Source organism: Sphingomicrobium arenosum (genome assembly GCF_026157085.1).
GTDB lineage: Bacteria > Pseudomonadota > Alphaproteobacteria > Sphingomonadales > Sphingomonadaceae > Sphingomicrobium > Sphingomicrobium arenosum.
Window position 1 is genome coordinate 1,846,315 of sequence record NZ_JANPVN010000001.1, and the last position, 56,477, is coordinate 1,902,791.

52 protein-coding genes and 1 tRNA gene (2 of these 53 only partly in view) are annotated in these 56,477 nt (G+C 66.4%); 35 read left to right on the forward strand and 18 right to left on the reverse strand.

The features are described from left to right. The 4 genes from NUW51_RS09265 to NUW51_RS09280 all read right to left on the reverse strand — a co-directional run. Nucleotides 1-514, reverse strand: partial view of an esterase-like activity of phytase family protein gene (locus tag NUW51_RS09265; protein WP_265587233.1) — the 5' portion only. 422 nt of this gene lie to the left of the window's left edge; the window shows 514 of its 936 coding nt (coding positions 1-514); it begins with the start codon at nt 512-514; its stop codon lies off the left edge, out of view. A gap of 145 nt (nt 515-659) precedes the next feature. Then, a complete protein-coding gene (gene cobT, locus NUW51_RS09270) occupies nt 660-2,477 on the reverse strand; it encodes a cobaltochelatase subunit CobT (RefSeq protein ID WP_265587234.1) in 1,818 nt (605 codons plus the stop codon). After that, the gene (gene cobS, locus NUW51_RS09275) at nt 2,477-3,472 is read right to left on the reverse strand and encodes a cobaltochelatase subunit CobS (protein ID WP_265587235.1); all 996 of its coding nucleotides are present in this window, start codon (nt 3,470-3,472) and stop codon (nt 2,477-2,479) included. Before cobS ends, cobT begins: the two co-directional genes overlap by 1 nt. Nucleotides 3,473-3,529: 57 nt before the next feature. Continuing rightward, nucleotides 3,530-4,186: a winged helix-turn-helix transcriptional regulator gene (locus NUW51_RS09280; RefSeq protein WP_265587236.1), complete on the reverse strand. Its 657-nt coding sequence runs from the start codon at nt 4,184-4,186 to the stop codon at nt 3,530-3,532. An 81-nt stretch (nt 4,187-4,267) separates the two neighbouring features. On the opposite strand from NUW51_RS09280, the gene NUW51_RS09285 reads away from it, so the two are divergent. The 5 genes from NUW51_RS09285 to NUW51_RS09305 are packed head-to-tail and all read left to right on the forward strand — an operon-like array spanning nt 4,268 to nt 7,009. Next, nucleotides 4,268-4,684 carry a VOC family protein gene (locus NUW51_RS09285; protein WP_265587237.1) on the forward strand — a complete coding sequence of 139 codons (417 nt, stop codon included), beginning with the start codon at nt 4,268-4,270 and terminating at the stop codon, nt 4,682-4,684. A 15-nt stretch (nt 4,685-4,699) separates the two neighbouring features. Continuing rightward, nucleotides 4,700-5,053 (forward strand): DUF1428 domain-containing protein, encoded by a 354-nt coding sequence (locus NUW51_RS09290; RefSeq protein WP_265587238.1) that lies wholly within the window; start codon nt 4,700-4,702, stop codon nt 5,051-5,053. A 9-nt stretch (nt 5,054-5,062) separates the two neighbouring features. After that, on the forward strand, nt 5,063-5,860 hold the full coding sequence (locus NUW51_RS09295) for a VOC family protein (RefSeq protein WP_265587239.1): 798 nt from the start codon (nt 5,063-5,065) through the stop codon (nt 5,858-5,860). Beyond that, entirely contained in the window at nt 5,860-6,342 is a 483-nt protein-coding gene (locus NUW51_RS09300; protein ID WP_265587240.1) for a VOC family protein, read from the forward strand. The genes NUW51_RS09295 and NUW51_RS09300 overlap by 1 nt, the downstream gene beginning before the upstream one ends. A 1-nt stretch (nt 6,343) precedes the next feature. Continuing rightward, nucleotides 6,344-7,009, forward strand: coding sequence for a dihydrofolate reductase family protein (locus tag NUW51_RS09305; protein ID WP_265587241.1), 666 nt, complete (start codon nt 6,344-6,346; stop codon nt 7,007-7,009). 3 nt (nt 7,010-7,012) lie between these two features. Here the strand turns inward: NUW51_RS09305 and NUW51_RS09310 are convergent, their stop codons facing one another. Further along, nucleotides 7,013-7,606, reverse strand: coding sequence for a J domain-containing protein (locus tag NUW51_RS09310; RefSeq protein ID WP_265587242.1), 594 nt, complete (start codon nt 7,604-7,606; stop codon nt 7,013-7,015). Between the two features lie 24 nt (nt 7,607-7,630). Between NUW51_RS09310 and NUW51_RS09315 the strand changes: the two genes are divergently transcribed. The 4 genes from NUW51_RS09315 to NUW51_RS09330 are packed head-to-tail and all read left to right on the forward strand — an operon-like array spanning nt 7,631 to nt 10,497. Further along, complete coding sequence (locus NUW51_RS09315; protein WP_265587243.1) at nt 7,631-7,912, forward strand: BolA family protein; 282 nt, start codon at nt 7,631-7,633, stop codon at nt 7,910-7,912. Beyond that, entirely contained in the window at nt 7,909-8,790 is an 882-nt protein-coding gene (locus NUW51_RS09320; RefSeq protein ID WP_265587244.1) for a pirin family protein, read from the forward strand. The genes NUW51_RS09315 and NUW51_RS09320 overlap by 4 nt, the downstream gene beginning before the upstream one ends. A gap of 58 nt (nt 8,791-8,848) precedes the next feature. After that, entirely contained in the window at nt 8,849-9,616 is a 768-nt protein-coding gene (locus NUW51_RS09325) for a hypothetical protein (protein WP_265587245.1), read from the forward strand. Further along, complete coding sequence (locus tag NUW51_RS09330; RefSeq protein ID WP_265587246.1) at nt 9,613-10,497, forward strand: alpha/beta fold hydrolase; 885 nt, start codon at nt 9,613-9,615, stop codon at nt 10,495-10,497. The genes NUW51_RS09325 and NUW51_RS09330 overlap by 4 nt, the downstream gene beginning before the upstream one ends. On the opposite strand, the gene NUW51_RS09335 is transcribed toward NUW51_RS09330, so the two are convergent. Continuing rightward, nucleotides 10,477-11,532: a DUF2332 domain-containing protein gene (locus tag NUW51_RS09335; protein WP_265587247.1), complete on the reverse strand. Its 1,056-nt coding sequence runs from the start codon at nt 11,530-11,532 to the stop codon at nt 10,477-10,479. The two genes, NUW51_RS09330 and NUW51_RS09335, sit on opposite strands and share 21 nt — an antisense overlap. A gap of 60 nt (nt 11,533-11,592) precedes the next feature. Between NUW51_RS09335 and nusB the strand changes: the two genes are divergently transcribed. Continuing rightward, a complete protein-coding gene (gene nusB / locus NUW51_RS09340) occupies nt 11,593-12,036 on the forward strand; it encodes a transcription antitermination factor NusB (protein ID WP_265587248.1) in 444 nt (147 codons plus the stop codon). 6 nt (nt 12,037-12,042) lie between these two features. Here the strand turns inward: nusB and NUW51_RS09345 are convergent, their stop codons facing one another. Beyond that, complete coding sequence (locus tag NUW51_RS09345) at nt 12,043-13,119, reverse strand: alpha/beta hydrolase (RefSeq protein WP_265587249.1); 1,077 nt, start codon at nt 13,117-13,119, stop codon at nt 12,043-12,045. 53 nt (nt 13,120-13,172) lie between these two features. Here NUW51_RS09345 and thiL point away from each other — a divergent pair, with 53 nt between their 5' ends. From thiL to nhaA, 11 genes are all read left to right on the forward strand, one after another. Continuing rightward, nucleotides 13,173-14,153: a thiamine-phosphate kinase gene (gene thiL / locus NUW51_RS09350; protein ID WP_265587250.1), complete on the forward strand. Its 981-nt coding sequence runs from the start codon at nt 13,173-13,175 to the stop codon at nt 14,151-14,153. A gap of 189 nt (nt 14,154-14,342) precedes the next feature. Further along, nucleotides 14,343-16,511 (forward strand): sodium-translocating pyrophosphatase, encoded by a 2,169-nt coding sequence (locus NUW51_RS09355; RefSeq protein WP_265587251.1) that lies wholly within the window; start codon nt 14,343-14,345, stop codon nt 16,509-16,511. 127 nt (nt 16,512-16,638) lie between these two features. Further along, nucleotides 16,639-18,540, forward strand: a complete 1,902-nt coding sequence (locus NUW51_RS09360) for an alpha/beta hydrolase family protein (protein WP_265587252.1) — start codon at nt 16,639-16,641, stop codon at nt 18,538-18,540. A 74-nt stretch (nt 18,541-18,614) separates the two neighbouring features. Further along, the gene (infA, locus tag NUW51_RS09365; RefSeq protein WP_147042814.1) at nt 18,615-18,833 is read left to right on the forward strand and encodes a translation initiation factor IF-1; all 219 of its coding nucleotides are present in this window, start codon (nt 18,615-18,617) and stop codon (nt 18,831-18,833) included. Between the two features lie 15 nt (nt 18,834-18,848). Next, the gene (locus NUW51_RS09370) at nt 18,849-19,424 is read left to right on the forward strand and encodes a Maf family protein (RefSeq protein WP_265587253.1); all 576 of its coding nucleotides are present in this window, start codon (nt 18,849-18,851) and stop codon (nt 19,422-19,424) included. Continuing rightward, the gene (locus NUW51_RS09375; protein ID WP_265587254.1) at nt 19,421-20,347 is read left to right on the forward strand and encodes a ribonuclease; all 927 of its coding nucleotides are present in this window, start codon (nt 19,421-19,423) and stop codon (nt 20,345-20,347) included. The genes NUW51_RS09370 and NUW51_RS09375 overlap by 4 nt, the downstream gene beginning before the upstream one ends. A gap of 51 nt (nt 20,348-20,398) precedes the next feature. After that, nucleotides 20,399-21,259, forward strand: coding sequence for a dienelactone hydrolase family protein (locus NUW51_RS09380; RefSeq protein WP_265587255.1), 861 nt, complete (start codon nt 20,399-20,401; stop codon nt 21,257-21,259). 32 nt (nt 21,260-21,291) lie between these two features. Next, a complete protein-coding gene (locus NUW51_RS09385) occupies nt 21,292-21,471 on the forward strand; it encodes a DNA gyrase inhibitor YacG (RefSeq protein WP_265587256.1) in 180 nt (59 codons plus the stop codon). Between the two features lie 44 nt (nt 21,472-21,515). Further along, a tRNA-Phe gene (locus tag NUW51_RS09390) sits at nt 21,516-21,591 on the forward strand. 97 nt (nt 21,592-21,688) lie between these two features. After that, nucleotides 21,689-23,239, forward strand: a complete 1,551-nt coding sequence (locus NUW51_RS09395) for a serine hydrolase domain-containing protein (protein ID WP_265587257.1) — start codon at nt 21,689-21,691, stop codon at nt 23,237-23,239. Between the two features lie 75 nt (nt 23,240-23,314). After that, nucleotides 23,315-24,550, forward strand: coding sequence for a Na+/H+ antiporter NhaA (nhaA, locus tag NUW51_RS09400; RefSeq protein ID WP_265587258.1), 1,236 nt, complete (start codon nt 23,315-23,317; stop codon nt 24,548-24,550). A gap of 123 nt (nt 24,551-24,673) precedes the next feature. On the opposite strand, the gene NUW51_RS09405 is transcribed toward nhaA, so the two are convergent. Together NUW51_RS09405 and NUW51_RS09410 are read right to left on the reverse strand one after the other, a co-directional pair. Next, entirely contained in the window at nt 24,674-25,603 is a 930-nt protein-coding gene (locus NUW51_RS09405) for an electron transfer flavoprotein subunit alpha/FixB family protein (RefSeq protein WP_265587259.1), read from the reverse strand. Between the two features lies 1 nt (nt 25,604). After that, nucleotides 25,605-26,351 carry an electron transfer flavoprotein subunit beta/FixA family protein gene (locus NUW51_RS09410; protein ID WP_265587260.1) on the reverse strand — a complete coding sequence of 249 codons (747 nt, stop codon included), beginning with the start codon at nt 26,349-26,351 and terminating at the stop codon, nt 25,605-25,607. A 125-nt stretch (nt 26,352-26,476) separates the two neighbouring features. On the opposite strand from NUW51_RS09410, the gene NUW51_RS09415 reads away from it, so the two are divergent. Further along, complete coding sequence (locus NUW51_RS09415; protein ID WP_265587261.1) at nt 26,477-27,103, forward strand: exopolysaccharide biosynthesis protein; 627 nt, start codon at nt 26,477-26,479, stop codon at nt 27,101-27,103. A gap of 194 nt (nt 27,104-27,297) precedes the next feature. Here the strand turns inward: NUW51_RS09415 and sucC are convergent, their stop codons facing one another. Next, the gene (gene sucC, locus NUW51_RS09420) at nt 27,298-28,494 is read right to left on the reverse strand and encodes an ADP-forming succinate--CoA ligase subunit beta (protein WP_265587262.1); all 1,197 of its coding nucleotides are present in this window, start codon (nt 28,492-28,494) and stop codon (nt 27,298-27,300) included. 97 nt (nt 28,495-28,591) lie between these two features. Here sucC and dinB point away from each other — a divergent pair, with 97 nt between their 5' ends. From dinB to NUW51_RS09440, 4 genes are all read left to right on the forward strand, one after another. Next, nucleotides 28,592-29,710 (forward strand): DNA polymerase IV, encoded by a 1,119-nt coding sequence (gene dinB / locus NUW51_RS09425; RefSeq protein ID WP_265587968.1) that lies wholly within the window; start codon nt 28,592-28,594, stop codon nt 29,708-29,710. A 166-nt stretch (nt 29,711-29,876) separates the two neighbouring features. Then, nucleotides 29,877-30,410, forward strand: coding sequence for a CarD family transcriptional regulator (locus tag NUW51_RS09430; RefSeq protein WP_265587263.1), 534 nt, complete (start codon nt 29,877-29,879; stop codon nt 30,408-30,410). Nucleotides 30,411-30,567: 157 nt separating this feature from the next. After that, on the forward strand, nt 30,568-31,308 hold the full coding sequence (locus NUW51_RS09435; RefSeq protein WP_265587264.1) for a head GIN domain-containing protein: 741 nt from the start codon (nt 30,568-30,570) through the stop codon (nt 31,306-31,308). A gap of 57 nt (nt 31,309-31,365) precedes the next feature. Next, nucleotides 31,366-32,061 (forward strand): GIN domain-containing protein, encoded by a 696-nt coding sequence (locus tag NUW51_RS09440; protein ID WP_265587265.1) that lies wholly within the window; start codon nt 31,366-31,368, stop codon nt 32,059-32,061. Nucleotides 32,062-32,064: 3 nt separating this feature from the next. Here the strand turns inward: NUW51_RS09440 and NUW51_RS09445 are convergent, their stop codons facing one another. Both NUW51_RS09445 and mgtE read right to left on the reverse strand, forming a co-directional pair. Then, nucleotides 32,065-32,454 carry a DUF1489 family protein gene (locus NUW51_RS09445; RefSeq protein WP_265587969.1) on the reverse strand — a complete coding sequence of 130 codons (390 nt, stop codon included), beginning with the start codon at nt 32,452-32,454 and terminating at the stop codon, nt 32,065-32,067. Between the two features lie 55 nt (nt 32,455-32,509). Beyond that, a complete protein-coding gene (mgtE, locus tag NUW51_RS09450; protein WP_265587266.1) occupies nt 32,510-33,895 on the reverse strand; it encodes a magnesium transporter in 1,386 nt (461 codons plus the stop codon). A gap of 133 nt (nt 33,896-34,028) precedes the next feature. On the opposite strand from mgtE, the gene NUW51_RS09455 reads away from it, so the two are divergent. Together NUW51_RS09455 and NUW51_RS09460 are read left to right on the forward strand one after the other, a co-directional pair. Beyond that, nucleotides 34,029-35,594, forward strand: coding sequence for an amidohydrolase family protein (locus NUW51_RS09455; RefSeq protein ID WP_265587267.1), 1,566 nt, complete (start codon nt 34,029-34,031; stop codon nt 35,592-35,594). Between the two features lie 58 nt (nt 35,595-35,652). Then, nucleotides 35,653-36,102: a peptidylprolyl isomerase gene (locus NUW51_RS09460; RefSeq protein WP_265587268.1), complete on the forward strand. Its 450-nt coding sequence runs from the start codon at nt 35,653-35,655 to the stop codon at nt 36,100-36,102. On the opposite strand, the gene NUW51_RS09465 is transcribed toward NUW51_RS09460, so the two are convergent. Continuing rightward, a complete protein-coding gene (locus NUW51_RS09465) occupies nt 36,099-37,358 on the reverse strand; it encodes a DUF418 domain-containing protein (RefSeq protein WP_265587269.1) in 1,260 nt (419 codons plus the stop codon). The two genes, NUW51_RS09460 and NUW51_RS09465, sit on opposite strands and share 4 nt — an antisense overlap. Nucleotides 37,359-37,446: 88 nt before the next feature. On the opposite strand from NUW51_RS09465, the gene NUW51_RS09470 reads away from it, so the two are divergent. Continuing rightward, nucleotides 37,447-38,205 (forward strand): SDR family NAD(P)-dependent oxidoreductase, encoded by a 759-nt coding sequence (locus tag NUW51_RS09470; RefSeq protein ID WP_265587270.1) that lies wholly within the window; start codon nt 37,447-37,449, stop codon nt 38,203-38,205. Between the two features lie 196 nt (nt 38,206-38,401). After that, the gene (locus NUW51_RS09475) at nt 38,402-40,738 is read left to right on the forward strand and encodes a CDC48 family AAA ATPase (RefSeq protein ID WP_407696338.1); all 2,337 of its coding nucleotides are present in this window, start codon (nt 38,402-38,404) and stop codon (nt 40,736-40,738) included. Between the two features lie 3 nt (nt 40,739-40,741). Here the strand turns inward: NUW51_RS09475 and NUW51_RS09480 are convergent, their stop codons facing one another. Both NUW51_RS09480 and NUW51_RS09485 read right to left on the reverse strand, forming a co-directional pair. Then, nucleotides 40,742-42,043 (reverse strand): MFS transporter, encoded by a 1,302-nt coding sequence (locus NUW51_RS09480; protein WP_265587271.1) that lies wholly within the window; start codon nt 42,041-42,043, stop codon nt 40,742-40,744. Then, on the reverse strand, nt 42,043-43,206 hold the full coding sequence (locus tag NUW51_RS09485; protein ID WP_265587272.1) for a phospholipase D-like domain-containing protein: 1,164 nt from the start codon (nt 43,204-43,206) through the stop codon (nt 42,043-42,045). Before NUW51_RS09485 ends, NUW51_RS09480 begins: the two co-directional genes overlap by 1 nt. A gap of 124 nt (nt 43,207-43,330) precedes the next feature. Here NUW51_RS09485 and rpoZ point away from each other — a divergent pair, with 124 nt between their 5' ends. Continuing rightward, nucleotides 43,331-43,666, forward strand: a complete 336-nt coding sequence (gene rpoZ, locus NUW51_RS09490) for a DNA-directed RNA polymerase subunit omega (RefSeq protein WP_265587273.1) — start codon at nt 43,331-43,333, stop codon at nt 43,664-43,666. A gap of 77 nt (nt 43,667-43,743) precedes the next feature. On the opposite strand, the gene NUW51_RS09495 is transcribed toward rpoZ, so the two are convergent. After that, nucleotides 43,744-44,247 (reverse strand): winged helix-turn-helix transcriptional regulator, encoded by a 504-nt coding sequence (locus NUW51_RS09495; RefSeq protein WP_407696339.1) that lies wholly within the window; start codon nt 44,245-44,247, stop codon nt 43,744-43,746. 155 nt (nt 44,248-44,402) lie between these two features. On the opposite strand from NUW51_RS09495, the gene NUW51_RS09500 reads away from it, so the two are divergent. Continuing rightward, nucleotides 44,403-44,693: a CC_3452 family protein gene (locus NUW51_RS09500; protein WP_265587274.1), complete on the forward strand. Its 291-nt coding sequence runs from the start codon at nt 44,403-44,405 to the stop codon at nt 44,691-44,693. Nucleotides 44,694-44,907: 214 nt separating this feature from the next. After that, nucleotides 44,908-47,004 carry a RelA/SpoT family protein gene (locus NUW51_RS09505; RefSeq protein WP_265587275.1) on the forward strand — a complete coding sequence of 699 codons (2,097 nt, stop codon included), beginning with the start codon at nt 44,908-44,910 and terminating at the stop codon, nt 47,002-47,004. A 3-nt stretch (nt 47,005-47,007) separates the two neighbouring features. Here NUW51_RS09505 and NUW51_RS09510 read toward each other — a convergent pair whose 3' ends face one another. Then, nucleotides 47,008-49,347 carry an NADP-dependent malic enzyme gene (locus tag NUW51_RS09510; protein WP_265587276.1) on the reverse strand — a complete coding sequence of 780 codons (2,340 nt, stop codon included), beginning with the start codon at nt 49,345-49,347 and terminating at the stop codon, nt 47,008-47,010. A gap of 71 nt (nt 49,348-49,418) precedes the next feature. Here NUW51_RS09510 and mutS point away from each other — a divergent pair, with 71 nt between their 5' ends. Next, nucleotides 49,419-52,031 (forward strand): DNA mismatch repair protein MutS, encoded by a 2,613-nt coding sequence (gene mutS / locus NUW51_RS09515; RefSeq protein ID WP_265587277.1) that lies wholly within the window; start codon nt 49,419-49,421, stop codon nt 52,029-52,031. Continuing rightward, nucleotides 52,031-54,775, forward strand: a complete 2,745-nt coding sequence (locus NUW51_RS09520; RefSeq protein ID WP_265587278.1) for a [protein-PII] uridylyltransferase — start codon at nt 52,031-52,033, stop codon at nt 54,773-54,775. Before mutS ends, NUW51_RS09520 begins: the two co-directional genes overlap by 1 nt. A 102-nt stretch (nt 54,776-54,877) precedes the next feature. On the opposite strand, the gene NUW51_RS09525 is transcribed toward NUW51_RS09520, so the two are convergent. Next, nucleotides 54,878-56,477: the 3' portion of a TonB-dependent receptor gene (locus tag NUW51_RS09525; protein ID WP_265587279.1), read on the reverse strand. The gene runs 1,550 nt beyond the window's last position; the window shows 1,600 of its 3,150 coding nt (coding positions 1,551-3,150); its start codon lies off the right edge, out of view; it ends in the stop codon at nt 54,878-54,880.

The following is a 56,477-nucleotide window of genomic DNA, read 5'->3' on the forward strand; positions in this document are numbered from 1 at the left end:
CCGTGAAGATCGCCTCGATCCCGCGATTGCCCTCCTCGAATCCCGGCGGCACCTCGAGCCGCTCGAACCGGCCCTGCCGCACCAGCAGGCGCGACGTACCCTCGAAGGCGACGACGAGGCGCGAGCCCATCTGCGCGATCGCTTCCGCATCGGACGGCCAGCCGATCTCGGCGAGAGCGAAGCGTTCCATGGCGACCATTTCCGCCCCGGCCTCGGGCGCCTCGAAGCGATAGCCGATCCCGAGGTCGCTGACCGCGACCAGCCTGCCTTCGTCATCCATATCGAGCCCCGACAGACCGCGCACGCCGCCTTTCATCGGCACCACCTCCCACGCCGCACCTAGTCGCCAGCCGGGCGGTTCTGCCGCGCCGATGCGAACGGGCGAGAGCGGCTGCACCACCACGCCCTCGCGCAGCGGCGGGCTCCAGCGATGGATCCGCGTGTCGTAGCGATCATAGAGGAGGATCGTGCCCAGCAGCAGCGCGGCGCTCGCGAGCCTGAACCAATGCTGCATGTCCTATTCAGTCCCCAGCCTGCACGAATCACTTATAAGCATCTGCATAGACAGGGTTTTTCCCCTTTTCCCTGTCCAGCAAAACCCTCGCGTCGCGTAACGAGGGGGGCCCGGTCGACCTTGGTTGTCCGGGCCCATATTTTTTTCAGCGCATCTCGACGTCGAACAGCCCCGCAAGCTGGTCCATCAGCGCGCCGCCCAATTGCTCGGCATCCATGATCGTCACCGCTCGCTTGTAATAGCGCGTCACGTCATGGCCGATGCCGATGGCGGCCAGCTGCACCGGACTCTTGCTCTCGATCCAGTCGATCACCTGGCGCAGATGCGTTTCCAGATAGGCGCCCGAATTTGCCGATCCGGTCGAATCGTCGACCGGCGCGCCGTCCGAGATGACGATCAGCAAGCGCCGCTCCTCGGCCCGCGCGATCAGTCGCTGGTGCGCCCAGATCAGCGCCTCGCCGTCGATATTCTCCTTGAGCAATCCCTCGCGCATCATCAGCCCCAGTGGGCGGCGCGCGTGGCGATAGGGTTCGTCGGCCTGCTTGTAGACGATATGCCGAAGGTCGTTGAGACGCCCCGGCTGCGGCGGACAGCCCGCCGCGCGCCAATCTTCACGCGAAAGCCCGCCCTTCCACGCCCGCGTCGTGAAGCCGAGGATCTCGCTCTTCACCCCGCAGCGCTCCAAGGTGCGCGCCAGCACGTCGGCACAGATCGCCGCGATCGAGATCGGCCGCCCGCGCATCGAGCCACTGTTGTCGATCAGCAGGCTGACGACCGTGTCCTTGAACTCGGTATCGCGCTCGATCTTGTAGGACAGGCTGTGGGTCGGCGACACGACGACGCGCGCCAGCCGCGCGGCATCGAGCATGCCTTCCTCCTGGTCGAAGTCCCAGCTGCGTGCCTGCTGCGCCATCAGCTTGCGCTGCAACCGGTTGGCGAGCCGCGTGACGACGCCTGCCAGCCCCGCCACCTGCCCGTCGAGATAGGTGCGCAGCCGATCGAGCTCGTCGGCGTCGCACAATTCCTCGGCATGGACGATCTCGTCATGCGCGGTGGTGAAGACCTTGTAGCCTGCCTTGGGCGCCTCGGACCAATCGGGGCGACGACCCTGCTGCGGCTCGTGCGCGGCATCGGCATCCTCGCCTGCCTCGGGCAGGTCGGCGTCCTCCATATCGGCGGCGCCGTCCTCCTCGCCCTCGTGCTCCTCGGGGCGCTGTTCGGGCTCGCCCTGGTCCTTGGAGGCGTCCTCTTCTTCCTCGCTGTCCTCGCCCTCGTCGCCGCCCTCCTCGGGCGGCTGTTCGTCCTCGCCGTCCTCGGGGTCCTCGGCCTCGCCGTCCTGATCCTCGTCCAATTCGAAATCGAGATCTGCCAGCACCTTGCGCACGAGCGCAGCATAGGCCTCCTGGTCATCGAGCGCCTCGGCCAGGGCATCGAGGCTTTCCCCCGCCTTGCCCTCCACCGTCTCGCGCACGAGATCGAGCTTGCGCTGCACCGCCTCGGACGGCGGCTCGCCGGTCAACCGCTGGCGCGCCAGCAACCCCACCGCTATCTCGAGCGGCACCTCTTCGGGCGATCGCGCGCGCATCAGCGGCGACACGCGCACCCGCGCCTCGGCATGGGCGGCAAGATTGCCTTTCACACCCGGAAATTCGCGCCCGCCCAGCGCTTCGACCCGCGCGGTCTCGAGCGCATCGTAGAGCGCCCGCGCCTCGACATCTGCGGGCGCGCGGCGAAGGTGCGCGGGCGCATCGTGAAAGCGGTGGCTGAGCGCCAGCGCATCGGCCGCGCCGCGCGCCTCGGCGACCAGCGCCGGCGCAAGGTCGCGCCCGGGCGAAGGGATGCGCCCCTCGCCCGACTTGCCCTGTTCGGCAAAGGAAATCTCGAGCTCTTCATCGCGCGCCAATGCCCGCGCCGCGCCGGTCAGCGCGCGGCGAAACAGGTCGAGATTATCGACGTCGGGCATCAGCCCGCGCGGCTCGCCACGCTCTCGGGCAGGTCCTCACCGAAGACGCGCTGGAAATATTCGGCGATCACCGGGCGCTCGGCCTCGTCGCACTTGTTGAGGAAAGAGACGCGAAAAGCATAGCCGACGTCCCCGAAGATGAGCGCGTTCTGCGCCCAGCTGATCACCGTTCGCGGGCTCATGACGGTCGAGATATCGCCGTTGATGAAGCCTTGGCGCGACAGGTCGGCGACCTTGATCATCTGCTCGACGGTCTTCTTGCCCTCGGGCTTGTCATACTCGCCCGACTTGGCGAGCACGATCCGCGCCTCGGTCTCGACGGGCAGATAGTTCAGCGTCGTGACGATGTTCCAGCGGTCCATCTGGCCCTGGTTGATCGCCTGCGTGCCGTGATAAAGGCCCGTCGTATCGCCTAGGCCCACGGTGTTGGTCGTCGCGAACAGGCGGAACCACGGGTTCGGCTTGATGACGCGATTCTGGTCGAGCAGCGTCAGCTTTCCTTCGGTCTCGAGCACGCGCTGGATGACGAACATCACGTCGGGACGCCCGGCGTCATATTCGTCGAAGACGAGCGCGACGGGGTGCTGCAGGCACCAGGGCAGCAGCCCTTCCTTGAACTCGGTGACCTGCTGGCCGTCCTTCAGCACGATCGCATCGCGCCCGACGAGGTCGATGCGGCTGATATGCGCGTCGAGGTTGATGCGGATGAGCGGCCATTTGAGGCGCGCCGCGACCTGCTCGATATGGGTCGACTTGCCCGTTCCGTGATAGCCCTGCACCATCACCCGCCGGTCGTGCGCGAAGCCCGCGAGGATCGCCAGCGTCGTGTCGGGATCGAACACATAGGCGGGATCGGCATCGGGCACGCGGCTGTCGGCCTTGGAAAAGGCCGGCACCATCATGTCGCTGTCGATGCCGAAGGTGTCGCGCACGCTCACCTCGATGTCGGGGGCGGGCAGGAGCAGCTCTTCGCTGGTTTCAATGGGCGCGTTCATCGGATCGTTCATGGAGGTGGACTTAGGGGCTCAGGCCCGATCCGACAACAATGGTCTTCAGCCCGTGACCTTCTCTGGCAGGGCGAAGAGCGAGAAGAACCAGCGCGCGAGCTCGGCATCGCCTTCGACCCCGAGCAATTCGAGCGGTGCGCCGCCATAGGCCACCCCGACCAGTTGCTCGGGCGCGCCCGCCAACGTCACGTCAGGCGCGGCGTCGGCCCCCGCCGCCACGGTGAAGCGGCCAGCCGCGATCGTGCCGGTATAGACGCGCTCGCCAAAGACGAACCGCAGGACGCCGTCGCGCTCGCCTGCCCGCTCGCCATCGATCATCGTGCGAAAGCTCAGCAGTACCGACACCGCACTGATCGGCAGGCTCGGATCATGCCCCGGACTGCGCGCCGCCCAGCGTCCCATCGTCTGCAGGATCGGCTCGGCCTCGCGGCCCCAGTCGCTCGCGTCATAGACCTGCACGCTCGCGGGCGGCGGCAGGCGATAGCGTACCACCAGCCCCTTCGCCTCCATCTCGGCGAGCCGCTGCGTCAGCACCCGCGCGGAAATACCCGGCAGATCCTCGCGCAGATCCGAAAAGCGCCGCGGCCCTAGCATCAGCTCGCGCAGCACGAGCAGCGTCCAGCGCTCGCCCAGGAGCTCGAGCGCATGCGCCGTGCCGCAGGCATCGTCATAACGTCGCTTGATCTCGTCCGGTCGCTTCATTGTTACTTTATGTAACCGTTGTGTTGTGATTTTCAACTACAGCCCTTATGCCTTGTTCGACTCGAAGAAGGAACCACCTCCATGACCAAGTCGATCTTCATCAACCTGCCGATCTCGAACCTCGCCGCCTCCACCGCCTTTTACGAGGCACTGGGCTTCGAGAGAAACCCGATGTTCTCGAACGACAAGGCGGCGGCGATGGTCTGGTCGGAGGCGATCACCGTGATGCTGCTGCCCCATGAATTCTATGCGACCTTCACCGACAAGGCGATCATCGATGCGCGCACGACGAGCGGCGCGCTGCTCTGCCTGACCTTCGACAGCAAGGACGCCGTCGATACCATCCACCGCGCCGCGCGCGACGCCGGCGGCAACGAGCCTCGCCCTGCCAAGGCGCAGGGGCCGATGTACGGTGGCGCGTTCGAGGATCCCGACGGCCATATTTGGGAGACCGTGTGGATGGACGCCGCCGCCATAGCCGAAATGCCGTCCGCCTGAATAAGGAGAAGAAGCATGACCTATGTAAGCGGGTTCCTCGTCCCGGTCGAAACCGGTCGCAAGGAGGAATATATCGAAGCGGCCAAACAGGCTTGGCCGCTGTTCAAGGATTATGGTGCCATCGCGCAGGTGGAAGCCTGGGGCGACAAAGTCCCCGACGGCAAGCTGACCGACTTCAATCGCGCGGTCGCGCTTCAAGAGGGCGAGGAGGTCGTCTTCAGTTGGATCCTATGGCCTGACAAGGAATCCAGCGAACGTTGCGATGCGAGCATGGACACCGACGATCGGTGGAAGAAGCTCGCCATGCCCTTCGATGGAAAGCGCATGATCTATGGTGGCTTCAATACCATTGTTGATGAACGGGCATAGGAGCATCCGATGCAAAACCAACATGGCGATTTCATCTGGTACGAACTGATGACGAGCGATGCCGATGCGGCGCAGCGCTTCTATCAAAAGGTCGTTGGCTGGCGCTTCGAGGACAGCGGCCAGGCGGGAATGGACTATCGGTTGTTCGGCCCCGACAGTCCCTCTGTCGGTGGCTTGATGGCCTTGACGCCCGAGATGCAGAAGGGTGGCGCGCGCCCCATGTGGGCCGGTTATATCGGCGTCGACGATGTCGACAGGACCGCCGCGAAGGTCGCCGACCTCGGAGGCACCGTGCTGACGGGGCCCCAGGACATCCCCGACGTCGGACGCTTCGCCTTTTGCAGCGATCCGCAGGGCGCCCCCTTCTACATCATGCGTGGCCAGTCGGACGAGCCGAGCCAGGCCTTCGCGGCGACCGAGCCGCGCGATGGTCATTGCGCCTGGAACGAGCTGGTCACCGCCGATCCCGAGGCGGCGCAAACTTTCTATTCGGCCCTGTTCGGCTGGGTGAAGGCCGAGGCGATGGATATGGGGCCGATGGGCACCTACCAGATGGTTCGCAACGGCGAGGGTCGCGACTTCATGTTCGGGGCGATGATGAAGAAGCCCGACGCCATGCCCGCCTCGCTCTGGGCTTATTATTTCCGCGTCCCCGACGTGGACGCGGCCGCCGCCACGGTGAAGGACGAGGGCGGCCAGATCATCAACGGGCCGATGGAAATTCCGGGCGGGGAATTCGTCTTCCAGGGGCTCGACCCCGAGGGCGCGATGTTCTCCCTCCTCGGCCCGCGCAAGGCCGGCGGCTGATGGCTCCCGACATCATCACCGTCCTGTGGTTCGACGGCGGGGTCGAAGAGGCGGCCCGCTTCTACGCCGAAGCGCTGCCCGACACGTCGATCGAGCGGGTGGTGAAGTCGCCGGGCGATTGGCCCAATGGCAAGGCCGGCGACACCATCCTCGTCGACATGACGCTAGTTGGCCGGCCCGCCCAGCTCTTGAACGGTGGTCCCGACTTCTCCCCCAACATGGCGGTCAGCTTCATGGTCGAGACCGACGACCAGGCACAGACCGACCGCATTTGGGAGGCGCTCATCGCCGATGGCGGCGAGCCGGTGATGTGCGGTTGGTGCAAGGACAGATACGGCTTTTCGTGGCAGGTTACGCCGCGCTTGCTCAACCAATTGCTGGACGACCCCGACCGGGACAAGGCGCGCCGCGTCTTCGAAGCGATAGGCCAGATGGTCAAGCTCGACATCTCGGCGCTCGAGGCGGCCGCACGGGGGGAATGAGATGCGTCAAATTCACGGTGCCGCCTTTGTCTCTCTCGACGGTGTCATGCAGGCGCCGGGGGGCCTGTCCGAGGATCCGACCGAAGGTTTCGAGCATGGCGGCTGGCTCGCCCCGCATTTCGATGCAGAAATCGGCCAGACCATCGACACCCTGTTCGGCCGGCCCTTCGACCTGCTGCTGGGGCGGCGCACCTATGACATCTTCGCTTCTTACTGGCCCTATGTCGGCGATGAACAGGCCGCGATCCGCGACCCCTTTAACGCCTGCACCAAATATGTGCTGACCCGTGGCGGCGCCGATCTCGACTGGGTCAATAGCGCGCCGCTTGCCGACATGGCTGCGGTTCGCGCCCTCAAAGCTTCCGACGGCCCCGACCTCGTCATCCAGGGGAGCACCACGCTCTATCCCCAATTGCTGGCGGAAGGCCTTCTCGACCGTTTGACCTTGATGATCTTTCCTGTCGTCCTCGGCAGCGGCAAGCGCTGGTTCGGCGGTGCCACGCCGCCACGCACGCTCGAACCGACCCACCAACAGGTCACGTCGGGCGGCAATCTCATCGCCACCTACGACGTGGCGGGCCCCGTCGAATGCCTCGATGTCGCTCCGCCGTCCACCAGCGCACGCGAAGCCGCACGGCAGGAAGTCATGGCGAGCGGCCGCTGGTAGCCCTCAGGCGAAAACCGGACTTTTCTTCAATCTCTGGAAGGCCTGGATCACGGCGGTGAGCCGCGCCTCGTGCCGCCGGTCGCCGCCATTGCGGTCGGGATGATATTTACGGACCAGTGCGGCATAGGCCTTGCGCACGCCATGAAGGTCGGCGTCCATCCCGAGCCCCAGCACATGAAGCGCCTCCTGTTCGGCCGCCGAAAAGCGCGAGCGCTGGCTCGCCTCGCGCATCGACGCGCCCGTCTTGAAGCGCGCCGCGATGGCATCCAAGGGATCCTCGAAATCGGCCCAGCGCGGTCCCGGATCGCCCGCATCGGCGAAGGAGAAACGCTTGCCGCTTCCATGATCCTCGCGCCGCGGAATGGGCGACTGCGCCTCCTCGATCTCTTCCGGGCTCATGCCGGAAAAATAATTATAGGCGCTATTATGCTGGCGCACATGGTCGAGGCACAGCATCCGATATTCGCCCGGCCCGTCGAAATTGCCGGGCGTCAGCGGCGCGCGAAACTCCCCCGGCTCCCGGCACCCCGGAACGCCGCAGCGCTGGCCCGCGCCTTCGACGCGGCCATGAAATTTCTCGTGTCGCTTGGGTCTCATCGCTCGCCCGCCTATATGGGAGCCATGACCGGGAATACCAGCCAAGAGATCATCCGCCGCCTGACCGAGGCGCTCGAGCCCACTCATCTCCAGCTCGACAATGACAGCGCCAAGCACGCCGGTCACATGGGCGATGACGGTTCGGGCGAAACACATTGGTCGCTCGACATCGCCTCGGCGCAATTCGTCGGCCTCAACCGCGTTCAGCGCCAGCGATTGGTCTACAAGGCCTTGGGTGATCTGATGGACAATCCCATCCACGCCCTCGCCATTCGCGCCCGTACCACGGAGGAACCGCCCGCATGACCGACCTCGTCGAGATCGCCCCGTCCGTCCACGATCTCGGCAGCTTCAAGGTCCGCCGTGTCCTGCCGAGCCGCCCGCGCACCATGGTCGGCCCCTTCATCTTCGTCGACGAATTCGGCCCCGCGCAGATGGAAACGGGCGAGGGGATGGACGTGCGCCCGCACCCGCACATCAACCTTGCTACCGTCACCTACCTCTTCGAAGGCGCGATCGGGCATCGCGACAGCCTTGGCACCCACAAGGTCATCCGCCCCGGCGCGGTCAACCTCATGACCGCGGGCACGGGCATCGTCCATTCCGAACGCAGCCCGCAGGAGGAACGCGACGCCGGCCCCCGCCTCTACGGAATGCAGACCTGGCTCGCGCTGCCCGACGGCAAGGAAGAGGTCGACCCCGCCTTCGATCACATCACCGAGGACCAGCTACCCCTGATCGAGGATGGCAAGGCCTCGGCCCGCGTCCTCATGGGCACCTTGTGGGGCAAGACCGCCGCCACGCCGCAACACAGCCCGACCATCTACGCCGACATCATCCTCGCGAGCGCGTCCATGCCGATCGACGCCGAGGCGGACGAACGCGCCGTGCTCGTCACCGAGGGCAGCATGACCCTCGATGATCAGCCGCTGGAGCCGTTCAAGCTCTACATCCTCGCCCCCGGCCAGCCGATGACATTGGCGGGTACGGGCCGCGCCATGCTCCTCGGCGGCGAAGCCTTTTCGACCAAGCGTCACGTCTGGTGGAATTTTGTCTCCTCCAGCCGCGACCGGATCGAACAGGCAAAGGAGGACTGGAACGCCCACCGTTTTCCCGTCGTCCCCGGCGACGAGGACGAGCGCATCCCCATCCCCGAGGTCCCCAAGACGGTTAGCTATCCCTGAGCTTGACAGCCGCCATGCGGTGCTGAACCCTGTCGCTCATCTGCAGGAGTAATGCCCGATGACCTTTGCCGCCATGATCGCCGCAGCCTCGATCGCCGCCCCCGCGATTGCTGCACCCGATGTCGATCTCACCGCCGCTCAGGCCGAAACGATGGATAGCAGCGCTCTTGCCGATCTCATCCTCGGCCAGGATCATGGCCCCATCTCCGGGCATCGCATCGCTTTTAGAAGCGACGGTCGTATTTCCTCCATCCGGCTCGCCGAAGAGGGCGCCGCCGATTCCGACGGACGATGCGTGCGTCGCAGCTACATCGCCAGCTTCGACGGCAGCGACCGATCGAGCGATGCCGTGCGACTACACCGGGTCCGGGCCGAATTGAGTTTCCGACCGGGCGATTCGTGCGAAGGCTCCGACGGCTGGGTGCTCGTCGACAGCCCTGCGGACCTTGAAAATGCACGCCGTGTGCTTGCCGAGATCGAGGAGATCCGCGCGCGGCAGACCGGCGCGCCAGAAGCCGGTCTCTATTGTCGCGACGACACCCTGCAGGGCAAATGCGGCGAGGACGTCCACGCGACGCTGAAGAGCATCGATCTCGACGACGCCTGGAAGCTCGAGCCCTATGGCGGGCGCAACGGCGCCTTCTATCAACTGAGCGTCAATGACACGGGCATCGACGATGCCGTTCCGCGCCCGCAGTGGGTATTGCGCTACATGCCATCGCCATCGCCCGCCGCACCGGTCCTGACGATGCAATATTATCAACCCGTGCCGGGCCCGCCCTCGCTGCCGGGCGAGCCGAACGCGGTGGTGGTCGGAGAGCTTTGAACGCGGAGCGCATCCGGCTGTCGACCGGGGTCACACTGAACGTCGCGACCGCGGGCCCCGAGGATGCGCCGCCCGTCATTCTCCTCCACGGCTTTCCCGAATCGCATCGCACCTGGCGCGGCATCGTGCCGCTGCTGGAGGGCAAGTTCCGCCTCATCATGCCCGACCAGCGGGGCTTCGGCGGGTCGGACAAACCGGAGCGGATCGAGGATTATCGCACCGACAAGGTCATCGCCGACCTGCTCGCGCTCGCCGAGGCGCTGGGGCACGACAGCTTCGACCTCGTCGGCCACGATTGGGGCGGCGCGGTCGCCTGGGCGGCGGCGCTGCGCGGCGGCCCGCACATCAGCAAGCTCGCGATCATCAACTCGCCCCATCCGCTCATTTTCCAGCGCACGCTCATCGACGACCCCGCCCAGCGCGCCGCCAGCCAATATATGCGCGCCTTCCGCGCCACCGGCATGGAAGAGCAGATCCGCGCCATGGGTTGGGACACCTTCTTCGAGAAGAGCTTCACCCCCCATGTCGACCTGTCGATCATCAGCGATGAAGAGCGTGCAGCCTATATCGACCAATGGAGCGCCGAGGGTGCCCTCGAGGCCATGCTCGCCTGGTATCGCGCTGGCCCCATCATCGTCCCCGACATGGATGAAGAGGACGTGCCCTATCCCGACTGGATGCTGGCGGGCGTACCGCAGATCCGCATCCCCACGCTGGTCGTCTGGGGCATGAAAGACCCCGCGCTGCTGCCCTGCCAGCTGGACGGCCTCGATGCGCTCGTCGACGACCTCACCATCGAGAAAATCGACGACGCAGGCCATTTCGTCCCGTGGGAAAAGCCCGAACCCGTCGCCAGGGCGCTAGCCGACTTCCTCGGCTAGCCAGTCGAACCACCCGCCATGCGCATGCCCGTGCGCAAGCGTCGCCGCCGTCTCGCCGCCCGGCCAGCAGCGCACCTTGAGGACATGGCGCAGCAGCGTCCGGTCTCCTTCGAGGCTGATCCACGCCAAGGGTTGCGCGGGCGTCGCGGCAGCGCCCGCCGCCTCCATCGCCGCGCCGATCCGCGCCTGCGTCGCCTCGGTCAGATATTGCCACACGAGGCTGTGCATCAGCACCCGGCACACACCATCTTCGCGCTGTCGAGCCAGCTGCACCTCGACGAAATCGGCCGCATCGGCATGAACCACTCCCGGCGCGCCCGTCGCCTCGGCAAGGTCGAAGACCGCATGCAATCGCGCCGTCCGCTCCTTCATCTCGGGCCAGACATAAGCCGCCAGCCGCAACCGGTCCTCGGCTTGTCCGAGATCGAGCGGATCGCGGTCGCATCCCATGGCCGACACGATCTCGACCGGCGCATCGGGGGGCGGCGGCCCCTTCCACTTCGGCGCAAGCTTCACCGGGCTGTCCACCGGACCTTGCGTCACTCCGCCCAGATCGATGAGAAACCGATCGAGCATCAGGTTGATCCCGGCGCTCGACCCGATCTCGATGAGCTCGGAGCGCGGCCCCAGCCCCTGTCCCGCGAGCCATTTGAGCCCCGCCATCAGTCCGCTCGCGCGCCCCGCCTCATTAGTCTGCGGCGGCCCCTTCATCCACGGCAGGATTGCGTCTTCGTGCGCTCGCAGCACCTCGGCAATCAGCGGCCCCACCTCTTCGCGCCGCAATTCGCCCGCATAGAGCGGCGCCAATACGGGCGCGGCCCCCGACAGGTGCAGCGCCTGCACCCCCGCCGCGACGCGCAGCGGCACGACATCATGCAACGGATCGCGCGGCCAGTCGTGGATCATGTGCCCGAGCGCGCTATCCGCCGCCAGCCCCTCCCACACCGCCTTCACGATCGCGGCAGTGAGCGGCGCCCCATTGGCGCGGCAATAGTCGACTTGGTTGGCAAAGGCCTCTCGCGGGGTCGCGGTCATCGATCCGGCTCCTTCGCCCTACCCTTGCATTCGCGACACTTAGTGCGCAAAGGCGCAGCCATGTCGAGATCGAAAAGCCGCTCCGCCGCGCGACTCGCCGCCGTCCAAGCCCTCTACCAGCGGGAAATGGAAGGCACGGGCACCGCGCAGCTCATCCACGAATTTCACGAACATCGCCTCGGCGCGGTGATCGAGGATGCGCAATATGCCGAGGCCGAAGTTCTTTTCTTCGACGACCTCGTCGCCGGCGTCATCGCGCGCATGGACGAGATCGACGAGAAGATCGCGGCCAAATTGAGCGAAGGCTGGAGCCTCGCCCGGCTCGACCGCGCCATGCGCGCCATCCTGCGTGCCGGCACCTACGAACTCATCGCCCGCGCCGACGTGCCCCGCGCCGCGGTGATCGACGAATATGTCGACGTCGCCGACGCCTTCTTCGACGCGCGCGAGAAAGGCTTCGTCAACGGCCTCCTCGACGCCATCGCCAAGGAAGCGCGCGCCTAGGCCTCTTCAGGGGTCGAAGCGATCGAGAAAGCTTAGCGGGATATCGACCCGCTCGCGCCAGCCGTCCTCGTCATGCTCGGCGCCCTTGAAACGCCGGCTCTCGAAATGCGTGTCGCGCCACCCTCCCGAGCGCATCATCGCTGCAAAGGCCTCGTAGTAAGGCACATAGCCCGCATCCAATGTCGCCGTGCCATGGTCGATGTAGAGCATGTTGAATTCGGGATCGATGTGCGTGCTGTCGAGGTAGGCGTCCCACGCCGCCACCATGTCGGCGACATGAGCAGGCACCTGCGCCTCGTCCTCGATCGGATTGCCCAATGCGAAATGGGTGGAAAGCCCCGCGCCCTGCCCGAACACCTGCGGATATTCAGCCACCGCATAAAGGCTCATCAGCCCGCCCATCGAGGATCCCATCACCGCCGTATTGGCCGCGTCCGCATGGGTCGGATAGCGCCGGTCGATATAGGGCTTCAGGCGATGGACCAGCCAGTCGAGATAATCATCCCCCCGAAACGCCTCGCGCTCCAGCCGCTCATATCCTACCGTCGCCGCCAGCGCCTGCTGGCGATGCGCCGGCAGGTAATCGAGCAGCTTTTCGGGGAACAGGCTGAGCCAGCGGCTCTCGGGGCTGCGGATGCCGACGACGATCCATTCGCGAAGATCGCCGCGCGCGGCCATCCGCATGATCGCCTCGTCGATCCCCCATTCCTTGCCGTAATTGGTATAGGCCGGGTCGAAGAGGTTCTGCCCGTCATGCATGTAGAGCACGGGGAAGCGGGCGCGCGGGTCCTTGCCGTAGCTGGGCGGGGTCCACACCCAAACCTCGCCCACTCCGGCGGCCGCGCCGTCGGTAAACATCATCTGGGTGATCCGCCCTCCCGCGATCGCGGGCAGCTTCGCGGTGCCGGGCAGCGTCTCGACCGGACCGCTCTGCGGCCCGGCCTGCTGCGGACCAGCCTCCTGCGGCGGCGCGGCTTGAGCCGCAGGCTCCACCGCCTCGATCGCCTGCGCCTGCGCGGCGAGCGCTTGGGCTTCCGCATCCTGCCACCCCAGCATGAGCGCCAGCATCATCGCGATTGGCAAATTCCCCTCCCTCGTGCGATTGGTCACCGACCATGCCGCGCCAATCTCCGCCTGTGAAGCCGAATGATGACGCCGGGCCCAGCCTCGAGGCGCGGCTCCATGCGCGTCTCGCCCGGCTCGCCGACCATCCCGCCGCCGCCGGGCTGGCCGACGATGTCGCGCACCTTGGCACCCACATCCTTACCCACGACACCATCGTTGAGGGCGTGCATTACCGCCCCGACGACCCGCCCGAGAGCGTCGGCTGGAAGCTTGCCGCCGTGAACCTCTCCGACCTCGCCGCCAAGGGTGCCCGCCCCGTCGGTGCGCTGCTCTCGCTGACTATCGGCACGCCGGGCGAGCACATGAGCCCCGGCGACTGGGAAGAACGCTTCCTCACCGGCCTTGCCGCCGCGGGCGAGAGCTATGGCCTTCCCCTGCTCGGCGGCGACACCGTCGCGCTTCCCGAGGGCGCCCCGCGCGTTCTCGGCCTCACCGTCATCGGCGACAGCCAAGCCCCCGCGCCGCGCCGCGATGGTGGACAGGCTGGCGACCTCCTCCTCCTCCTCGGCACGCTGGGCGCGGCCATGGCGGGCCTGGAAGCGCTCGACCAGGACCCCGAGGCGACCGGTCCGCTCGTCGACATCTACCGCCGCCCCGTGCCGCTGCTCGCGCCCGGCGCCGCGCTCGCGCGCCACGCGCACGCCATGATGGATGTCTCCGATGGGCTGCTTCTCGATGCCGCTCGCATGGCCGACGCCTCGGGTTGCAGCGTCACCATCGAGCTTGCCAGCCTGCCGCTCGAGACCGCCTTCATCGCTGAGAAAGGCGAGGATCGCGCCGCGCGCCTGTTCGCCGCCACCGCGGGCGACGATTACGCCCTCCTCGCCGCTATTCCGCCCGAGACTGAAGAAGCGGTAAGACAATCTTTACCAAGAGACGCCAGGGTGACGATCGTCGGACGACTGGCGTCCGGCACCGGCCTGTCGCTCACCCATGACGGCGCGCCGGTCGAACTGCCCGAAAGGCTCGGCCATGAACATGATCGCGATTGATTATCGCCGCATCTGCATCGCCCTCGCCGGCCTCGCCAGTGGCAGCATGGTCGCTTTGACCCTCCTTTAACCTCGATCAACCTCTCTGTTGACCAGCCTTGCGCACGCTAAAATGTGCGTTACACCTGTTGGCCACAAACCATGGGGCCAGCGGCCTGCTGGCTTTCCGAACAGGGGGGATTATCCAGCATGAATCTGGTGTTGATCGCGATTGCCTGCGGCGTTGTTGCGCTGCTCTACGGCATCATTACCTCCCGCCAGGTGCTCGGTGCACCGGCGGGCAACGAACGCATGGTCGAGGTAGCAGGCGCCATCCAGGAAGGCGCCAAGGCCTATCTGAAGCGCCAATATACGGCGATCACCATCGTCGGCATCCTCGTCGCCGTGCTCGTCCTCCTGTTCCTCGGCTGGGTCGCCGCGATCGGCTTCGCCATCGGCGCGATCCTGTCGGGCGTGGCGGGCTTCATCGGCATGAACGTGTCGGTCGGCGCCAATGTGCGCACTGCTGAAGCCGCGCGCACGGGGCTCCAGCAGGGCCTCACCATGGCCTTCCGTTCGGGCGCGGTCACCGGTCTCCTCGTGGTCGGCCTCGCGCTGCTCGCGATCGCCGGATATTTCGCCTATCTCATCGGGCCCGGCGGCTATGCCGCCGACGACAGCACCGTCGTCATCGGCCTCACCGCCCTGGCGCTCGGCGCGTCGCTCGTGTCGATCTTCGCGCGTCTAGGCGGCGGCATCTTCACTAAGGCCGCCGACGTCGGCGCCGATCTCGTCGGCAAGGTCGAGGCAGGCATTCCCGAGGATGATCCCCGCAACCCCGCCGTCATTGCCGACAATGTCGGCGACAATGTCGGCGACTGCGCGGGCATGGCCGCCGATTTGTTCGAGACCTATGTCGTCACCGTGGGCATCACCATGGTCCTGACCGCGCTGCTGCTTGGCGGCGTCGTGGGCGATCTGCTCGTGCCGCTGATGGCGCTCCCGCTGCTGATCGGCGGCGCGTGCATCCTGACCAGCGTCATCGGCACCTATTTCGTCAAGCTGTCGGGCAATTCGACCAACGTGATGGCGGCCATGTACAAGGGCTTCATCGTCTCGGCGGTGCTCGCCGTGCCGCTCATCTGGTTCGCCATCCAATATGCGCTCGGCGACATGACCGCGCAGATCGGCGGGGTCGTCACCGACGTCGATCCCGGCGCGCCGATGGCCGAGGAAGGCACCACCACGCTCGCCGCCTTTACCGGCATGGACCTGTTCTGGTGCGCCATGATCGGCCTCGTCGTCACCGGCCTCATCATCTTCATCACCGAATATTATACCGGCACCAACTATCGCCCGGTGAAGTCGATCGCCAAGGCGTCGGAAACCGGTCACGGCACCAACGTGATCCAGGGCCTCGCCATCAGCCTCGAAGCGACCGCGCTGCCGACGATCCTGTTCGTCGTCGCCATCGTCGCCGCCTTCCAGCTCGCCGGGCTCATGGGCCTCGCTTATGCTGCCACCGCGATGCTCAGCCTCGCCGGCATGGTCGTTGCGCTCGATGCCTATGGCCCCGTCACCGACAATGCCGGCGGCATCGCCGAAATGTCGGGCCTCGATGACAGCGTGCGCGAGAAGACCGATCTTCTCGACGCGGTCGGCAACACCACCAAGGCGGTGACCAAGGGCTATGCCATCGGTTCGGCGGCGCTCGCGGCGCTCGTCCTGTTCGCGGCCTATACGACTGATCTTCGGAAGTATTTCCCCGACACCGACGTCGATTTCAGCCTCGAAAACCCCTACGTCATCGTCGGCCTGCTCCTCGGCGCGCTGCTGCCCTACCTGTTCGGTGCGCTCGGCATGACCGCGGTCGGCCGTGCGGCGGGCGACGTGGTCATCGACGTGCGCGAGCAGTTCAAGGCCAAGCCCGGCATCATGGACGGTTCCGAACGTCCCGATTACGCCAAGACGGTCGACCTCGTGACCAAGGCGGCGATCAAGGAAATGATCGTCCCCTCGCTACTGCCGGTGCTCGCGCCCGTCGTGGTCTATTTCGCCATCACGGCGGTGGCGGGCCAGCAGAACGGCTTTGCCGCACTGGGCGCGCTGCTGCTGGGCGTCATCGTCTCGGGCCTCTTCGTCGCCTTGTCGATGACCTCGGGCGGCGGCGCTTGGGACAACGCCAAGAAATATATCGAAGACGGCAATCACGGCGGCAAGGGCTCTGAAGCCCACAAGGCCGCGGTGACCGGCGACACGGTCGGCGATCCCTACAAGGACACTGCTGGCCCGGCCGTCAATCCGATGATCAAGATCACCAACATCGTCGCGATCCTGCTCCTCGCCGCCTTGGCGGGCGCGGGCCACGGCCTGATCTAGGCGACAATCGCCTTCGACCTGAGAAAGGGGGTGTGGCCTGTCCGCGCTCCCTTTTTCTTTACTTGCATTTCACGCCTTGCCCTCCACGATGTGAAGCGAAGTATCGCCTTGGGGGAAAGTATAAGTGATGTTGCGTCTGTTCGGAGCGGCCTGCCTTGCCGCGCTGTCCACTCTTGCCGTCGGCCATGCGGCCGCCCAACCGCTCCTGCCGACGCAATTGGTCGAGGACGACTCCCTCAAGAGCCCGCGCCTCTCACCCAATGGCCAGCTGGTTGCCAGCTACCTGCACGAAGAGGATGGCGACACCATCGTCCTCATGGATGCAAGCGACAGCGAACGGGCAAGCCCGATCGACATGGGCGGTATTCATTTGCGCGACCTCCAATGGGCCGACGATCACCGCCTGCTCCTCTCGGTCCTGCGCCCCGAACGTGTTCGCGGCTTCGACTTCCACTCGCAGCGCCTCGTCGTCCTTGACATCCGCAACGGCGACATGGTCGTCGCCGATCCCAAGTCGCGAGGGCTCGTGACGGGCCGGGTACTGCACATCGACGAGGAGGGCGACTTCGCCATCGTCGCCAGCGAAGATCGGGTCGGCGAGACCCCCACGGTCAAGCGCATCGATCTTGCCACCGGCGATGCCGAGATTCTCGAGCGCGATCGCCATGACGTCTGGCGCTGGGCTGTCGACAGCGAGGGCGTCGTGCGCGCCGGGATCGCGGTCGAGGACGGCAAGTATCGCATCTACTATCGCCAGCGCGAGGGCGAGGACCTGCGCAAGATCAAGGGCCGGATCGACGAGCGCACCAACGTCACGCTCGACAGCATGCACTTCGGCCTGCCCGGCGCCGATGCGGTCGTCGTCACCAACGCCGACAGCGACCGCTTCGCCGCCTATCGCTTCGACTTCGAAACCGGCGAGGTCGGGGACAAGATCTTCGAGCATGAGACCGCCGATCTCGACGACGTCATCTTCGACGGCGATTATCGGATCACCGGCTTTACCTATCAGGACGATCGCCCCCGCACGCACTGGATCGACGAGGATTATGCCGCGCTCCAGGCCAAGCTCGACCGCGCTCTGCCCGACCGCAACAATGTCATCCTCGATTTCTCGCGCGACAATGGCCGTGTCCTCCTCTTCTCGAGCGGGCCGACCGCACCCGGCACCTATTTCGTGCTCGACGAAGCCGAGCGCACCATGGCGCCGATCATCTCGCGCTTCCCCGACGTCGATGCCGAACGATTGAGCCCGACCCGGTCGGTGACCTACGCCGCGCGCGACGGGCTCGACATTCCCGCCTATCTCACGCTGCCCAAGGGAGGCGCGCAGGAAGGCCTGCCGCTCATCCTCATGCCGCACGGCGGCCCCTATGCGCGCGACGACTGGGGCTACGACCCGCTCGTCCAGCTCTTCGCCAGCCGCGGCTATGCTGTCTTCCAGCCGCAGTTTCGTGGCTCGACCGGGCGCGGACGCGCCTTCGTCGAGGCGGGGTTCGGCGAATGGGGCCGCGGCATGCAGGACGATCTCGACGACGGCGTCGACTGGCTCGCCGCGCAAGGGCTCGTCGACCCCGCGCGCGTCTGCATCGTCGGCAGCAGCTTTGGCGGATACGCCGCCATGTGGGGCGCGATCCGCAACCCCGAACGCTATCGCTGCGCGGTCAGCCATGCCGGCGTCAGCGACCTCGACCGTGCCGTCCGCCACACCAAGCGCGCCATGTCGGCCAAGCGCTATTTCCGCGACTGGCGCGATTCGATCCGCGGCATGGAACGGCTCGACCTCGACCAATATAGCCCGATCGAGCAGGCCGAGCGTCTCTCGGTGCCGCTGTTCCTCAGCCACGGCGAGAAAGACGGCATCGTCGATGTCGACCAGACCACCCGCTTCGCCCGTGCGCTCGAGCGCGCCGGCAAACCCTTCACGCTCCGGCTCTATCCCGATGGCGGGCACAGCCTCGATCAGGACGAGCTCATCGACTATATGCAGCGCATCAGCGCCTTCGTCGCCGAACACAATCCCAGCTGAGAAAAGGCGATACTTCCCTTGGCCAACGTTCTCGCCTAAGGGAGGCGCTCCCGAAACACTGCACAAGGACGTTCATGGCCAAGGAAGAACTTCTCGAAATGCGGGGTCGGGTGGTCGAACTGCTGCCCAACGCGATGTTCCGCGTCGAGCTGGAAAACGGCCACGAGATCCTCGGACACACCGCAGGCAAGATGCGCAAGAACCGCATCCGCGTGCTGACCGGCGACGAAGTCCTCGTCGAGCTGACCCCCTACGACCTCACCAAGGGTCGGATCACCTACCGCTTCAAATAGGGCATTGCCCCCGCGATGAAACTCGTGCTCGCCTCGGCCTCGCCTCGCCGCCGCGAATTGCTGGCGCGCATCCATGTGACGCCCGATCTCGTCGATCCCGCCGATATCGACGAGGATCCGACGCCCGGCGAACTGCCGCGCCCCCATGCCGGCCGCCTCGCCGCCGAAAAGGCCGCGGTGGTCGCGGGGCGCCACCCTGACGCGCTCGTGCTGGCAGGCGATACCGTCGTCGCCGTCGGCCGACGCATCCTGCCCAAGGCCGAGGACGAGGCGACCTTGCGCGACTGTCTCCACCTCCTCTCGGGCCGCCGCCACCGCGTCTTCACCGGCATCGCCGCGGTCGCTCCCGACGGGCGCTCATGGTCCAAGGTCGTCGAGACCATCGTCGCCATGAAGCGGCTCTCGAGCCAGGAAATCGACACCTACGCCGCGATGGAGGCTGAGTGGATGGGCAAGGCGGGCGGCTATGGCCTCCAAGGCTATGGCGAAGTCTATGTCCGCTTCATCCACGGCAGCCATTCCAACGTCGTCGGCCTGCCCGTCGCCGAAACCCGCCACATGCTCAAATCCGCCGGGCTGACGATCCCGTGAACGGGCTCGTCCAGCCTGAGTGGATCATCGAGGAAGGCATCGGCGAGACCCGCGCCGCGCTGGTCGAGCAGGACGACATCCTCGAAGCCCGCATTCGCCGCCACGGCGTGACGCCCGCAGGCACAATCCTCGACGCCAAACTCCTCGCCATCGCCCCGCGCGTCACGGTCGAGGCGGAAGGCGAACAATTCCTCCTCCCCCGCGGCGCGAGCGGGATCAGCGAGGGCGCGACCATCCGCATCCGCGTCACCCGCGAGGCCTTGGGCGGCGCCGAACCGTGGAAGCGCGCGCTCGCGGTCCAGACCGACGAGGCCGTGGCTCCCGCCCCGCCGCTCGCCGACGGGCAGCCCGGCACCATCCCCGGATGGGACGACCTCATCGAGGACGCCCGCACCGGCACCGCCAGCTTCGACGGCGGCCAGCTCAAGATCGAGCCGACCAGCGCCATGACCATGATCGACGTCGACGGCTGGCTCGTCCCCGACAAGCTCAGCCAGATGGCCGCCTGGGCCAGCGCGCGCGCCATCCGCCGCCTCGATCTGGGCGGTGCCACCGGTATCGACTTCCCCAGCCTCGAGGGCCGCGAGCCGAAAAAGAGGGTCGGCGACATCCTCGACATGTATCTCGAAAAGCCTTTCGAGCGCACCGCGATGAACGGCTTCGGTTTCGTCCAGGTCGTGCGGCCCAAGACCCGCGCCAGCCTGATCGACCTCGCGACCGACCGCGCCGCCTTCGAGGCCCGCGCCTTGCTGCGACAAGCACAGGCCCATATCGGCGCCGCCACCATCGACGCCCACCCCGCCGTGATCGCCGCGCTGCGCCCCGACTGGATCGCCGCGCTCGAACGCCGCATCGGCGGCACCGTGACGCTCGCGCCGCGCCCCGACCTCTCGCTCTCGGGCGCTACGGTCCAAGGGGCATAAGCGGAACTTCCCGCCCCCGCGCCGCCTTGGGTCTGACAAGGAGACCCGACCATGTGCAAGCGCTCGCCCCTCGACCCCGATCTTCTCAGCCTCAGCCGTCGCCGCTTCGCGGTGCTCGGCCTCGCCACGACCCTCGCCGCCTGCGCTGGCGGCGGCATGGGCAGCAGCGCGGGACTGCGCGAACGCCGCGTCTCCATCCCCACCGCCTCGGGCGTCATGGACGGGTTCTTCGTTCATCCCAAGGGTGAGACGTCGGCAGCGGTCTTCCTGTGGCCCGATATCGCCGGGCTGCGCCCCGCCTTCGAGGTCATGGCCCGCCGCCTCGCCGCGACCGGCCGCGCCGTGCTTGTCGTCAACCAATATTACCGCACCGGCCCCGCCCCGCTGTTCGACGACTTCGCCGCCTTTCGCGAACAGGACGGCTTCACCAAGGTCCGCCCGTGGCGCGAGGCCCTGAACCCGCAGGCCATCGCCGCCGACACGCGCGCCATCGTCGACTGGCTCGACGAACAGGACGAGGTCGACACGAACGTCGGCATCGGCGTCCAGGGCTATTGCATGGGCGGCCCCTTCGCCTTCCGCTCGGCGACCGCGCGGCCCGATCGCATCGCCGCCGTCGCCTCCTTCCACGGTGGCGGGCTCGTCACCGACGCTCCCGACAGCCCCCACCGCCAGTTGTCGGACAGCAAGGCCGCCTATCTCGTCGCCATCGCGCAGGACGACGATGCCGAGGCGCCCGAGAACAAGTCCGTCCTGCGCGGCGCGATGGCCGCGACCGGCCGCCCTGCCGAGATCGAGGTCTATGCCGGCGATCATGGCTGGACGGTCCTCGACAGCCCCGCCTATGACGCCGACGCCGCCGAACGCGCGTTCGGGCGCCTGCGCGCGCTGCACGATCGCGTGCTGGGTTGAACGGGGACGCCGCCCGCGCCATGTGAAGCCCCATGCCAGCAAAGCCCGCAAAATGTCCGATCTGCGCCAAACCGACGGCGCACGACCACCGCCCGTTCTGCAGCCGCGGCTGCAAGGATCGCGACCTGCTGCAATGGCTTGGCGATGGCTATCGCATCCCCGGCCCACCGGCCTTGCAAGAAGGGGTGGACAGCGCCGAAGAGGACGGCTAGACGCCCCTTCGCACCAAGCGGCATTCGCCCGCTTTTGCCCCGGCGCCTGGGTAGCTCAGTTGGTAGAGCATGCGATTGAAAATCGCAGTGTCGGCGGTTCGATCCCGTCCCCAGGCACCATTTTCCCGATGTGATGCGTCCTGCATCTGGCGAAGCCGTTGCCCCGTTAGTCGATGGGCGTTTGTAGCAAGCCGCTGCCCCGGTATGACATCGTACGATGTCTACAATACTCCTGGTCGCGGCATCGCTCGCCGTACAACCCGCCATCACCGAAATGACACCCGCTAGCATCGGTGCGTCACAGGCGCTGCCGCTCGATGCCGAAGCTGTGGGGGAGATCGAGCGGTTCATCGAGCACGGTCTCGAACGGCTCGCGATCCCCGGTGCTTCCTATGCACTGATCTCGGGCGATCAGATCATCGCGCAGGGCGGTCTGGGGGTTCGCAACGCTCTGGGCGATCCAATGCAAGCCGATACGCTTCTGATGGCAGCGTCAATCACCAAGGGAATGACCACCTTGCTGATGGCCAAGGCGGTTGAGCTCGGGTTGGCAGATTGGGACGATCGCGTCGTCGACCATTACCCGTCATTTGCGCTCGCCGATGCGGCGCTGGCAGAGCGGCTCGAACTGCGTCATCTCCTGTGCGCCTGTACTGGCCTGCCTTGGAACGACTTTTTCTGGTCCTACAACGGTAAGGCCCATGCCGACGAGGCGCTCGTGTTCGAGCACCTAAGTACGATGTCACCCGTCGCGTCGCTCGGCGAGGAATATCATTACAGCAACCATCTCGGCGCGGCCGCTGGATATGTCACCGGCAAGATCTTCTACCCCGGCCTGCCGATCGGCGAGGCATACGATCTGGCGATGCAGACCCATATATTCGGTCCCATAGGCATGACGCGAACAACCCTCGATCCGGTCACCGCGATTGGCGGCACCAATGTCGCGGAGCCATTCGGCCATGATTCATCAGGCTCCTTCGCGCGCGTTTCGCAGGACGAAAACCACGGCCACCCCCATTCGATGGCGCTTGTCCGCCCAACTGGAGGATCATGGTCGAGCGCCAGCGACCTTGCACGATATGTCCGCAACGAAATCCTGAAAGGCAGAGCTCCCGACGGCACGCGCCTGTTCGCTGAAACGCCGCTGCTGGAACGTCGGCAGCCCGGTATCTATACCGGCCAGCATGACGGCCATTATGGCATGGGCCTGCGCGTCGAGAATCGCGAAGGGGTCGACGTGATCCGTCACTGGGGTGCGGCGCGCGGTTACCGCTCCGGCATCTTCTTCCTACCCGACGCCGACATTGGGGCGGTGATCATGACCAACTCGGAAGCCGGCTATGCTTTGGTCGATGCCTTCATCGTAAAGGTTCTGGAACTGCTGTACGCCCGCTCCCCTCGTGCCATGACGATGATCGAAGATGCCGAGCAAGACCTCGCGGCCGCCACCCATGAGCAAGCTGCGCTCTTGCAAACAGTATCGACGGCGCCAAAACTCACACCGGGGCGCTACTCCAACGAATACCTTGGCGATGTCGACCTCATCCTTTCAGGGAACCGTTACCGGCTCGACACCGGCGATTGGCACCTTGACGTGATCGCAAGCAAAAACGCTGATGGGTCGATCCATCTCGCTGGCACGTCGCCAGGGTATCGAACCTACTCCTACACCTATCGTCTCGACGACGGCGGAAAGGCCGAAATCGCGCTCGACAGTGGGCACACTATCTTCCATTTCACCCGCCAAGGCTCCGTGACCCAATAGCGACATCGTACATCCTCGCCACTTTACCTCGATTAGCCCCTTGGCGAGCGCACCCGCCTCTGTCTATCAAGCGCCATGGCCAAGACCCCCCAAGACGTCGCCGCGCAGGAAAAGCTCGCGGGTATCGTGCTCATCGTTGCCGCGCTCGCCGCGCTGATCGCTGCCAATTCGCCGCTCGCCGAACTCTACGAGGACCTGCTCAAGTTCAAGTTCGGCCCGGTCATGCCCTACAGCCCGCCGGGCTATGACGGTTACACCCAGTTCAGCGTCGAATATTGGGTCGTCGACGGCCTCATGGCGATCTTCTTCCTGCTCGTCGGGCTCGAGGTGAAGCGCGAATGGCTCGAGGGCCGCCTCGCGGATTCGCAGGCCCGCCGCCTGCCGATCATCGCCGCCATCGGGGGCATGGCCGTACCCGCGCTCATCTATGCGCTGGTCGTCGGCTTCGATCCCTCGCGCATCCATGGTTGGGCCATCCCGGCGGCCACCGACATCGCCTTCGCGATCGGCGTGCTGGCCATCCTCGGGCGCTATGCCCCGGCCTCGATCAAGCTCCTCCTCGTCACCATCGCCATCGTCGACGATGTCGGCGCGGTGATCATCATCGCGCTTTTCTATACCGCCGATCTCAACACCTATGCCTTGGGCGCCGCGCTCGCCGTCACCGCCATCATGGCGACGATGGCGCTCTATGGCGTGCGCCGCCTCATCTGGTACCTGATCGGCTTCTTCATCCTCTGGCTGCTCGTGTTGGCCAGCGGGGTGCATGCGACCATCGCGGGCGTGCTCGCCGCGCTCACCGTGCCGATCGGGCGCGGCGAGGCGAAATCGCCGCTTCGCCAGCTCGAACATGACATCCACCCCTGGGTGATGTTCCTCATCGTCCCGGTCTTCGGCTTCGTCGCCGCGGGCGTGGAACTGCCATCCAACGTGGACGCGCTGTTCGAGCCGCTGCCGCTCGGCGTCATGCTCGGCCTGTTCCTCGGCAAGCAACTGGGCGTCTTCGGTGCCATCTGGGCGGCCTGCAAGCTGCGCCTCGCCGCGCGTCCTCGCGGTACCCGCTGGGCCCAGGTCTATGGCGCGGCCATCCTGTGCGGCATCGGCTTCACGATGAGCCTGTTCATCGGCGGCCTCGCCTTCCCCGGCCAGCCCGAGCTGGTCGACGCCGCCAAGATCGGCACGCTGGCGGGATCGCTCCTGTCCGCGCTCGTCGGCTATGCCGTGCTGCGCTTCACCCCGCCGATCCCCAGCCGCGCCGACGACATCGAGCGCGCCGGCGACATGTTCGACCCCGAACCCATGCGCGAATAGCGCACGGGAGCGATCACGGGCCGACCGACCTTCCGCTTCGGATCGACGGCATCCTGCACAAAGAAAGGGCCGCGTCTCCCTCATGGGAAACGCGGCCCTTCGATGTTCCGGAAAAGAAAAGCTCTAAAGCTTCTCGGTCAGCTCCGGCACGATCTGGAAGAGATCGCCGACGAGGCCGATGTCGGCGACCTGGAAGATCGGCGCTTCCTCGTCCTTGTTGATGGCGACGATGACCTTCGAGTCCTTCATGCCGGCAAGGTGCTGGATCGCGCCCGAGATGCCGATGGCGATATAGACTTCGGGCGCCACGATCTTGCCGGTCTGGCCGACCTGGTAGTCGTTGGGGGCATAGCCCGCATCGACCGCGGCGCGGCTGGCGCCGACGGCGGCGTTCAGCTTGTCGGCGAGCGGATCGAGGAGCTTGTGGAAGTCTTCGTTCGAGCCGAAGGCGCGCCCGCCCGAGACGATCACGCCCGCACTGGTGAGTTCGGGACGGTCGCCCGCCGACAGTTCGGCCGAGACGAAGTCCGACTTGGCGCTGGACGAACCCGCGTCGATCGCCTCGATCGCCCCGCTGCCACCCTCGGCACCGGCCTTGTCGAAGGCGGTGCCGCGCACGGTGATGACCTTCTTGGCATCGCTCGACTGGACCGTCGCGATGGCGTTGCCGGCGTAGATCGGACGCTTGAACGTGTCATCGCCGTCGACCGCAATGATGTCGCTGATCTGCGCCACGTCCAATTTGGCGGCGACGCGCGGGGCGATATTCTTGCCGGTCGTGGTCGCGGGCGCGAGAAAGACGTCGTGATGCCCCATCTGGTCGATGATGATCGGCGCGACATCCTCGGCCAGCTGGTGCTCGAGATGCGCGGCATCGGCGACATGGACCTTGCCGACACCGTCGATCTTGGCGGCGGCTTCGGCGACCGCGCCGACATCCTTGCCGACGACGAGCAGGTGCACCTCGCCAAGCTTGGCGGCGGCGGTCACGGTGGAGAGGGTGGCGTCCTTGATGGCGGTGCCATCATGTTCGACGAGAACGAGCGTTTTCATCTTAGGCGACTCCCAGTTCTTTGAGCTTGGCGACGAGTTCATCGACGCTGTCGACCTTGTCGCCCGCCTCGCGCGTGGGCGGCGGGGCGACGTTGGTGATGGTCAGGCGGCGCGCGACGTCGACACCGTAGTCTTCCGGCGTCTTGGTCTCGAGCGGCTTCTTCTTGGCCTTCATGATATTGGGGAGCGAGGCATAGCGCGGCTCATTGAGGCGAAGGTCGGTGGTGACCACGGCAGGAAGCTGGAGCTTCACCGTCTCGAGGCCGCCGTCGATCTCACGCGTCACGCTAACCGCGCCATCGGCGGGCTCGACCTTCGAGGCGAAGGTGCCCTGGCCCCAGTCGAGCATGGCGGCGAGCATCTGGCCCGTCGCATTGCTGTCGTCGTCGATCGCCTGCTTGCCGAGGATCACCATGTCGGGATTTTCCTCACCCGCCACCTTGGCGAGCAGCTTGGCCACGCCCAGCGGCTCGACGTCTTCGTCGGTCTGGATGAGGATGGCGCGATCGGCGCCCATCGCCAGCGCCGTGCGCAGCGTTTCCTGCGCCTTGGCGGGACCGACCGAGACCACGACGATCTCCTCGGCCTTTCCGGCTTCCTTGAGGCGCACGGCTTCCTCGACGGCGATTTCGTCGAAGGGGTTCATGCTCATCTTGACGTTGGCGAGATCGACACCGCTGCCATCGGGCTTGATCCGAGGCTTCACGTTATAGTCGATCACCCGTTTCACGGCGACCAGCAGCTTCATGGGCTGACTTCTCCTGACTGAAAATTCGAGTGCGATATGCTTTGCCAAACAGCGCGCGTCAAATGGTCGGAGTTCCGTAGGGGCCGGAAACGCAACGAAATGGGTTCATCCGTTGTTTTTCCGTCATGAGCACGCGTACCGACCATCGGGGCAACTACGAAGTTCACTCGATCGCCGACATTCTCGAATGCCTCGAGGAGATCGGCGAGAAGCAGGGCTGCGTGAAGGTCGGCGATATCGCCGACGCCTTCGGCAGCCGCACCTACGCCCCCTTCATCATCGTGCCCGCGCTGCTCGAATTGTCGCCGATCGGGGCGATCCCCGGCGTGCCCACCTTGCTGGCGGTCACCATCGCGATTTTCGCCGTGCAGATGTTGCTCGGCAAGGACCACATCTGGATCCCCAACGTGCTCGAGGAACGACGCATCTCGGGCGACAAGCTCAAGAAGGCTGCCGAGAAGGTCGAAGGCGTCGCCGACAAGATGGACAGCTGGTTCCACAAGCGGCTGCGCAAGCTCACGCGCGGTGTCTTCATCCGCCTTGCTGCCGTGGTCATCCTGCTTTTGTGCTTCGCGGTGCCGCCCTTGGAATTCCTGCCCTTCGCCAGCGCGGGGCCGATGCTGGCCATCATCTTCATCAGCCTCGCGCTCCTGGTGCGCGACGGCGTTTTGCTGCTCTTGAGCGTGACCGTCGGCCTCACCGCCGTCGGGTTCGGCCTCAGCCAGCTATTGATCGGCGGGGGCGGGGGATAAAACTCCGCGTCATTGCGAGCACAGCGAAGCAATCCAGCGACACCGCCATGAATTGACTCACAGCCAACAGTGGTGGCTCGCGCGCCTCGTGCGACTGCGGTCAAAAAAAAGGGCCGCCGAAGCGACCCTTTTCATTGTTTGATGATGAGGAAGCTTACGCAGCAGAGGCCGCGCAAACAGCCCCCGTCTGTTCGCTACGCGGCCTCTTTCACCTGCGCGACGATCTTCTTCGCCGCGTCGCCAAGATCGTCCGCCGCGATGATCGGCAGGCCCGAATTGGACAGAATGTCCTTGCCCTGCTGCACGTTGGTGCCCTCGAGGCGCACCACCAGCGGCACGTCCAATTCGACTTCCTTGGCCGCCGCGACGATGCCCTCGGCGATGATGTCGCACTTCATGATGCCGCCGAAAATGTTGACGAGGATGCCCTTCACTGCAGGGTCGGACAGGATGATCTTGAACGCCGCGGTGACCTTTTCCTTGTCGGCGCCGCCGCCGACGTCAAGGAAGTTGGCGGGGAAGGCGCCGTTCAGCTTGATGATGTCCATCGTCGCCATGGCGAGGCCCGCGCCATTGACCATGCAGCCGATGTCGCCATCGAGCTTGATATAGGCGAGGTCGTACTTGGAGGCTTCGACCTCCATCGGATCCTCTTCGGTCAGGTCGCGCAGTTCCTCGATGTCCTTGTGGCGGAACATGGCATTGCTGTCGAAACCGACCTTGGCGTCGAGCACCATCAGTTCATCGCCCGACACGGCGAGCGGGTTGATCTCGATCTGGCTGGCGTCGGTGCCAACGAACGCCTTGTAGAGCGCGGCGGTGACGCGCGCGGCCTGCTTGGCGAGATCGCCCGTGAGGCCGAGCGCATTGGCGACGCTGCGCCCGTGATGCGGCATCAGCCCGGTTGCGGGATCGATGGTGAAGGTGTGGACCTTCTCGGGCGTGTCGTGGGCGACCGCCTCGATGTCCATGCCGCCTTCGGGGCTGGCGACGATGGCGATCCGGCCCGAGGCACGATCGACGAGCATCGCGAGATAGAATTCGCTGTCGATATCGACGCCGTCGGTGATGTAGAGGCGCTGGACTTCCTTGCCCTCGTCACCGGTCTGGATGGTCACCAGCGTGTTGCCGAGCATGTCCTTGGCATGCGCCTCCACTTCCTCGAGGCTCTTGGCGAGGCGGACGCCGCCCTTCGAGCCTTCGGGCAGTTCCTTGAAATGCCCCTTGCCGCGACCGCCGGCATGGATCTGCGCCTTGACCACCCACAGCGGGCCGGGGAGCTGTTTGGCCGCCTCGACCGCTTCTTCCACGCTCATCGCGGGGATGCCGGCGGGCACGGGCGCGCCATATTTCTTGAGCAGTTCCTTGGCCTGATACTCGTGGATGTTCATGGGGTCGTCCTTCGCTGTGCGAACTATCTAAAGAGTCGCCGCGCCCTAAAGCATATCGGGGCGGAGAGGAAAAGGCGCTAGGAGGGAACAGGTGAGCGTGAATCCCGATTCTCTGTCTGGTCCTGGCGACCTGCCCGCCCCCGGTGCCGACGGGCGCAAGATCATCCATGTCGACATGGATGCCTTCTTCGCCTCCGTCGAACAGCGCGACCATCCCGAACTCAAGGGCAAGCCCGTCGCCGTGGGCGGCGGCCATCGCGGCGTGGTCGCGGCGGCGAGCTACGAGGCGCGCGTCTTCGGCGTGCGCAGCGCCATGCCGAGCGTCACCGCCAAGCGCAAATGCCCCGACCTCATCTTCGTCAAATCGCGCTTCGACGTGTATCGCGCGGTCAGCCAGCAGATCCGCGACATCTTCGCCATCCATGCATCCGCGGTGCAGCCGCTCAGCCTCGACGAAGCCTTCCTCGACGTCACCGAGGACCCCCACGGCCTCGGCTCGGGCAAGGCGATCGCGGAGGACATTCGCGCCCGCATCAAGGCGGAAACCGACCTCACCGCCTCGGCCGGCGTCTCTTACTGCAAGTTTATCGCCAAGCTCGCCTCCGACCAGAACAAGCCCGACGGCCTGTGCGTCATCCCGCCATCGAAGGGCCCCGCCTTCGTCCAGAGCCTTCCGGTCAAACGCTTCCACGGCGTCGGCCCCAAGACCGCCGAGAAGATGAACCGGCTCGGCATCATGACCGGCGCCGACCTCGCCGCCTGGCCCTATCGCGAATTGAAGGCGCGCTTCGGCTCTTCGGCCGACTGGTATTACCGCATCGCCAGAGGGATCGACGAGCGCCCCGTCCGCTCGAACCGCACCCGCAAGAGCTGCTCGGCCGAGCGTACCTTCAACGAGGATGTGCGCGAGGAAGCGGAGACCTATGCCGAACTGGACCGCGTCAGCCAGATTGCGTGGGAGCGGATCGAGAAAGCCCGCTTCAAGGGCCGCACGGTCAACCTCAAGGTCAAATATTCGGACTTCGAGATCATCACCCGCGCCAGGAGCTTCACCGCCCCCGTTACCGATGCCGACACCTTTCACGCCGCAGGCCGTGCGCTGCTCAGCCCCCTGTTTCCGCTGGAAAAAGGCGTTCGACTGCTCGGTCTCGGCCTGTCTTCGCCGGTCGAGGAGGAGGTCAGAGGCCCGACACAACTGGGACTCGCATTTGAATAGGATTTCTGTTATATAATAGTCACAACGAGCCGCCGCCCGTGTAAATGAGCGACGGCTTCTTCATGCAGGAACACCACTTCACGCAGCATGGACATGGGGCCCGGTCAACGTTGGGGGACGACGACCGCTTCCGCTTGTCCGGCGTGATCAACCGGAGAAACTCTTTATGGCGAGCAAGGCTCTCAGCTTCGATGTCGGCGATTATGTCGTGTACCCCAAGCACGGCGTGGGAAAAGTGATCGAACTCCAGTCGACCGAAATCGCCGGTGCCAAGCTCGACCTCTACGTGCTCCGGTTCGAAAAAGAGAAAATGACGCTCCGCGTGCCCGTCAACAAGGCCGAATCGACCGGCATGCGCAAGCTGTCGTCGGACAAGGCCATGAAGGACGCGATGGAAACGCTGAAGTCCAAGCCCAAGGTCAAGCGCACCATGTGGTCGCGCCGCGCGCAGGAATATGAAGCCAAGATCAACTCGGGCGACCTCATCCTGATCGCCGAAGTGACCCGCGACCTGTTCCGCGCCGACGACCAGCCCGAGCAGAGCTATTCGGAGCGCCAGATCTTCGAAGCGGCTTCCTCGCGCCTCGCCCGCGAACTTGCGGCGATGGAAAAGACCGACGAAAAGACCGCGCTAAAGAAGATCATCACCGTCCTCGACGACGCCGCGAAGATCTGGAACGCGGAAAAAGAAGACGCATAGAAGGTCCGGGCGACGTTCGGAGCGTCTTCAGACGCCTGACGGCATCCGATCGACAAGATCACCAAGGGGGCCCGGCCGGGAACGGTCGGGCCCTTCTGCTTGCCAAGCGCCGCGCATCCGCGTATTAGATGAGCAACACAGCCAAGCGGAAAGCATCATGATCCTCAAAGCCACCACCATCGCGCTCCTCACCGGCGCCATTTCGACCTGCACCGACATGGTCGACGAGGGACGCATCATCACCATCGAGGAAGGCCCCGCCATCACGCGGCAGATCGAGGCGCAGGACTTCGACCGCCTGACCGTGGCCGGGCGCTACGACGTCATCGTCGTCGAAGGCGACACGCCCTCGATCGAGATCGAGGGCCCCGAGGCCGCGCTCAACCGCACCGCCTTCGACTTCGAGGGTGACGAGCTCACCATCCGTCCGGACGACGAGGACGACAAGGTCATCATCCGCTGGGCCGACGGGACCAAGGTCACCGTGCGCATCACGACCGCCGCCTTGAAGGAAGCAACCATCGCGGGCGCGGGCACAATGCAGCTTGCCGCCGTCGATGCAGAGCGCTTCTCGGGCACCATTGCGGGCTCGGGCGACATCAAGATCGACCGCATTGCGGCCAAGCGCGCCGACTTCACCATCGCCGGCTCGGGCGCGATCGATGTGCGCGGCAGCGCCGACGTTCTCGACCTGTCGATCGGCGGCTCGGGCGACTTCCTCAACCAAGCCTTCAGCGCGACCAACGCCGACATCTCGATCGCCGGCTCGGGCGATGTCGCCGCGCAGGTGTCGGGCGAGGCCGATATCTCGATCGCCGGCTCGGGCGATGTGACCCTGACGGGCGGCGCCAATTGCAGCGTCTCCAAATTCGGCTCGGGCGACGTCAGCTGCAGCTGACCGTCCGCCGCTCGATCTTCTGGCTTTATTAACCATCTTGGGCGATGGTCCTCGTCTATGAGGATCATCGCTCTTTCGCTGCTCGCTATTCTCGCCATGCCTGCCGCCGCGCAGGCCGAGGAACGCCGCTATTCGGTCACCGACTACAACCAGCTTCGGATTGACGGCGGCTTTCGCATCCAGCTCGAGACCGACCGCTCGCCCTTCGCCGTGGCCGAGGGCAATAGCGCGGCGCTCGACGGGGTCCGCATCCGGGTCGAGGGCCGCACGCTCATCGTCTCGGCCAATCGCTCCAACTGGTCGGGCAATGAGCGCGATCGCGCCCAGCCCGTCACCATCCGCCTCGGCGCCCATCGCCTCGAACGATTGTGGGTGAATGGCTCGGGACTGATCGAGGTCGATTCGATCGAGGGACAGAAGTTCGGCCTCGCCATCCAGGGCAGCGGCCGCGCGGTCATCCACCACGTCGAGGTCGACACTCTCGACGTCGGCCTCAACGGCGCCGCCAGCGCGCAGATCGGTGGCGATGTCGAGGATGCCACGCTCATTGTGCGCGGCATGTCCAATCTCGACGCCCAAGGGCTCGAGGCCGACCGCGCCACGCTCGGCGTCGATGGCCCCTCGATCGTTGCCATGGGCTCCGCCCAAGAGGTTCGCGTCGATGCGATCGGAGTCGGCGAAATCAGCCTCGCCGGACGCCCCGCCTGCGAATTGCGCCTTGTCGGCGCGCCGCTCGTCACTGGCTGCAAATAGGCGTCACACCAGCGCCAGCGCGGCCAGCTTGCCATAGAGCCGCGGCGGCAATTCGCCGATGCCGCTCCCGTCGTCCTCCTCGCCCGGCGCGTCCTTGGCCCCGAGATAGCGCCACCCCTGGTGCGCGCGCTTCGGGCTAGCCGCGCAAGGCTCCAATCGGTCCGACAGCACGATGTCCCAGCGCCCGTCCGGACGCTCTTCGAAGGCCAGCACCTTGGAGCGCGCCACGATACGATGCTTGACGATCCAGTGCAGCCGCCCGCCGTTCAACACCTCGGCATGTCGCACCGGGCGGCGCTTGGTGACGATGCGCACTTTGCCCCCGCTCGCGCGCCGCGCGATCCGCTTTTCCAGCGTCGGCAGGCTGGCGCAGCCATAGGCCACCTTGGTCATATGCACGCAGGACATGGGCTTGAAAATGGCGGCCTAGGCCCCTCTTTTCAATACCTTATAAAAGCACCGCGCTGGCCAGCCCGAGGAAGGCGAGGAAGCCCATCGTGTCGGTCACGGTGGTGACGAAGACGCTACTCGCCACCGCCGGGTCGGCCCCCGCATTCTCCAGCGCCACCGGCACGAGAACCCCGGCCAGCCCGGCAACGAGGATGTTGAACAGGATCGCCGCCGCGATCACCGCGCCTATCATCGGGTCGAGGAACAGCGCCACGCCCGCCCCCAGCAGCACCGCGATGGTGATGCCGTTCATCAGCGCCACCAGCCCCTCACGCCGGATCGCGCGCCAGCGGTTCGATCCCGTCAGCTGGTTGGTCGCCAGCGCGCGCACCGTCACCGCCAGCGCCTGCGTCCCCGCATTGCCGCCCAGCGCCGCCACGATCGGCATCAGCGCCGCGAGAATCGCGAGCCGTGCGATCGTGTCTTCGAACTGGGCGATGACGAAAGTGGCGAGCAGTGCGGTGCCGAGGTTGGCGATCAGCCAGCGCACCCGCCCCGAATAGGCCTCGCGCACCGGCTCGTTGATATCGCCCTCGCCCGCGCCCGACAGCAGCAGCGCATCCTCGCCCGCTTCCTCTTGGATGATGTGCACCACGTCATCGACCGTGATCATGCCGACCAGTCGTCCGCTATCGTCGACCACGGCGGCGGAGATGAGGGCGTATTTTTGGAACTTCAGCGCCACTTCTTCCTGGTCGAGCGCGACCGGGATGAGCGTCTGCTCCTCCTGCATGATCTGCGTCACCGGGGTGAAGCGCTGGGTGCGCAGCAGCGTCGACAGCTTGACCGTGCCGACGGGATGATGCTGCGGCCCCGTCACGAACACTTCCCAGAAATCGGTCGCCAGCTCCTCGTCAGAACGCAGATAGTCGATCACCTGGCCGACGTTCCAATGTTCGGGCACCGCGATGAGGTCGCGCTGCATGATGCGACCCGCGGTTTCCTCGGGATAGGACAGCGCCTCCTCGACCGCGGCGCGATCGTCGGGCTCCATCCGCGACAGGATCGCCTGCTGGTCCTCCTCGTCGAGATCCTCGAGGATGGCGACCGCATCGTCGGTGTCCATCTCGCTCGCCAGGTCGGCGGCGTCCTCGGGCTCCATCTCCTCGATGACGAGCTCGCGGACATGCTCGTTCATCTCGGCATAGACGTCGGCGTCGATGAGGCTGCCCAAGGCGCTGATGATCGCGGGACGGTCCTCGGGCCCGGCCAGCTCGATGAGGTCGGCGCGGTCGGCGGGGTGCAGCTCGGCGACCAGCGCGCAGGCCTCCTCGATCCGCCCCTCGCGCACATCCTCGACGACTTCGCGCACGAAGTCGGGGCGCAGGCGGTCGTCCTCGTCTAGCACCAGATCCTCTTCGGGGGGAGCTGTCATCTCGCTCATGTCGATTGTCCCCCGAAAACTGCGGCCTGCCCCCTCCTAGGCGCGTCCGCCGGACCGATCAACCGATGGCCGTTGCATTAGTGTAATATATCTCTAATACAGTGTGCAGGACATCCGATCACGAGGGGCAGTTATGACGCATCAACCAAACCGCATCGCGCTGGCAGCCATGGCCGCGCTGGCCGCTACTACCATGGGATGCGCGACGACGCCCACCACGACGACGACAGCCCCCGCCGCGCCGACGCGCGCTGCCGTCGGCGCCGACCTCCTCGTGCGCGACGTTCGGGTCATCGATCCCGAACGTCGCCTCGTGCTCGAGCATCGCGACGTGCTGGTGCGCGACGGCATGATCCTCGCCATCGAGCCGACGGACAGCCTTGCGGTCGCCGCCGCGAAGGTGATCGACGGCAGCGGCAAGACGCTTCTCCCCGGCTATATCGATATGCACGCCCATGTCGGCTATGCCATGCTCCACCAGCCCACCTTGTCGATGATGCTCGCCAACGGCATCACAGGGGTGCGCGACATGTCGGCCGACTGCCGCGACGACGAGGGCGGCATGCTGATGTGCCGCGAACAATTGCTCGACAGCCGCGAGAAGATCGCAAACGGCACCATGGCGGGGCCTGACCTGCTCTCGCTCGGCACCGCCAAGATCGACAGCAATCGCGGCGAGGATATCACCGGGCGCGCCGCGCTCTATCGCGTCGCCACCCCCGACCAGGCCCGCGCCGCCGTCGCGGCCTTCGACGCCGAGGGCATGGAGTTCCTCAAGGTGAGCCAGGAATTCATGCCCGACGCCTTTGCCGCATTGCTCGAGGAAGCCGCCGCGCGCAACCTTCGGGTCACCGGTCATGTGCCGATGATGTATTCGGTCGGCGAGGTCGCCGCCATGGGCATGGCCTCGATCGAGCACGCGCGCGACCTGCCGCTCGACTGTTCGGGGCATGGCTCGGTCTATCGCGGCGCCATTGCTGCCGCCTTGAAGGGCGAGGCCGACTGGCCCGACCGCGACGCCATGCCGGGCCTCGCGCGCAACAGTTTCGATCCCGCGCTCTGCGCCGACCAGCTCGCCGCCATGCGCGCGGCCGGCACCGCCTACGTGCCGACCCACCTCACCCGCGAGATGGACTATCGCGCCGCCGATCCCGCCTATCGCGACGACCCCCGTCTCGCCTACATCTCGGCCCCGCAGCGCGGCTTCTGGGACCGCGACCTCGACCGCACGGCGCAAGCGTCCGACGACCAGCGCGCCGACCTCGAAGACTTCTTCGACCTCGGGCTGCGTACCACTCGCATGGCGCACGAGGCAGGCGTCGCGGTCATGGTCGGCACCGATGCCAATGACACGATGGTCTTCCCCGGCTTCTCCTATCATGACGAGATGGCGCATCTCGCCGCCGCGGGCCTGTCGCCGATGGACGTCCTGCGCGCCGCGACCACCGTGCCCGCTACCTTCCTTGGCCGCGCCGACCTCGGCGGCATCGCGCCGGGCAAGCGCGCCGACTTCCTGCTCCTGTCGGGCGATCCGCTCGCCGATATCGACGACAGCGACACGATCAGCCTCGTCGTCCAGCGCGGTCGCATCCACGACCGCGCCGCGCTCGATGCGCTGCTCGCCGACGTGCGCGCCTTCGTCGCCGCCACCGATGCGGCGATGGCGGCACAGGATGCGGCATCGGGGGGTGGCCAGTAGCGCCAAGCGCGCCTACATCAGCCGGCAACATTCACCCTTCGACGGAGATCAACGCCTCATGGCCGATACCCTCACCCTCACCCTCTCGACCGGCGGCGACGTCGTCATCAAGCTGCGCCCCGACCTTGCCCCCGGCCATGTCGAGCGCATCACCAGCCTCGCCAATGACGGCTTTTACGACGGCGTCGTCTTCCACCGCGTCATCCCCGGCTTCATGGCGCAGGGCGGCGATCCGACCGGCACCGGCACCGGCGGCAGCGACCTGCCCGACCTCAAGGCCGAATTCTCTGCCGAACCGCATGTGCGCGGCACCTGCTCGATGGCGCGCACGCCCGATCCCAACTCGGCCAACAGCCAGTTCTTTATCTGCTTCGACGATGCTCGCTTCCTCGACAACCAGTACACTGTCTGGGGCCAGGTCGAGAGCGGCATGGAATATGTCGACCAGCTGCCCAAGGGCGAGCCGGTCCCCAACCCCGGCAAGATCGAGAAAGCGACCGTTTCCTAAGCGATCGCTTGCTGACCCGTGGCAAGGCGCATCTCTTGCGCCTTGCCATAGGTCAGGCTGCGCCACAGCCATTCGGCCGGCCCGAAGGCGTGAGACGCCAGCCACCAGCGACTGAAGACGACCTGGGCGGCGAAAATCGCCAGCGTCAGCAGCACGTGCCAGCCGAGGCTCAGCTGGTTGATCAGCCCCAGCCCATAGCCGAAGAAAATGACCGCCTGCACGACCGACTGGGCGAGATAATTGGTCAGCGCCATCCGCCCCATCGGCGCGAACAGCCTGAGCCACCGCTCGCGTCCCTTGGCACAGGCCAGCGCGGCCAGCGCGGCATAGGCCAGCCCCAACAACGGTACCGATAGGCTGTAGGCGCTCGCATAGAGGACCAGTCCCCACTCCTCGGGCCGCCACCATCCCAGCGCCAACACGGCCTTCAGGACCGCGACGGGCAGGCCGAGCGCCAGCCCGACCAGCACCACGCGCTTCAACAGCGGCGCGAAGGCCGCGGGATCGCGGTGGATGCCTTCGCGCCCCACCCACAGCCCGATGAGGAACATCCCCAGCACCTTGGTGAAGCGCATCTCGTCGAGATAGACGACGAAGCGCAGGTACAGGTCGATGACGTGGCTGCGCAGTTGCATCCACAGGTCCGCACTTTCCCAGATGCGCGTCGGCCCACCCGGTCCGAACGGCACGTCGAGCGCGGCGGCCAGCGGCGCCACCTTGGGCATCAGCAGCGGGAACACGTTGAACCCCGCCACCTCCTGCCACGCCGCCCAGCCCACCGGCACCAACCAGCAGATCACCGCCGCCGGGATGAGCGCGCGCGTCGGCAGCCATCGCAGCGCGAGCAGCACCAACCCCATCAGCGCGTAGAGCAGCAAGATGTCGCCGATCCAGATCAGCAGGATATGCGCGACCCCGAACAGCGCGAGAAAGAAGAGCCGCCGCGCATAGCGGCCCGCCCCTTCGCCCTTCGCCTCGATCCGCTCGAGCTGGAGCGCGAAGCCGATGCCGAACAGGAGCGAGAAGAGCGCGTAGAATTTGCCGTGGACGAGCGTCTCGAACAGGAGATCCAGCGACCGATCCACCATCCCACCGCCGAGCGCCGCGCGTGCCTCCGCATCCATGAAATACCAGCCGGAAAAGGTCGTCATGTTGGCGAACAGGATGCCGAGCAGCGCCAACCCGCGCACCCCGTCGAGGAGCACCAGCCGTTTGGCGGCATCGATCGGCCCGGCGGGCATGGCGGCTTCGGTCATGGCAGGTCCCCCTGCTTCGCCCATTAACCCAGATCAACAGTGTCGCCAACGTCTATTCGCCGCGCGCCTGCGCGCCTAAGAAGAAGCCATGACCAGCACCATCACCCTCATCACCGGCGCTTCCGCCGGCCTCGGCGAGGAATTCGCTCGCCAATATGCCCGGAAAGGGCACCGCCTCGTCCTCGTCGCGCGCCGCCGCGACCGCCTCGATGCGCTTGCCGCCGAGCTCGGCAATGCCCGTACGATCGCCACGGACCTCAGCGAACCCCACGCCGCCAGCCGCCTCCTCGCTGACGTGGCCTCGGCGGGTGAGACGGTCGGAACGCTCGTCAACAATGCGGGCTTCGGGCTCGTCGGCGCCTTCGATGCGCTCGACAATGCCCGCCAGCGCGAGATGATCGATTTGAACTGCGGCGCGCTCACCGAGCTCGCCCATGGTGTCATTCCCGGCATGAAACGACTCGGGCACGGCGGCATCGTGAACGTCGCCTCGGTCGCCAGTTTCCAGCCGGGCCCCGGCATGGCGGTCTATTTCGCGACCAAGGCCTATGTCCTCTCCTTCACCGAAGCGCTCCACGAAGAATTGCGCAAATCCGGCATTTCCGTCAGCGCGCTCTGCCCCGGCCCGACCGCCACCGAGTTTGGCGACGTGGCCGGTTTTGGCGGAAATTCGGCGGTCGATGCGGTCAAGATGACCGCCGAAGAGGTCGTCGCCGCCGGGATCGCCGGATTGGACGCCAACAAGGCCGTCGTCGTGCCGGGTCTCGCCAACAAGATTTCCGCCAATTCCAGCCGTTTCCTGACCCGCAAGGCGGTGCGGAAGATCGTCGGCATCATCAAAAAGTGAACGTTCACAACTTTTGCACTTGCACAATAAATTGTGCGGTGCGATAAAGGTTGCGTCGGACCACTGGTTCGGCATCCTCTCCTGACGGGGCCCGGACACTTTCGAGTGACCGGGCCCTTTTTTCATTCCGCCTCCGTCCCCACGTGAACCTTTGTCCGCGCCGACCCATTGTCGGTGGAAGAACGAAGGAATATCCGTGCCCGACAGCGATACGAAGACGAAGCCCAACCGCGTCCAGGTGGCCAGCCTGCCGCCCGCCGATTCAGGGCGCGGCCTCGCGCGCCTGCCTGCCCAGCTGATGGACCGCCTCCGGCTCGCCGATGGCGATGTCATCACCATCACCGGCAAGCGCACCACCCCGGCGCGCGCCATCCGTCCCTACAAGGACGATACCGGGCTCGACATCATCCGCCTCGACGGGCTCCAGCGTTCCAACGCGGGCGTCGGCGCGGGCGATTTCGTCACCGTGGAAAAAGCCACCTCCAAGCCCGCCAAGAAGGTCAGCTTCGCTCCCGCGCAAGCGGGTGTGCGCCTGTCGGGGTCGACCGACGCCCTCAAGCGCAGCTTCTTCGGCGCGCCGCTCACCAAGGGCGATTTCGTCGCCACCGCCGGTCACCAGCGCGTCAACACCGACATGCCGGAAACCATCCGCCAGCTTCTTCAGGCCCCCACCTTCGCGCTCCAGGAAATTCGCCTCCGCGTCGTCTCGACCAAGCCCGAGGGCATCGTCCATATCGACGCCGACACCGAGATCGAGCTGATGCCCGAGGGCGCGGCGGTCGAGGCGGGCGAGCGCCCGGCGATCACCTATGACGACCTTGGCGGCATGACCGACACCATCGACGCGCTGCGCGAAATGGTCGAACTGCCCTTGAGGCATCCCGAACTGTTCCAGCGCCTTGGCGTCGACCCGCCCAAGGGCGTCCTGCTTCACGGCCCGCCCGGCACCGGCAAGACCATGCTCGCGCGCGCCGTCGCCAATGAAAGCGACGCCGAATTCTTCCATATCGCTGGCCCCGAGGTCATGGGCTCGGCCTATGGCGAATCGGAAAAGAAGCTCCGCGAACTGTTCGACAATGCCGCGAAGGCCGCGCCCAGCATCGTCTTCATCGACGAGATCGACTCAATCGCCCCGAAACGCGACAAGGTGCAGGGCGAGGCCGAAAAGCGCCTCGTCGCCCAGCTTCTCACGCTGATGGACGGCCTCGAACCACGCGCCAATCTGGTCGTCATCGCCGCCACCAACCGGCCCGATGCCATCGATCCCGCATTGAGGCGCCCCGGCCGCTTCGACCGCGAGATCGTCGTCGGCGTCCCCGACGAGGCCGGCCGCCGCGAAATCCTCGGCATCCACACGCGCGGCATGCCGCTCGCCGAGGATGTCGACTTGGACAAGCTGGCGCGCCGCACCTACGGCTTCGTCGGCGCCGACATGGCCAGCCTGACGCGCGAGGCCGCGCTTGAGGCCGTCCGCCGCATCATGCCGCAGATCAATCTCAGCGAAGAGGAGATCCCGCAGGACATCCTCGACAGCCTGGCCGTCACCGCCGACGACTTCCGCGAAGCACAAAAGCGCGTCCAGCCCAGCGCCATGCGCGAGGTCATGGTCGAGGTACCGCGCGTCGGCTGGGACGATATCGGCGGCCTCGACGAGGCGCGCGACAAGCTGAAGGAGGGCATCGAACTGCCGCTCCGTCATCCCGACGCCTTCCGCCGCCTCGGCATCCGCCCGGCCCGCGGCTTCCTCCTCTACGGTCCGCCCGGCACCGGCAAGACACTGCTCGCCAAGGCCGCCGCGCGCGAATCCGAGGCCAATTTCATCGCCACCAAATCTTCGGACCTCCTGTCCAAATGGTATGGCGAGAGCGAACAGCAGATCGCCCGCCTCTTCAGCCGCGCCCGGCAGGTCGCCCCCACCGTCATCTTTATCGACGAGATCGACAGCCTCGTGCCCGCGCGCGGTGGCTCGATGGGCGAACCCGCCGTGACCGAGCGCGTCGTCAACACGATCCTCGCCGAAATGGACGGGCTGGAGGAGATGAACAACGTCGTCGTCATCGGCGCGTCCAACCGCCCCAACCTCCTCGACCCCGCGCTCCTGCGCCCCGGCCGCTTCGATGAATTGATCTACGTCGGCCCGCCCACGCTCGAAGGGCGCCGCCGCATTCTCGAGATTCACACCTCGAACATGCCGCTCGGCAAGGATGTCGATCTCGACTTCCTCGCCGAGAAGACCGAGCGCTTCACCGGCGCCGACCTCGAGGATCTCGTGCGCCGCGCGGGCCTCACCGCCATGCGCCGCGACATGGAGAAGGCCGAGGTGTCCAAGGCCGATTTCGATGCCGCGCTCGAGGAGACCAAGCCCTCGGTAACGCAGAAGATGATCGACCAATATGCCCGCATCCGCTCCAACCTGAAACAGGATGCGATCAAGCCCGGCCCGACCATCGGCTTCGTCTCGCCGGGCATGCTCAGCCCGCGCAACGCGCAGAAGAACGGCAAGCCCGCCAACGGCGAGGGGGAGGCCGAATAGGCGCTAACCCCGCGTCCGCCCGAACAGCGCGAGGCTGAGCGCCAGAAGCGCGATCAGCACGGTAAAGGCGAGCCATGGCGCGGCATGATAGAGGAGCAGCGTGCCGGTCGGCGCGAAGATGAAGGCGAAGCCGTTGACGCTCGTCGTCAATCCCGCCACCGCACCCTGCTCGGCCAGCGGCACCGCCAGGCTCGCCCCCGATGCAAAGCCCGGACGCGTCAGCCCGAACCCGAGGCAGGCGATGCCATAGCCCAGAACGAGGCCGTAGAGGCTGGCTGCCAGCATCACCACCACGATGCCGACGATCCCCACCATCGCCCCGACGATGATCAGCTGGCGAGGCGCCCAGCCCGAACGCGGGATCACCCCCCATTGCGCCACCAGCGAGGCGATCGCCCCGCCCATCAGCACGATCCCCACCTCGTCGAGCGAGCGCGCCGGATCGAGCCCGAGCACGTCGATCGTATAAAAGCCCACCACCGTCAGCAGCCCCGCCATCGACGTATTGGTGATCGCGCCTGCCACCAGCCAGTCGCGTACACGCCGATCGTGCCAGCGCAGTCGCCCGCTCGGCGCGGCAGACGTCGCTGCCCTGACCGACGCGCCGGTAGGGCTCGCGCTCGGAAATCCCATCGCCGCCGAACGTGCGCGCCGCACCCGCGCGCGATCGTCGGGCAGCCGCCGCCAGACCACCACCCAGGTCGCCACGCCGAGCGCGGCAAAGACATAGAGCGGGCCGATCAGCTCGAGCCCCGGCAGCGCGAAGGCGGGCACCAGCGCGGGGCCGATCACCGTTCCCAGCCCGAAGGCCGCGGTGAGGCCCGACAGCGCCACCGTTCGGCTCGATCGCCGCGTGCGCGCTGCCAGATAGGCCTGCGTCCCAGCCGGCGTCGCGCAGCCGAGTAGCCCGTAGACCGCGCGCACCACCGCGAACCCCAGCATCGCGGGCAGCACGCCGACCCACCCCTCGAGCCCCGCCTGCAGCGCCACCGCGCAGCCCAGCGTCGAAGTGATGAACCCGACGAGCCCGATCAGGATCAGCGATTTTCGCCCATGGCTGTCCGAACGTCGTGCCCAGATCGGCGCCAGCACGACCCACGCCACGGCAGAGGTCGTGAAGGCCAGCGCCATCCAGAAATCGTCCACCCCGAGCGACCTGCCCACCGGCGGAATGATCGTCTGCATTGCCGTATTGCCCGTCGCGGTGACCAGCATCGCGCTCCACAACAGGGCGAAATCGCGCCGCGACAACGCGCTGCCCGGCACCTTGCCGAACGGCGTGCCCGCCGCATCCGCCGCGCCCATCAGTCGTCCCCCGCGAGCGGCAGGTTCAAGCGCCGGCTCACCGTATAATCCATCGTCGTGACGAGGAAATTGGCCAGCGCCCACACGGTGCGCTGCCACAACGTATCGCGTTCGGCGTGCAGCTGCGGCGTGATCTGCCGACTGTCGCGCAATTCGCCCGTCACCCAGTCGCGCATCATCGCCGCGACCTCGGCATCATCGATCCGCAGCATCACTTCCATGTTGAGAAACAGGCTGCGAAAATCGAAGTTCGAGCTGCCGATATGCACCTTGTCGTCGACGACGATCAGCTTGGTGTGCAGCTTGCACTTCTCATATTCGTGAATTTCGACCCCGGCTTCCAAGAGCTGGTGGTAAACGTGCCGCGCCGCCGCGATGGTGGTCGTATTGTCGGACTTGGCGGCGGTCAGCAGCCGCACCTTCCCGCCATCCTTCGCCACCCGCTCCAGCCGCCGCAGCATCGCGCTCGATGGCGAGAAATAAGCGGCGACGAGGTCGACGTCGGTGGCGCTCCACAAATCGCGGATCATGCCCCCGGGCCAGGGCGTATGGCGCGGCCAGGGCGCCGAGAATTGCCATTGCAGCGGCCCCTCGAAGGTGCTCTGCCGCGCGACGATGTCGGACAATCGCATGAGCCGCGGCGTCTTTTCCTTCAGGAACCCGTCGACCGCGTCATAATAAGCAGCCAGCGGTTCGACCGCTTCCCCTTCGATAACCAGCCACAGGTCGCGCCAGCAGGTGGCGGGATCATCGCCCAGATAGGCATCGCCCAAATTCGCCCCGCCGATGATTGCGCGATTTCCATCGGCGATGAAGATCTTCTGGTGATTGCGGATGAGGTAGCGCCGCCCGAAGCGCGCGTTGAAGGCATTGGCCTCGCCGCCTGCCGCGCGCAGCGGCGCGAAAAAGGCGTCGACATCGTCCATGTCCGACAGGCCGAACCCGTCGACGATCAGTCGCACCTGTACCCCGCGCCCCGCCGCCGCCACGAGCGCATCGCGGATCTGCGTCCCGCATTCGTCATCGGCCAGGTCGTAGAAGAGGAGGTCGAGCTTCTCGCGCGCGCCCTCGATCATCTCGACGATGCGTGCGCGCCGGTCGGCGCCGCCCGCCACCAGCGTCATGTCATTGCCCGCGACGGTGAAGTGAAGGCGATCGGTCATTGCCCGCTTGGATGGCGACTGGCGCGCGCCCTTGCAAGCGTCCTGTCATTGACTCTTCGACCCCCCGACCCTATTTGGCCCGTTGATCGATTTCCTCAGATAAAGAGATAAGGAACAGCGGCTCATGGCACGCGTCACCGTCGAAGATTGCGTCGACAAGGTTTCCAACCGGTTCGACCTCGTCCTGCTCGCCGCCGAGCGTGCGCGCCAGATTTCGGGCGGCGCCGATCTGACCATCGACCGCGACCGCGACAAGAACCCTGTCGTCGCGCTGCGCGAGATCGCCGAAACCACGGTCAAGCCCAAGCATCTCGAGGAAAGCCTCATCCAGGGTCACCAGCGCGTCCAGATGGACGATGATGACGAGACCGATGAGCTGTCGAGCCTGTCGGAGAGCGCCGAAGCGCTCCGCCTCACCGCCTCGGCCCCGCCGCGTCCGACCCCGGGTGCCGCCGACTAAGGCGCTTCCAGGTATCGAAACAAAAAGGGCGGCTCCGTCGGGAGCCGCCCTTTTTGTTTGCCTTGATCTGTCGGCGCCTAGAGCTCGACATGCTCCATCTCGTGGCGGCGCATGCTCGCCCCAGTGCGCCGGTCGACCCACATCAGGTCTTTCAGCCCCAGGGTGCGGCCATCCTTGGCGGTCACCGCCACGCGCGCCACCTTCTCCCCATCGCGGGCATCGGCAAGCTGGATGTCGGCACATCCATGCCCCCAATCCTCGCCCCACTGCCGGAGCGCCACCACCACCGGCAGCAGCGCCTCGCCCTTCTCGGTCAGCCGATAGACCACCTTGCGCCCGTCGTCGGGATCGGGTTGGCGGTCGAGGATCTCGCCCGCCACCAGCTTCGACAAGCGGTCCGACAGGATGTTGCGCGCGATACCGAGCCCGGCCTGGAACTGCTCGAAGTGGCGCAGGCCATTGAACGCGCCGCGCAGGATCAGGAACGACCATTTCTCGCCGATCAGTTCGATCGCAGGGGGCAAGGGGCAGCGCAGCGCCGCGTCCCTGAAGGCTTCGATGTCAGGCTGGATACCGCTCAAGCGTACTTCCCTCTCACTGGCGGAGCCGTCAGCCGTCCGGCGCCGGTCCCCGAGTCTCGCATCCGTCATAAGCCCGTCATCGTCAAAATAACAGTTGCGAAAAGATACTTTTCTATCCTAGGTCAGTTGCCAACCGAAACTGAAAGGACGTTGTCATGCGCCTCCTCCCGATCGCTCTTGCCGCCGCCGCCCTTGCCGCGCCCGCCATGGCCGCCGCCCCGCATCTCAGCGCCGACCTCGTCGCCGCCGCCGACGCGCGCGTCATCGTCAAGGGCGCCGCCTTTGCCTGCGAGGGCACGACCTGCACCACCCGCGCCGCCGCCAGCCGCCCCGCCATCCTGTGCGAGCGTCTCGTCAAGGAAGTCGGCCCCGTGACCCGCTTCGCCGTCGACGGCGTGGCGATGGACGAGGCCGCGCTCTCGCGCTGCAACGCCAAGGCGCGCTAGGCACCTTTCGCCCGGCCCCCGGCCGGATCGACTGTCCTACAGGGCATCGGCGCGTTTATGATGCGCCGGTGCCCTGTTGCGTCTCCACGCGTCGGAACCGCCGAGTTCCCAAAGTGGACAAAGTGGACAACCCCCCGATTTCATCCGACAAACTGCGCCCAGCCGCCTCTTTTGCACTTGCACAAATAGCCCCCGGAGCCCCATTAATCATCCCGTGCTGAGACAATATGAACTGGTCGAGAGGGTCCGGGCCTATGACCCCGATGCCGACGAGGCGCTGATCAACCGCGCCTATGTCTTCTCGATGAAAGCCCATGGCGCCCAGCTGCGCGCCTCGGGCGATCCCTATTTCTCGCACCCCATCGAAGTCGCGGGCATCCTCACCGACCTCAAATTGGACGACGAGACCATCGTCACCGCCATCCTCCACGACACCATCGAGGATACGGTCGCCACGCCCGAGCAGATCGAGAATCTCTTCGGCGAGGAGGTCGCCCGCCTCGTCGACGGCGTGACCAAGCTCTCGAAGGTCGAGGCGATGAGCGAATCGCAACGCGCCGCCGAGAATTTGCGCAAGTTCCTGCTCGCCTTGTCGGGCGACATCCGCGTGCTGCTGGTCAAACTCGCCGACCGCCTCCACAACATGCGCACCCTCCACCACATCCCCAAGGAGGAAAAGCGCCGCCGCATCGCTCGCGAGACGATGGACATCTACGCGCCATTGGCCGAGCGCATCGGCATGTACGAGATGATGAAGGAGATGCAGACGCTCGCCTTCCAGCATCTCGAACCCGACGCCTATGCCTCGATCCTGAAGCGGCTCGAACAATTGAACGACAAGGGCGGCGATGTCATCAACCGCATCGGGCTGGGGCTCCAGCTTCACCTTGCCGATCACGGCCTCGATGCCGATGTCACGGGGCGCGAGAAGCATCCCTACTCGATCTGGAAGAAGATGGCCGAGCGGCACATCAGCTTCGAGCAACTGTCCGACGTCATGGCCTTCCGCGTCATCGTCGACACGGTCGAGGACGTCTACCGCGCGCTGGGCCTCATCCACCAGCGCTGGCCGATGGTCCCGGGGCGCTACAAGGATTATATCTCGACGCCGAAGCGCAACGGCTACCGCAGCTTGCACACCTCGGTGATCCACGACACCAACATGCGCATCGAGATCCAGATCCGCACGCGCGAGATGCACGAGCAGGCCGAGCGCGGGCTCGCCGCCCACTGGGCCTATAAGGAAGGCGCGCCCAAGGGGGACAAGCCCGTCCTGTGGATCAACGACCTCGTTGAGATCCTCGAACATGCGGCCGATCCCGAGGAGCTGCTCGAACATACCCGCATGGCGATGTACCAGGATCGCATCTTTGCCTTCACCCCCAAGGGCGAGCTCATCCAGCTGCCCAAGGGCGCGACCGCGGTCGACTTCGCTTATGCCGTCCACACCGATCTCGGCGACCAGACGGTCGGCGTGAAAGTGAATGGCCGCGTCGTGCCGCTGCGCACCGTGCTCGACAATGGCGATCAGGTCGAGATCCTCGCCAGTGACGCACAGCAGCCCCAGCCCTCGTGGCTGCGCTTCGTCGCCACCGGCAAGGCGCGCGCCGCCATCCGCCGCTATGTCCGCCACAAGGAGCGCGACGAGACGATCGAGCTCGGCACCAAGATCTTCGCCGAGATCCTCGAACGCCTCCCCTCCGCGCCGCGTGCGGGCGCCACCAAACGCGCCGCCAAGCGACTGAAGATGGACGACGAGGCCGCGCTGATGGAAGCCATCGCCAAGCGCCGCATCGGCGATGAAGCCGTGATGGAAGCGCTCGTCCCCGGCTCGACCGCCAGCCTCGAAAAGAATGAGGGCCGCCTGCCCGAACAGCGCAACGCCATCTCGATCAAGGGTCTCACCCCCGGCGTCGCCTTCGAACTTTCCGACTGCTGTCACCCCATCCCCGGCGACCGCATCGTCGGCGTGCGCGGGGAAGACGAGATGATCGCGGTCCATGTCATCGGCTGCGAGCAATTGCTCGCCAGCGACGACACCGACTGGCTTGACCTCAGCTGGGGCGAACAGTCGGACGGCGGTACCGCGCGCATCCGCGTCATCCTGCACAATGTCGCGGGCGCGCTCGGCCAGATGGCGGGTATTTTTGGCGCCAAGGGCGCCAATATCGTCAACCTCGGCCTCGTCCACCGCGACGGCGCCTTTCACACCTTCGACGTGGACACCGAATTGCACGATCTGGCGCACCTCCACGCCATGATCGCCGCGCTGCGCGCCAGCGACGCGGTGAGCGCCGCCGACCGCATCTAGTCGCTAGCCAACCACCGCCTCGGCGGCACCGCGCGCCGCAGTATTGCGCCGCAGCCCATCGGCCCCGCCCGACGCCAGCACCGCCAGCGTGACGAGATCGCTCGAGCTTGCCGTCATCGGCGCGATCTGCACCGGGAGCGCCATGCCCATGAGATAGGGACCGAGCAGCGTCTCGCCGCCCAGCGCTTTCAACAACTTGGCCGACAGGTTCGCCGACTGCAGCCCCGGCATGATCAGGATATTGGCCGGCCCCGTCAGGCGCGAGAAGGGATAGTAGGCCCGCTGCGCCTCGTAATTGAGCGCGACATCCGGCCCCATCTCGCCTTCATATTCGAAGTCGGTGGTCATCCGGTCGAGCACTTTCACCGCGTCGCGAAGCTCCTCGATGTGCCGCCCCGGCGGATTGCCGAAGGTCGTGTAGCTGATGAACGCCACCCGCGGCTCCTGCCCCATGCGCCGGGCAAAGGCCGCCGAGCGCACCGCGATGGCGGCGAGCTGTTCGGCGCTCGGCCGCTCGGTCACCGATGTATCGGCGATCATCACCGTCTGGCCGTTGCCGCCCGCGACGATATGGATGCCGAAGGGCTCGGCGCCGTGATCGTCGTCGATCACGGTGCGGACCTGCGCAAGGCTCTGGCTGAAGGGTCGCGTCGTCCCCGTGATCATCGCATCGCCCTCGCCCAGCGCCAGCATGGCGGCGGTGAAGTAATTGCGATCCTGGTTGACCATTCGCTCGACCTGGCGGCGCAGCATGCCCTGGCGCTGATGCTTCTCGTAGATGAAGTCGACCGCCTTCTCGACCAGCGGCGAGTTGCGGCTGTTCAGCACCTCGAACTCGTGCGGATCCTCGACCCCCATCTCGCGAAGCCGGTCATAGGTGCTCTCGCGGCCGACCAGCACCGGGATGCCATAGCCGCCTTCCTTGAAGGCGATGGCGGCGCGCAGGACATTCTCTTCCTCGCCTTCCGCGAACAGCACCCGCTTGGGATTGCGCTTGGCCGCCTCGAAGGCGAGGCTCAGCGTCGAGCTCGTCGGGTTGAGGCGGGCGCGCAGCTGAGCGCGATAGGCGTCATAATCCTCGATCGGCTTTTGCGCGACGCCGCTCTTCTCGGCCGCCTGCGCCACCGCGACGGGCACCACCTCGATGAGGCGCGGATCGAAGGGCGCGGGGATGATGTAATCGGGGCCGAAGCTCTTGGCCGCGCCGCCATAGGCCGCCGCCACTTCCTCGGGCACCTGTTCGCGCGCCAGTTCGGCCAGCGCCTGCGCCGCCGCGATCTTCATCTCCTCGTTCACCGCCGTCGCGCGCACGTCCAATGCGCCGCGGAAGATGAAGGGGAAGCCGAGCACGTTGTTGACCTGGTTGGGATAGTCCGACCGCCCCGTCGCGATAATCGCGTCGGGCCGCGCCGCCTTGGCGACGGGGGGCGAGATTTCGGGCGTCGGATTGGCCATCGCGAAGATGATCGGCTGGTCGGCCATCGTCTTGATCATGTCGCCGTCGAGCACATTGCCCGCCGACAGGCCGAGGAAGACGTCGGCTCCTTCGAGCGCCTCGGCCAGCGTACGCCGGTCGGTCTTGACCGCCTGCGCGCTCTTCCACTGGTCGAGATCGTCGCGATCCTCGTGGATGACGCCCGAGCGGTCGCACATGATCACATTCTCGCGCCTGACCCCCATCTCGCGGATAAGGTCGGCGCAGGCGATCGCCGCCGCGCCCGCACCGTTCACCACCACCTTGAGGCTGTCCATCGTGCGCCCGGTGAGATGCGCCGCGTTGATCAGCCCCGCCGCGGTGATGATCGCGGTGCCATGCTGGTCGTCGTGAAAGACCGGGATGTTCATCCGCTCCTTCAGCGCCTGTTCGATGACGAAACAGTCGGGCGCGCCGATATCCTCGAGGTTGATCCCCCCGAAGCTCGGGCCCATCAGCGCCACCGCCTCGATGAACTTGTCGCAATCCTGCGTGTCGAGCTCGATGTCGATCGAATCGACGTCGGCGAAGCGCTTGAAGAGCACCGCCTTGCCTTCCATCACCGGCTTCGATGCCAGCGCGCCGAGGTTGCCCAGCCCGAGGATCGCCGAGCCGTTCGAGATGACCGCGACCAGATTTCCCTTGGCGGTCAGCTCATAGGCGCGGCCCGGATCGGCGGCGATGGCCTCGACCGGCACCGCAACGCCGGGCGAATAAGCCAGCGCGAGATCGCGCTGCGTCGCCATCGGCTTCGATGCCTTGATCTCGATCTTGCCGGGACGCCCCTTGGCGTGAAAGTCGATCGCTTCCTGCTCGGAAAATTTGACGTTGGCTTCGCTCAATGTTCTCTCCTGTATGGCGCCCGCCATAAAAAGAGCCCCCTGAAGAGTCACGGACTTAATGGAAACGCTTCGGGAAAGCGGCTAGCGTTGCGCCCGACATGGCCCGCGACGATTCCAATCCCCAATCCACCCCCGTGATGCAGCAGTTCCACGACCTGAAGGCGCAGGCGGGGGATGCGCTCCTGTTCTTCCGCATGGGCGATTTCTTCGAGCTGTTCTTCGAGGACGCCAAGGTCGCGGCCCAGTGCCTCGACATCGCGCTGACCGCGCGCGGGACCGACCGCGGCGAGCCCGTGCCCATGTGCGGTGTGCCCGTCCATGCCGCCGAGGCCTATCTCGCCCGCCTCATCAAAGCGGGCCACCGCGTCGCCATCGCCGAACAGATTGAAAGCCCCGCCGAAGCCAAGCGCGCGCGAGGATCGAAAGCCTTGGTCGCGCGCGGCATCGTGCGCGTCGTCACGCCGGGCACGCTGACCGAGGACAATCTGCTAGACAGTGCCGCCGCCAACTGGCTCGCCGCCGTGGGCCGCGCGGGCGATGATTATGCCGTGGCCGCCTGCGACATTTCGACCGGCCGCTTCGAGCTCATCGCCTGCGACACCGGCACCCTGCCCGCCGAGCTGGCGCGGCTCGACGCCGCCGAGGTCATCGCCGACGAGCGCATCCCCGGCATCTCCACCCTACCCGGTGCGGGCGGGTTCGACAGCCGCGCCGGCGAAGAGGCGTTGAAGCGCCGTTTCGGGGTCGCCGACCTCGCCGGTTTCGGCAGCCCCGGGCGCGCCGAATGCGCCGCCGCCGGCGGCCTCCTCGCCTATCTCGCCGCGACCCAGAAGGATGCCACCGCGCACCTCGCCGCGCCGCGCCGGATCGAACGCTCGAGCCTGATGGCGATCGACCCCTCGACCCGTGACAGCCTTGAACTCTTGCGCGGCGCCGACGGGACCAGCGCGACCAGCCTCCTCCATGCCATCGACCGCTGCGTCACCGCCGGGGGCCGCCGCCTGCTCGCCGGCGACATCGCCGCCCCGCTCGCCACCCTCGACCCGATCAACGCCCGCCTCGCGCTGGTGCAGTTCTTCGCCGAGGACCAGCTTCTGCGCGACGAGGTCCGCAGCCGCCTGAAAGCCCTCCCCGACCTCGCCCGCGCTTTGTCGCGCCTCGTCGCGGGACGCGGCTCCCCGCGCGATCTCGGCCAATTGCGCGATGCGCTTGCCGGCGCCGTCGACCTCCATGCGCGCCTGTCGCAGGTCGAGGCCCACCCCGACCTCCTCGCCACGCTCCTGCCCCGTCTCACCGGCCACGAGGCGCTGCACGACCGCCTCGCCGCCGCGCTCGTCGATGCGCCGCCCATCGAGACCGCCAAGGGCGGCTATATCCGCTCCGGCTTCGATCCGGATCTCGATGCGCTGCGTGACCTCTCCAAGGGGGGGCGCCAGGCCATTGCCGCATTGGAAGCCAAATATCGCGAGGCGACCGGCGTCTCGTCTCTCAAGATCAAGCATAACAACGTCCTCGGCTATCATATTGAGGTGCCGGCCAAATCCGCCGCCCCGCTGATGGCCGAGGACAGCGGCTTTACCCATCGCCAGACGATGGCCAATGCGGTGCGCTTCAACAGCCCTGAATTGCACGAACAGGCCACCGCGCTGGGCGAAGCGGGCGACAAGGCACTGGCGCTCGAGGCCGAGCATCTGACGCGACTCGTCGCTGCGGCCACCGCGCAGGCCGCCCCGCTCACCGCCGCCGCCGACGCGCTCGCCCGCCTCGACGTTTCGGCGGGACAGGCGCACCGCGCGATCGAGGGGAATTGGTGCCTCCCCACCCTAGCCGACCAGCCCTGTCTGGAAATCGAGGGCGGGCGCCACCCTGTCGTCGAAGCCGCCGTCGAAAAAGCGGGCGAACGCTTCATCGCCAACGACTGCCAGCTCGGGCCCCATGATCGCCTGTGGCTCATCACCGGCCCCAACATGGGCGGCAAGTCGACCTTCTTGCGCCAGACCGCGCTCATCTGCCTGTTGGCGCAGGCGGGCGGTTACGTGCCTGCGACCCGCGCCAGGATCGGCCTCGTCGACCGCCTGTTCAGCCGTGTCGGTGCGTCGGACAATCTCGCCCGCGGTCGCTCGACCTTCATGGTCGAGATGGTCGAGACCGCCGCCATCCTTGCGCAGGCGACGAAGAACAGCCTCGTCATCCTCGACGAGATCGGCCGCGGCACCTCGACCTATGACGGGCTCGCCATCGCCTGGGCGGTGACCGAGGCGTGCCACGACACCATCCGCTCACGCACCCTGTTCGCGACCCATTATCACGAGCTCACCCGCCTCGCCGACCGCCTGGACGCGCTCTCGCTCCACCACGTCCGCGCCCGCGAATGGAAGGGCGACCTCGTCCTCCTCCACGAAGTCGCGTCGGGCCCCGCCGACAAGAGCTACGGCATCGCGGTCGCCAAGCTGGCAGGGCTCCCCCCCGCCATCCTTGCCCGCGCCCGCGACATCCTCTCGCGCTTGGAAGCCGGGCGCGACGAGACGGGCGGCATCGCCGCGGGGCTCGACGATCTGCCCCTCTTCGCCGCTTCGGCCCCGCAGGAGGAACAGGCCGACCCGCTGATGGAGGCGCTTGGTCAGCTCGATCCCGACGCGCTCACCCCGCGCGAGGCCCTAGACGCGCTCTATCGCCTGAAAGCCCTGCACGACGAGGGCGCCGCAGGCTGATGCTGCCCCCGCGCGCCTCCCTGATCGAGGATCGCCGCGCGATCATCGACCGCCGCGCGCTCGACGACCGTCTGGAAGCCCTTCCCTATGGCGAGGCCGCCCGCGCGCCCGCGCTCCAGATCCTTGCCGAGGCCCTTGCCACGGGTCGCGCCGAGATCGACCGCCGCATGATCGCCCAGCCCTATCGCGGGCGCGTCCATGCCGCCGCCACCAGCTTTCTCTACGACCAGCTCCTGCGCCTCGCCTATGACGTCGTCACCCAGCGCCTCTTCCCCAATCCCAATCCGACGCCTGCCGAACGTCTCGCCCTCGTCGGCATCGGCGGCACCGGGCGCGGCGAGATGGCGCCGCACAGCGACCTCGACCTCCTCCTTCTCGTGCCCGACCGCCGCAACGCCTGGGTCGAACAGGCGATCGAGGGGCTCCTCTACCTCCTCTGGGACCTCCAGCTGAAAGTTGGCCACGCGGCCCGCACCCCCGACGAGGTCGTCACCTTGTCGCGGGACGACATGAGCGTGCGTACCGCCACGCTGGAGGCGCGCTACATCTGGGGCGACGATGCGCTGTTCGAGGAAATGGAGGCCCGCTTCGACCGCGAGATCGTGCGCGGCACCGCGTCCGATTTCGTCGCCGCCAAGCTCGCCGAGCGCGACGAACGCCACGCGCGCATGGGCGACACGCGCTATCTGGTCGAACCCAATGTCAAGGACGGCAAGGGGGGCCTGCGCGACCTCCACACGCTCTACTGGATCGGCAAATATGTCCATGGCGTGGACCGTCCCGCCGAGCTCGTCGACAAGGGCATGTTCTCGGCCCGCGAGTTCCGCCGCTTCGAGCGTGCCGAGCGATTCCTGTGGTCGGTGCGCTGTCATCTCCACCGCGTTACCGGGCGGCCCGAGGACCGATTGGGATTCGACCACCAGCGCGAGATCGCCGAGGCGATGAATTACGCCGATCGCCCCGGCAAGGCGGCGGTCGAGCGGTTCATGCACTTCTACTTCCTCAACGCCAAGGCGGTGGGCGACCTCACCGGCGTCTTCCTCGCCCAACTCGATGCCCAGCTCGCCGACGAGGGGCGCCGTTTCGCGCTTCCCACGCTCCTTCGCCGTGAAAAGAAGCTGGACGGCTTCCCGCTCGACCGCGGCCGCCTCACCGTGCCCTCGCAAGCCTGGCTCGAGGAAGATCCCGTCCGCCTCCTCCAGCTCTTCCGCACCGCACAGGCCGAGGAGGTGGAGATCCATCCCGACGCCATGCGCGCCGCCGCCCGCGCCGCGCGCGCCGTCGATGCGGTGCGCGACGACCGGCAGGCCAACGCCGTCTTCCTCGACATCCTTACCGGCAGGAACCAGACCGACGCCGTCTTGCGCTGGATGAACGAGGCGGGCGTCTTCGGCCGCTTCGTTCCCGACTTCGGCCGCGTCGTCGCGCAGATGCAGTTCGACATGTACCACCACTATACGGTCGATGAACACACCATCCGCGCCATCGGCCTTACCGCCGCCATTCATCGCGGCGAACTGGCCGCCGATCATCCGCTCTCCAGCGCGCTCATCAAGCAGATCGCCAGCCCCCGAGCACTTTATGTCGCGGTGCTGCTCCACGACATCGCCAAGGGGCGCGGCGGCGATCATAGCGAATTGGGTGCCGAGATCGCGCAGGAACTTGGCCCCCGCTTCGGCCTGTCGGCGGGCGAGACCGACATGGTCGCCTGGCTTGTCCTCAATCACCTGCTGATGAGCGCGACCGCCTTCAAGCGTGACCTCGCCGACCCCACCACCATCGATGCGTTCGTCAAGAAGGTGCAGAGCACCGAGCGACTGCGCATGCTGCTCATCCTCACCGTCGTCGACATCCGCGCCGTCGGCCCCGGCACCTGGACCGACTGGAAGCGCCGTCTCCTGCGCACGCTCTACGAGGCCGCCGAGGAGCGGCTGCGCCTCGGGCACAAGCAGCACGGTCGCTCGGCGCTGGTCGAGGCGCGCAAGGCCGAGCTGGACGCTGCGCTCGACTGGCCGCGCGATGCGCTCCACGCCCATCACAAGCGGCTGCCCGACAGCTATTGGCTCGCCGAACCGACCGGCTGGCAGGTCGACAACGCCCTCCAGGTCGCCGAGGCCGAAGCGAAGAGCGCGCTCGGTCCGCCCGCCCCTTCCGTGCGCCTCAAACTCGACAAGGATGCCGACGCCACCCGCGTGTCGATCTTCGCCCCCGATGCCAGCGGCCTCTTCTATCGCATCTGCGCAGGCTTGAGCGCGGCGGGGGCGAGCATCATCGATGCGCGCATCCACACCACCCGCGATGCGCGCGCGCTCGACAATCTGCTCGTCGTCGATGCGCAGGGGCGCCCCTATCGCGACAAGCGCCGCAGGACACGGCTGCGCGCCAGCCTCATCGACGCGATTCGCGCCGAGACGCTGCCCGAACCGCCCGCACCCGAGCCCCTGTCCGATCGCGACGCCGCCTTCGACGTGCCCCCCAACATCATCGTCAGCCAGACCGCCTCGACGCGGATGACGGTGGTCGAGGTGCACGCCCGCGATCGCACCGGCCTTCTCGCCCGCCTCGCTCATGCGATCCTCTCGGTCGGCGCGCTCGTCCATTCGGCGCATGTCACCACCTATGGCGAGCGCGCGGTCGACACCTTCTATCTGACCGACGATCATGGGCGAAAGCTCGACCATGCCACCGCGCAAGCCCTGCGCGAGGCGTTGCGCGCCGCCGCCGCCGATCCCGTCGCCGCCTGAGGCCTTGCCTCGGTCTCGCCGCGATGAAAAAAGGGCCCCGCACCGAAGTGCGAGGCCCTTCCCCCTTTTGTCCATGAACCCCCCGAGGAGCCCCGAGCCGGCTTAGCCGCGCTCGGGTTCGGGCGCCGGGGGCGGCGGTGCCGGCGGAGCCGGCGGCGGCGGGCACTGCTCGCTCGCCAGGATCACCGTGCCATCGGGGCAGGTGATGGTCGCGGGCGGCGGCGGCGGGGCCTGCTCGACCACCGGCGGGGGCGGCGGCGGGCTGTAGGCCGGCATCGGCGCCGAACGCGGTCCGAAGACCCCGCGCAGCGTCACGCCATAGGTGCGCGGATCGGCGAGGAAGGCGCCGAACAGCTGGTTGGCGACCGGGTAGAGGTTTTCGTCCACACCGCGCGCGGTGTTGGTGGCGAGACCCGTGCCGAAGCCCTGCAGCGGCGCGTCGAAGGCGACCTGGATATAATCCTCGTCGGTGATGTTCTGGACCCAGAATTCGACCGCCCAGCTATTGTCCGGACCACGCAGGCCGACGCGACCGTTATAGGTCTGGAAGCTCGGCTGGATCTTCTCGATGTCGAGGTCCGAACCGGTGTTGAACGAGCTCATGTGACGGCCGTCGAGATAGACGAGGCCCGACAAGCCGCTGTCGCCGATCGGCGGGGTCCAGCTGACCGAGCCGGTCATTGTCAGTTCGTTGGCGTTCGAGATGTAGCGATCGTTGAGCTGGAACAGCTGCGGCGACAGCGCCACGCCATCGGCGCCGACGACTTCGCTACGATAGCTGGTGTCGACCCAGGTGCCGCCGAAGTTCAATTGGACGTTGTCCATCGGGCGCGAAAAGATTTCCCACTCGACACCGGCCGAGCGCACGCCGCCCTTGAGGTTGCCCGAGCACGACCCGGTGGTCGGATCGGCATCGGCATCGCCATTGGGGACGTCGAGCTGGCTGCAACCGTTGATGTTCGCGACCTCGAAGGCGAAGCCGTTGAACTGGTTCAACTGGAAATTCTCGAACACTTGGTGGAAGACGGCGACGTTCACGTCGATGCCGCGACCGTTATACTTGGCGCCGAGTTCGAAGGCATTGTTGATTTCCGGCTCGAACTGGAGCGCCGACAGGTCCTGGCTCGCGATGATCGCGCCATTGCCGTTGGTGCGGCTGAGCGCCGAGCGGTCGAGGTTGAAACCGCCCGCCTTGTACCCGCGCGAGTAGCTCAGATAGGTGAGCAGGCGATCGGTCGGCTTGAGGCTGATGACACCGGTGCCCGACAGCTGGTCCTCGGTACGCTTGTCGGTCATCACGAACTGGCCGTTCGGCGCCGCCGGCACGAGGCACGGCAGCTGCTGGAAGTCGGGGAAGTTCGCGGCATAGAAGGTGCAAAGCGAATTGTCGTCCTGAAGGTCGACCGCCAGCTCCTTTTCATCGTGCGTGTAGCGAAGGCCGATGGTGATATCGAGCCAGTCGGTCACGTCGATGATGTTATGCGTGAAGAGCGCCCAATTGTTGCCCTTCTGCTGGAAATAGTCGTTCACCGTCGGCGAAAAACTGTACGGCGTCACGCCCGCCGCCTGGAAGGCGGCAGCATTGGCGAGATTGACGTAGCCGAGCTGTCCGCCGAACGGGCTGCCCGGCCCGAAGTCGGGGAAGCCGACGCCCGGTACGGCGGTCCCGGTGGCCCCAAGCTGGGCGAAGGCGCTGACCGCT

What these genes read in the sequence shown, in the direction of transcription:
- cobT (WP_265587234.1), bottom strand. Translation starts at nt 2,477, where the DNA reads ATGCCCGACGTCGATAATCTCGACCTGTTTCGCCGCGCGCTGACCGGC.
- cobS (WP_265587235.1), bottom strand. Translation starts at nt 3,472, where the DNA reads ATGAACGCGCCCATTGAAACCAGCGAAGAGCTGCTCCTGCCCGCCCCC.
- NUW51_RS09280 (WP_265587236.1), bottom strand. Translation starts at nt 4,186, where the DNA reads ATGAAGCGACCGGACGAGATCAAGCGACGTTATGACGATGCCTGCGGC.
- NUW51_RS09285 (WP_265587237.1), top strand. Translation starts at nt 4,268, where the DNA reads ATGACCAAGTCGATCTTCATCAACCTGCCGATCTCGAACCTCGCCGCC.
- NUW51_RS09290 (WP_265587238.1), top strand. Translation starts at nt 4,700, where the DNA reads ATGACCTATGTAAGCGGGTTCCTCGTCCCGGTCGAAACCGGTCGCAAG.
- NUW51_RS09295 (WP_265587239.1), top strand. Translation starts at nt 5,063, where the DNA reads ATGCAAAACCAACATGGCGATTTCATCTGGTACGAACTGATGACGAGC.
- NUW51_RS09300 (WP_265587240.1), top strand. Translation starts at nt 5,860, where the DNA reads ATGGCTCCCGACATCATCACCGTCCTGTGGTTCGACGGCGGGGTCGAA.
- NUW51_RS09305 (WP_265587241.1), top strand. Translation starts at nt 6,344, where the DNA reads ATGCGTCAAATTCACGGTGCCGCCTTTGTCTCTCTCGACGGTGTCATG.
- NUW51_RS09310 (WP_265587242.1), bottom strand. Translation starts at nt 7,606, where the DNA reads ATGAGACCCAAGCGACACGAGAAATTTCATGGCCGCGTCGAAGGCGCG.
- NUW51_RS09315 (WP_265587243.1), top strand. Translation starts at nt 7,631, where the DNA reads ATGACCGGGAATACCAGCCAAGAGATCATCCGCCGCCTGACCGAGGCG.
- NUW51_RS09320 (WP_265587244.1), top strand. Translation starts at nt 7,909, where the DNA reads ATGACCGACCTCGTCGAGATCGCCCCGTCCGTCCACGATCTCGGCAGC.
- NUW51_RS09325 (WP_265587245.1), top strand. Translation starts at nt 8,849, where the DNA reads ATGACCTTTGCCGCCATGATCGCCGCAGCCTCGATCGCCGCCCCCGCG.
- NUW51_RS09335 (WP_265587247.1), bottom strand. Translation starts at nt 11,532, where the DNA reads ATGACCGCGACCCCGCGAGAGGCCTTTGCCAACCAAGTCGACTATTGC.
- nusB (WP_265587248.1), top strand. Translation starts at nt 11,593, where the DNA reads ATGTCGAGATCGAAAAGCCGCTCCGCCGCGCGACTCGCCGCCGTCCAA.
- NUW51_RS09355 (WP_265587251.1), top strand. Translation starts at nt 14,343, where the DNA reads ATGAATCTGGTGTTGATCGCGATTGCCTGCGGCGTTGTTGCGCTGCTC.
- NUW51_RS09360 (WP_265587252.1), top strand. Translation starts at nt 16,639, where the DNA reads ATGTTGCGTCTGTTCGGAGCGGCCTGCCTTGCCGCGCTGTCCACTCTT.
- infA (WP_147042814.1), top strand. Translation starts at nt 18,615, where the DNA reads ATGGCCAAGGAAGAACTTCTCGAAATGCGGGGTCGGGTGGTCGAACTG.
- NUW51_RS09370 (WP_265587253.1), top strand. Translation starts at nt 18,849, where the DNA reads ATGAAACTCGTGCTCGCCTCGGCCTCGCCTCGCCGCCGCGAATTGCTG.
- NUW51_RS09380 (WP_265587255.1), top strand. Translation starts at nt 20,399, where the DNA reads ATGTGCAAGCGCTCGCCCCTCGACCCCGATCTTCTCAGCCTCAGCCGT.
- NUW51_RS09385 (WP_265587256.1), top strand. Translation starts at nt 21,292, where the DNA reads ATGCCAGCAAAGCCCGCAAAATGTCCGATCTGCGCCAAACCGACGGCG.
- NUW51_RS09395 (WP_265587257.1), top strand. Translation starts at nt 21,689, where the DNA reads ATGTCTACAATACTCCTGGTCGCGGCATCGCTCGCCGTACAACCCGCC.
- nhaA (WP_265587258.1), top strand. Translation starts at nt 23,315, where the DNA reads ATGGCCAAGACCCCCCAAGACGTCGCCGCGCAGGAAAAGCTCGCGGGT.
- NUW51_RS09405 (WP_265587259.1), bottom strand. Translation starts at nt 25,603, where the DNA reads ATGAAAACGCTCGTTCTCGTCGAACATGATGGCACCGCCATCAAGGAC.
- NUW51_RS09410 (WP_265587260.1), bottom strand. Translation starts at nt 26,351, where the DNA reads ATGAAGCTGCTGGTCGCCGTGAAACGGGTGATCGACTATAACGTGAAG.
- NUW51_RS09415 (WP_265587261.1), top strand. Translation starts at nt 26,477, where the DNA reads ATGAGCACGCGTACCGACCATCGGGGCAACTACGAAGTTCACTCGATC.
- sucC (WP_265587262.1), bottom strand. Translation starts at nt 28,494, where the DNA reads ATGAACATCCACGAGTATCAGGCCAAGGAACTGCTCAAGAAATATGGC.
- NUW51_RS09430 (WP_265587263.1), top strand. Translation starts at nt 29,877, where the DNA reads ATGGCGAGCAAGGCTCTCAGCTTCGATGTCGGCGATTATGTCGTGTAC.
- NUW51_RS09435 (WP_265587264.1), top strand. Translation starts at nt 30,568, where the DNA reads ATGATCCTCAAAGCCACCACCATCGCGCTCCTCACCGGCGCCATTTCG.
- NUW51_RS09440 (WP_265587265.1), top strand. Translation starts at nt 31,366, where the DNA reads ATGAGGATCATCGCTCTTTCGCTGCTCGCTATTCTCGCCATGCCTGCC.
- NUW51_RS09445 (WP_265587969.1), bottom strand. Translation starts at nt 32,454, where the DNA reads ATGACCAAGGTGGCCTATGGCTGCGCCAGCCTGCCGACGCTGGAAAAG.
- mgtE (WP_265587266.1), bottom strand. Translation starts at nt 33,895, where the DNA reads ATGAGCGAGATGACAGCTCCCCCCGAAGAGGATCTGGTGCTAGACGAG.
- NUW51_RS09455 (WP_265587267.1), top strand. Translation starts at nt 34,029, where the DNA reads ATGACGCATCAACCAAACCGCATCGCGCTGGCAGCCATGGCCGCGCTG.
- NUW51_RS09460 (WP_265587268.1), top strand. Translation starts at nt 35,653, where the DNA reads ATGGCCGATACCCTCACCCTCACCCTCTCGACCGGCGGCGACGTCGTC.
- NUW51_RS09465 (WP_265587269.1), bottom strand. Translation starts at nt 37,358, where the DNA reads ATGACCGAAGCCGCCATGCCCGCCGGGCCGATCGATGCCGCCAAACGG.
- NUW51_RS09470 (WP_265587270.1), top strand. Translation starts at nt 37,447, where the DNA reads ATGACCAGCACCATCACCCTCATCACCGGCGCTTCCGCCGGCCTCGGC.
- NUW51_RS09480 (WP_265587271.1), bottom strand. Translation starts at nt 42,043, where the DNA reads ATGGGCGCGGCGGATGCGGCGGGCACGCCGTTCGGCAAGGTGCCGGGC.
- NUW51_RS09485 (WP_265587272.1), bottom strand. Translation starts at nt 43,206, where the DNA reads ATGACCGATCGCCTTCACTTCACCGTCGCGGGCAATGACATGACGCTG.
- rpoZ (WP_265587273.1), top strand. Translation starts at nt 43,331, where the DNA reads ATGGCACGCGTCACCGTCGAAGATTGCGTCGACAAGGTTTCCAACCGG.
- NUW51_RS09500 (WP_265587274.1), top strand. Translation starts at nt 44,403, where the DNA reads ATGCGCCTCCTCCCGATCGCTCTTGCCGCCGCCGCCCTTGCCGCGCCC.
- NUW51_RS09510 (WP_265587276.1), bottom strand. Translation starts at nt 49,347, where the DNA reads ATGGCGGGCGCCATACAGGAGAGAACATTGAGCGAAGCCAACGTCAAA.
- mutS (WP_265587277.1), top strand. Translation starts at nt 49,419, where the DNA reads ATGGCCCGCGACGATTCCAATCCCCAATCCACCCCCGTGATGCAGCAG.
- NUW51_RS09520 (WP_265587278.1), top strand. Translation starts at nt 52,031, where the DNA reads ATGCTGCCCCCGCGCGCCTCCCTGATCGAGGATCGCCGCGCGATCATC.